This window comes from Psychromonas algicola, assembly GCF_004378355.1.
GTDB lineage: Bacteria > Pseudomonadota > Gammaproteobacteria > Enterobacterales > Psychromonadaceae > Psychromonas.
In genome coordinates this window covers 1-54,147 of the sequence record NZ_SNUB01000025.1, presented here as the reverse complement: position 1 = coordinate 54,147, position 54,147 = coordinate 1, and the positions used below count along the sequence as shown (strand labels likewise).

At 37.3% G+C, this 54,147-nt stretch carries 55 protein-coding genes and 3 tRNA genes; 13 read left to right on the top strand and 45 right to left on the bottom strand.

The window, feature by feature from the left end:
• Nucleotides 1-335 precede the first annotated feature (335 nt).
• The 17 genes from E2R67_RS16780 to rlmE form a co-directional block, all read right to left on the bottom strand.
• Nucleotides 336-788 carry a hypothetical protein gene (locus E2R67_RS16780; protein ID WP_208379526.1) on the bottom strand — a complete coding sequence of 151 codons (453 nt, stop codon included), beginning with the start codon at nt 786-788 and terminating at the stop codon, nt 336-338.
• Between the two features lie 87 nt (nt 789-875).
• On the bottom strand, nt 876-1,391 hold the full coding sequence (locus E2R67_RS16775) for a transposase (protein ID WP_208379525.1): 516 nt from the start codon (nt 1,389-1,391) through the stop codon (nt 876-878).
• 210 nt (nt 1,392-1,601) lie between these two features.
• Nucleotides 1,602-2,204, bottom strand: a complete 603-nt coding sequence (locus tag E2R67_RS12345; RefSeq protein WP_134291263.1) for a protein-disulfide isomerase — start codon at nt 2,202-2,204, stop codon at nt 1,602-1,604.
• Nucleotides 2,205-2,225: 21 nt separating this feature from the next.
• Nucleotides 2,226-2,435 carry a hypothetical protein gene (locus tag E2R67_RS12340; RefSeq protein WP_134291262.1) on the bottom strand — a complete coding sequence of 70 codons (210 nt, stop codon included), beginning with the start codon at nt 2,433-2,435 and terminating at the stop codon, nt 2,226-2,228.
• 43 nt (nt 2,436-2,478) lie between these two features.
• The gene (gene truB, locus E2R67_RS12335; RefSeq protein ID WP_134291261.1) at nt 2,479-3,426 is read right to left on the bottom strand and encodes a tRNA pseudouridine(55) synthase TruB; all 948 of its coding nucleotides are present in this window, start codon (nt 3,424-3,426) and stop codon (nt 2,479-2,481) included.
• Nucleotides 3,426-3,848, bottom strand: coding sequence for a 30S ribosome-binding factor RbfA (gene rbfA / locus E2R67_RS12330; protein ID WP_134291260.1), 423 nt, complete (start codon nt 3,846-3,848; stop codon nt 3,426-3,428). The genes truB and rbfA overlap by 1 nt, the downstream gene beginning before the upstream one ends.
• 91 nt (nt 3,849-3,939) lie before the next feature.
• Entirely contained in the window at nt 3,940-6,585 is a 2,646-nt protein-coding gene (gene infB, locus E2R67_RS12325) for a translation initiation factor IF-2 (protein WP_134291259.1), read from the bottom strand.
• A 25-nt stretch (nt 6,586-6,610) separates the two neighbouring features.
• A complete protein-coding gene (gene nusA, locus E2R67_RS12320) occupies nt 6,611-8,110 on the bottom strand; it encodes a transcription termination factor NusA (RefSeq protein ID WP_134291258.1) in 1,500 nt (499 codons plus the stop codon).
• Nucleotides 8,111-8,124: 14 nt separating this feature from the next.
• Nucleotides 8,125-8,583, bottom strand: a complete 459-nt coding sequence (rimP, locus tag E2R67_RS12315; RefSeq protein WP_134291257.1) for a ribosome maturation factor RimP — start codon at nt 8,581-8,583, stop codon at nt 8,125-8,127.
• A 375-nt stretch (nt 8,584-8,958) separates the two neighbouring features.
• A tRNA-Met gene (locus E2R67_RS12310) sits at nt 8,959-9,035 on the bottom strand.
• 248 nt (nt 9,036-9,283) lie between these two features.
• Nucleotides 9,284-9,374: transfer RNA gene (locus tag E2R67_RS16660), tRNA-OTHER, on the bottom strand.
• A gap of 295 nt (nt 9,375-9,669) precedes the next feature.
• A tRNA-Leu gene (locus tag E2R67_RS12305) sits at nt 9,670-9,754 on the bottom strand.
• Between the two features lie 8 nt (nt 9,755-9,762).
• Nucleotides 9,763-10,086 carry a preprotein translocase subunit SecG gene (gene secG / locus E2R67_RS12300; protein ID WP_134291256.1) on the bottom strand — a complete coding sequence of 108 codons (324 nt, stop codon included), beginning with the start codon at nt 10,084-10,086 and terminating at the stop codon, nt 9,763-9,765.
• 198 nt (nt 10,087-10,284) lie between these two features.
• Entirely contained in the window at nt 10,285-11,616 is a 1,332-nt protein-coding gene (glmM, locus tag E2R67_RS12295; RefSeq protein ID WP_134291255.1) for a phosphoglucosamine mutase, read from the bottom strand.
• 31 nt (nt 11,617-11,647) lie between these two features.
• Nucleotides 11,648-12,478 carry a dihydropteroate synthase gene (folP, locus tag E2R67_RS12290; RefSeq protein WP_134291254.1) on the bottom strand — a complete coding sequence of 277 codons (831 nt, stop codon included), beginning with the start codon at nt 12,476-12,478 and terminating at the stop codon, nt 11,648-11,650.
• 123 nt (nt 12,479-12,601) lie between these two features.
• Nucleotides 12,602-14,554 carry an ATP-dependent zinc metalloprotease FtsH gene (ftsH, locus tag E2R67_RS12285; protein WP_243837012.1) on the bottom strand — a complete coding sequence of 651 codons (1,953 nt, stop codon included), beginning with the start codon at nt 14,552-14,554 and terminating at the stop codon, nt 12,602-12,604.
• A gap of 52 nt (nt 14,555-14,606) precedes the next feature.
• Nucleotides 14,607-15,260 (bottom strand): 23S rRNA (uridine(2552)-2'-O)-methyltransferase RlmE, encoded by a 654-nt coding sequence (rlmE, locus tag E2R67_RS12280; protein ID WP_134291253.1) that lies wholly within the window; start codon nt 15,258-15,260, stop codon nt 14,607-14,609.
• Between the two features lie 111 nt (nt 15,261-15,371).
• Between rlmE and yhbY the strand changes: the two genes are divergently transcribed.
• Nucleotides 15,372-15,668 (top strand): ribosome assembly RNA-binding protein YhbY, encoded by a 297-nt coding sequence (gene yhbY / locus E2R67_RS12275; RefSeq protein WP_134291252.1) that lies wholly within the window; start codon nt 15,372-15,374, stop codon nt 15,666-15,668.
• A 66-nt stretch (nt 15,669-15,734) separates the two neighbouring features.
• On the opposite strand, the gene greA is transcribed toward yhbY, so the two are convergent.
• The 4 genes from greA to E2R67_RS12255 form a co-directional block, all read right to left on the bottom strand.
• Nucleotides 15,735-16,214, bottom strand: coding sequence for a transcription elongation factor GreA (gene greA, locus E2R67_RS12270; protein ID WP_134291251.1), 480 nt, complete (start codon nt 16,212-16,214; stop codon nt 15,735-15,737).
• Nucleotides 16,215-16,289: 75 nt separating this feature from the next.
• On the bottom strand, nt 16,290-17,075 hold the full coding sequence (locus E2R67_RS12265; protein ID WP_134291250.1) for a TatD family hydrolase: 786 nt from the start codon (nt 17,073-17,075) through the stop codon (nt 16,290-16,292).
• 83 nt (nt 17,076-17,158) lie between these two features.
• A complete protein-coding gene (gene prfC / locus E2R67_RS12260) occupies nt 17,159-18,745 on the bottom strand; it encodes a peptide chain release factor 3 (RefSeq protein ID WP_134291249.1) in 1,587 nt (528 codons plus the stop codon).
• 150 nt (nt 18,746-18,895) lie between these two features.
• Nucleotides 18,896-20,104 carry a multidrug effflux MFS transporter gene (locus E2R67_RS12255; RefSeq protein WP_134291248.1) on the bottom strand — a complete coding sequence of 403 codons (1,209 nt, stop codon included), beginning with the start codon at nt 20,102-20,104 and terminating at the stop codon, nt 18,896-18,898.
• Between the two features lie 305 nt (nt 20,105-20,409).
• Between E2R67_RS12255 and E2R67_RS12250 the strand changes: the two genes are divergently transcribed.
• Entirely contained in the window at nt 20,410-20,790 is a 381-nt protein-coding gene (locus tag E2R67_RS12250) for an RNA recognition motif domain-containing protein (protein ID WP_134291247.1), read from the top strand.
• A gap of 71 nt (nt 20,791-20,861) precedes the next feature.
• Here the strand turns inward: E2R67_RS12250 and E2R67_RS12245 are convergent, their stop codons facing one another.
• Nucleotides 20,862-22,088, bottom strand: a complete 1,227-nt coding sequence (locus E2R67_RS12245) for a cystathionine gamma-synthase family protein (protein WP_134291246.1) — start codon at nt 22,086-22,088, stop codon at nt 20,862-20,864.
• A 161-nt stretch (nt 22,089-22,249) separates the two neighbouring features.
• Between E2R67_RS12245 and E2R67_RS12240 the strand changes: the two genes are divergently transcribed.
• Nucleotides 22,250-23,824, top strand: coding sequence for a sensor histidine kinase (locus E2R67_RS12240; protein WP_166739381.1), 1,575 nt, complete (start codon nt 22,250-22,252; stop codon nt 23,822-23,824).
• 456 nt (nt 23,825-24,280) lie between these two features.
• Here the strand turns inward: E2R67_RS12240 and cspE are convergent, their stop codons facing one another.
• Entirely contained in the window at nt 24,281-24,487 is a 207-nt protein-coding gene (gene cspE, locus E2R67_RS12235; protein WP_019613006.1) for a transcription antiterminator/RNA stability regulator CspE, read from the bottom strand.
• Nucleotides 24,488-24,819: 332 nt separating this feature from the next.
• Between cspE and E2R67_RS12230 the strand changes: the two genes are divergently transcribed.
• Nucleotides 24,820-25,269, top strand: coding sequence for a YaiI/YqxD family protein (locus E2R67_RS12230; protein ID WP_134291244.1), 450 nt, complete (start codon nt 24,820-24,822; stop codon nt 25,267-25,269).
• A gap of 44 nt (nt 25,270-25,313) precedes the next feature.
• Here the strand turns inward: E2R67_RS12230 and nqrM are convergent, their stop codons facing one another.
• The 9 genes from nqrM to E2R67_RS12185 form a co-directional block, all read right to left on the bottom strand.
• A complete protein-coding gene (nqrM, locus tag E2R67_RS12225; RefSeq protein ID WP_445177043.1) occupies nt 25,314-25,526 on the bottom strand; it encodes a (Na+)-NQR maturation NqrM in 213 nt (70 codons plus the stop codon).
• Nucleotides 25,527-25,539: 13 nt separating this feature from the next.
• Nucleotides 25,540-26,568, bottom strand: a complete 1,029-nt coding sequence (locus E2R67_RS12220) for an FAD:protein FMN transferase (RefSeq protein WP_134291242.1) — start codon at nt 26,566-26,568, stop codon at nt 25,540-25,542.
• A 5-nt stretch (nt 26,569-26,573) separates the two neighbouring features.
• Nucleotides 26,574-27,797, bottom strand: a complete 1,224-nt coding sequence (gene nqrF / locus E2R67_RS12215; RefSeq protein ID WP_134291241.1) for an NADH:ubiquinone reductase (Na(+)-transporting) subunit F — start codon at nt 27,795-27,797, stop codon at nt 26,574-26,576.
• 66 nt (nt 27,798-27,863) lie between these two features.
• The gene (nqrE, locus tag E2R67_RS12210) at nt 27,864-28,472 is read right to left on the bottom strand and encodes an NADH:ubiquinone reductase (Na(+)-transporting) subunit E (RefSeq protein ID WP_134291240.1); all 609 of its coding nucleotides are present in this window, start codon (nt 28,470-28,472) and stop codon (nt 27,864-27,866) included.
• Between the two features lie 5 nt (nt 28,473-28,477).
• The gene (locus tag E2R67_RS12205; RefSeq protein ID WP_134291239.1) at nt 28,478-29,110 is read right to left on the bottom strand and encodes an NADH:ubiquinone reductase (Na(+)-transporting) subunit D; all 633 of its coding nucleotides are present in this window, start codon (nt 29,108-29,110) and stop codon (nt 28,478-28,480) included.
• A complete protein-coding gene (locus E2R67_RS12200) occupies nt 29,103-29,882 on the bottom strand; it encodes a Na(+)-translocating NADH-quinone reductase subunit C (protein ID WP_134291238.1) in 780 nt (259 codons plus the stop codon). The genes E2R67_RS12205 and E2R67_RS12200 overlap by 8 nt, the downstream gene beginning before the upstream one ends.
• The gene (locus E2R67_RS12195; protein ID WP_134291237.1) at nt 29,875-31,080 is read right to left on the bottom strand and encodes an NADH:ubiquinone reductase (Na(+)-transporting) subunit B; all 1,206 of its coding nucleotides are present in this window, start codon (nt 31,078-31,080) and stop codon (nt 29,875-29,877) included. Before E2R67_RS12195 ends, E2R67_RS12200 begins: the two co-directional genes overlap by 8 nt.
• 2 nt (nt 31,081-31,082) lie before the next feature.
• The gene (locus E2R67_RS12190; protein ID WP_134291236.1) at nt 31,083-32,423 is read right to left on the bottom strand and encodes a Na(+)-translocating NADH-quinone reductase subunit A; all 1,341 of its coding nucleotides are present in this window, start codon (nt 32,421-32,423) and stop codon (nt 31,083-31,085) included.
• Between the two features lie 295 nt (nt 32,424-32,718).
• Complete coding sequence (locus E2R67_RS12185; protein ID WP_134291235.1) at nt 32,719-33,030, bottom strand: BolA family protein; 312 nt, start codon at nt 33,028-33,030, stop codon at nt 32,719-32,721.
• A gap of 125 nt (nt 33,031-33,155) precedes the next feature.
• Between E2R67_RS12185 and E2R67_RS12180 the strand changes: the two genes are divergently transcribed.
• The gene (locus tag E2R67_RS12180) at nt 33,156-33,872 is read left to right on the top strand and encodes an arginyltransferase (protein ID WP_134291234.1); all 717 of its coding nucleotides are present in this window, start codon (nt 33,156-33,158) and stop codon (nt 33,870-33,872) included.
• A 108-nt stretch (nt 33,873-33,980) separates the two neighbouring features.
• Nucleotides 33,981-34,199, top strand: a complete 219-nt coding sequence (gene infA / locus E2R67_RS12175) for a translation initiation factor IF-1 (RefSeq protein WP_007419779.1) — start codon at nt 33,981-33,983, stop codon at nt 34,197-34,199.
• Between the two features lie 99 nt (nt 34,200-34,298).
• Here the strand turns inward: infA and clpA are convergent, their stop codons facing one another.
• The 13 genes from clpA to nrdD form a co-directional block, all read right to left on the bottom strand.
• On the bottom strand, nt 34,299-36,593 hold the full coding sequence (clpA, locus tag E2R67_RS12170; RefSeq protein WP_134291233.1) for an ATP-dependent Clp protease ATP-binding subunit ClpA: 2,295 nt from the start codon (nt 36,591-36,593) through the stop codon (nt 34,299-34,301).
• A gap of 46 nt (nt 36,594-36,639) precedes the next feature.
• Entirely contained in the window at nt 36,640-36,966 is a 327-nt protein-coding gene (clpS, locus tag E2R67_RS12165) for an ATP-dependent Clp protease adapter ClpS (RefSeq protein WP_134291232.1), read from the bottom strand.
• A gap of 402 nt (nt 36,967-37,368) precedes the next feature.
• Nucleotides 37,369-38,319 carry a chemotaxis protein CheV gene (locus tag E2R67_RS12160; RefSeq protein ID WP_134291231.1) on the bottom strand — a complete coding sequence of 317 codons (951 nt, stop codon included), beginning with the start codon at nt 38,317-38,319 and terminating at the stop codon, nt 37,369-37,371.
• 208 nt (nt 38,320-38,527) lie between these two features.
• Nucleotides 38,528-39,121, bottom strand: coding sequence for a DUF6942 family protein (locus E2R67_RS12155; RefSeq protein WP_134291230.1), 594 nt, complete (start codon nt 39,119-39,121; stop codon nt 38,528-38,530).
• The gene (gene nrdG / locus E2R67_RS12150; RefSeq protein ID WP_134291229.1) at nt 39,111-39,596 is read right to left on the bottom strand and encodes an anaerobic ribonucleoside-triphosphate reductase-activating protein; all 486 of its coding nucleotides are present in this window, start codon (nt 39,594-39,596) and stop codon (nt 39,111-39,113) included. The genes E2R67_RS12155 and nrdG overlap by 11 nt, the downstream gene beginning before the upstream one ends.
• Nucleotides 39,597-39,620: 24 nt before the next feature.
• A complete protein-coding gene (locus E2R67_RS12145) occupies nt 39,621-39,977 on the bottom strand; it encodes a metal-binding protein (RefSeq protein WP_134291228.1) in 357 nt (118 codons plus the stop codon).
• A gap of 60 nt (nt 39,978-40,037) precedes the next feature.
• Nucleotides 40,038-40,772 (bottom strand): hypothetical protein, encoded by a 735-nt coding sequence (locus E2R67_RS12140; protein WP_134291227.1) that lies wholly within the window; start codon nt 40,770-40,772, stop codon nt 40,038-40,040.
• 113 nt (nt 40,773-40,885) lie between these two features.
• Complete coding sequence (locus E2R67_RS12135; protein WP_134291226.1) at nt 40,886-41,533, bottom strand: LysE family translocator; 648 nt, start codon at nt 41,531-41,533, stop codon at nt 40,886-40,888.
• Nucleotides 41,534-41,991: 458 nt separating this feature from the next.
• Nucleotides 41,992-42,282 carry a hypothetical protein gene (locus E2R67_RS12130; RefSeq protein WP_134291225.1) on the bottom strand — a complete coding sequence of 97 codons (291 nt, stop codon included), beginning with the start codon at nt 42,280-42,282 and terminating at the stop codon, nt 41,992-41,994.
• A complete protein-coding gene (locus E2R67_RS12125; RefSeq protein ID WP_134291224.1) occupies nt 42,282-43,160 on the bottom strand; it encodes a hypothetical protein in 879 nt (292 codons plus the stop codon). The genes E2R67_RS12130 and E2R67_RS12125 overlap by 1 nt, the downstream gene beginning before the upstream one ends.
• 41 nt (nt 43,161-43,201) lie before the next feature.
• Nucleotides 43,202-43,585 carry a hypothetical protein gene (locus tag E2R67_RS12120; protein WP_134291223.1) on the bottom strand — a complete coding sequence of 128 codons (384 nt, stop codon included), beginning with the start codon at nt 43,583-43,585 and terminating at the stop codon, nt 43,202-43,204.
• Between the two features lie 301 nt (nt 43,586-43,886).
• A complete protein-coding gene (locus E2R67_RS12115; protein ID WP_134291222.1) occupies nt 43,887-44,837 on the bottom strand; it encodes an Abi family protein in 951 nt (316 codons plus the stop codon).
• A gap of 57 nt (nt 44,838-44,894) precedes the next feature.
• Nucleotides 44,895-47,012, bottom strand: a complete 2,118-nt coding sequence (nrdD, locus tag E2R67_RS12110; RefSeq protein ID WP_134291221.1) for an anaerobic ribonucleoside-triphosphate reductase — start codon at nt 47,010-47,012, stop codon at nt 44,895-44,897.
• Between the two features lie 388 nt (nt 47,013-47,400).
• Between nrdD and rsxA the strand changes: the two genes are divergently transcribed.
• From rsxA to nth, 7 genes are read left to right on the top strand one after another with little or no spacing between them, the layout of a single operon-like run.
• Nucleotides 47,401-47,979 carry an electron transport complex subunit RsxA gene (gene rsxA, locus E2R67_RS12105; protein WP_134291220.1) on the top strand — a complete coding sequence of 193 codons (579 nt, stop codon included), beginning with the start codon at nt 47,401-47,403 and terminating at the stop codon, nt 47,977-47,979.
• Entirely contained in the window at nt 47,976-48,563 is a 588-nt protein-coding gene (rsxB, locus tag E2R67_RS12100) for an electron transport complex subunit RsxB (protein ID WP_134291219.1), read from the top strand. The genes rsxA and rsxB overlap by 4 nt, the downstream gene beginning before the upstream one ends.
• A 1-nt stretch (nt 48,564) precedes the next feature.
• Nucleotides 48,565-50,922 carry an electron transport complex subunit RsxC gene (gene rsxC, locus E2R67_RS12095; RefSeq protein ID WP_134291218.1) on the top strand — a complete coding sequence of 786 codons (2,358 nt, stop codon included), beginning with the start codon at nt 48,565-48,567 and terminating at the stop codon, nt 50,920-50,922.
• 4 nt (nt 50,923-50,926) lie between these two features.
• Nucleotides 50,927-51,979: an electron transport complex subunit RsxD gene (rsxD, locus tag E2R67_RS12090; protein ID WP_134291217.1), complete on the top strand. Its 1,053-nt coding sequence runs from the start codon at nt 50,927-50,929 to the stop codon at nt 51,977-51,979.
• On the top strand, nt 51,979-52,614 hold the full coding sequence (gene rsxG, locus E2R67_RS12085) for an electron transport complex subunit RsxG (protein ID WP_347876784.1): 636 nt from the start codon (nt 51,979-51,981) through the stop codon (nt 52,612-52,614). Before rsxD ends, rsxG begins: the two co-directional genes overlap by 1 nt.
• Entirely contained in the window at nt 52,614-53,345 is a 732-nt protein-coding gene (locus E2R67_RS12080; RefSeq protein WP_134291216.1) for an electron transport complex subunit E, read from the top strand. The genes rsxG and E2R67_RS12080 overlap by 1 nt, the downstream gene beginning before the upstream one ends.
• Nucleotides 53,342-53,983, top strand: a complete 642-nt coding sequence (nth, locus tag E2R67_RS12075) for an endonuclease III (RefSeq protein ID WP_134291215.1) — start codon at nt 53,342-53,344, stop codon at nt 53,981-53,983. Before E2R67_RS12080 ends, nth begins: the two co-directional genes overlap by 4 nt.
• Nucleotides 53,984-54,147: the final 164 nt, after the last annotated feature.

Here is a 54,147-nt window from a genome sequence, read left to right as displayed (position 1 = left end):
TAAGTCGATACTAATTACGCTACATTTCATGTTGGTCACTCCATATTTAGATTGATTTGCTGAATACTTATCTATCTTGGCACATTGCGATGCCGTTTTGGAGTGACCATCTCAGCATCCATCAAGTAAACTTGGACATCCATTAATTTAAACCTCCAAAAAAAAGCTATTTTCGTTAGTGAAAAATAAAAGTAATAACGGTAATAGCTTTACTTGGCCTTGCAAAATATAAATTTGTGGGAGTTTCAGGTAAATAATAGCTTTTTCAGATGTGATAAATATTAGCGGTAGCTAATGATTGTATTGATGATGCTGTGAATAGGAAAGCACACGAATTAATGCAGTCGTAATTGATTCTTACTCGCTATCCACCGTTTACCAGTATTGCTTGCATAAGTCGCTAACGCTTCCAATGAGCCCACTGCTCCGTGATAATCTTTACCAAAACTACTGGCTAGTGATAACCAAGTATCATCGTCTAATCCAAGCGTGGAAAGTAATCTAGGCCGCTGACTTGAAATTGCACCACGTTTATCTTCTCTAATTATGCGACCACTCCAATCAACTAACTCTATGTAATCTAATAATGAAAAGGGAATGCCTTGTGTTGATTGTTCACTTTCATCACCAACGAAACCAAATAAAGGTTTTTTAGTAAAATGATATTCTAGTGGCTTTTCTTTTCGCTGAGCAACACCATGAAGACGCTCATAAACCGATGTATATTCTGACGTTTCCACACTATCAGCCATTTTCGCACGCACTGGATTCAAATCGACGTAAGCCATACAAGTGAGTAAAGCATCTTCGTCTAATAGCGCTTGAGATTTAAACCGACCTTCCCACTAATTTGCAGGGAACAAATTAGAACAGCTTTAGCTGGCCCGAAGGGTGAGCGCCATGGATGGCGGCGAATATAAACGTCCTGAACACTCATCTTCTTTATTGGCTTTACGTGCTATGAACTCGTTTAAACAGCGCATAAACCATGATATATCCGCTAATCGACTTCTCCAATTGTCGATAATAGCCAATGCAGCTTTATTCTCTGCTTCTGATATTGTTTGCTCTGCTTGCCAACGTTCAACTAATACAGGTTTTGAATAGAGCTTACACCAGCGCTCGCACACTTCTTCATGACTTAAATTTTCATTTAATGCTTCATTAACATGTAACACTAGATGATAGTGATTAGACATAATGGCATAAGCGCAAATATCAATGCTAAACAGCGAAGCAAGGTAATGCACACGCTCAACGACCCACTGACGTCTATGTTCAAATGATTTTTCTGTATATTTATCTTCACCACATAAATAAGCGCGGCGAACACAACGAGAAATACAATGATAATATGGCGTATCAGCTAACGATTGGCGAGATTGAGTCATAACAAACTACCCCCTAAATGCAAAAAATAAGCATTTCTAAAAGGCAGTTTACGTTTTAAAGTAATTCAAAGTTGATGGGTGTCCGCTACTTTCTACTTTCCTAATAATTAAGGCTCACTATTAAAGAGCCTTTAAAAGCTTAAATAATAGCAGTATGGTTATGTTTACTTTTTAAGAAAAATGCAAAAAACACTTTAGCTGAACAATAGGCTAAGCTTTTAATTGCTTATTTACATCAGCAATGAGTGCTTCTACATCATTTAAATACTCAGCATGATTCAATAAGACTGCATTATCGTTATGTACGAGCAATAAAGCCGGGAAAGCCGCAGTCCCCATGAATTCTTGCAAATCACTGATATCTGAAAGCGTAAATGTGGCATCTTTGCTTAGTTCTTCTTTAAAGACCTTGTTTGGAATGGATAACTTAAGATCTTCAGCCAATTCATTGAAATCAATTTTCTTACCTAATGAATTGCCTTCAACAAAGTGAGCATATTGTATTGCTTGCAACACAGGTAATAATTTATCTGACTGTTTAGTGGCAATCCAAGTGAGAAGGTTTGCACTTATGATGCTGTTTTTAGGGCTATCAGCAAAACGAATGTATTCCTGTGAAAAAGTAACACCACTGATTTTTTCAACCGTTTTAATGGTATTAAAGCCGACACTATTGCCACCATCGTAATTTGCGCAATGCCAAGCATTCACTTCCATTTCAGGGAAGGCTTCATCTAATGCGACCACTAATGGTGTTGCAGCATAACTCCACGGGCAATGAGAGTCGTAAATAAAATATAATTCTGAGCTCATAAAACTTACCTTATCAATACTTTATATATCGAGTTCTAAATTAATTTGGGTGCACCCTTTTAGGCATTGCACACCGCTTTCATCTTCATTTTTTACCGTTAATGTTAACGGTTCTTGACATGCTTCACACAATACCGTTTTGCCTTTGGCAAGGAGCTTAATCACATTGCGCTGCTGATTAAAGGACTTTGCAGTGCTTTTATTTATTTGAGAAAAATCTATTTTAGTCATTTTTAATAGGTCAACATCTTTAATTGAATAGGATTAAGTCGCGTTAAACAACTGATGGCTCTAAATTAGCTAACCGCTTAGGCGCGATTAAGCCATCATCATTCATTTGCCCTACACCAATAAAGGTTCGTTGGTCTCCAACTGTTATTCTAACAATCGTATCATCTGGCGCGCCAAACACTTGAACCGGTTGTCCGTGTAACACATAAGAGCCCATTTCTTCTGAGATATTGACTTCAGGATAGTTCTTAACGGCTGTATCCATGTCTAGTAAAAGAGGGTCTAATAAATCGTAAGGGCTAATGTCTTCTCTTTTAGCTTGTTCAATAAGCGTTTCAAGATCTTCAATCGTGACCATTCTTTGATAAGGGTAGTCAGCAACCTGAGTACGACGAAGCATTGAAACATGTGCACCGCAACCTAATAACTCGCCAAGATCATCGACTATGGTGCGGATATAAGTGCCTTTGCTTACATGAATATCTAAATCAACTTCATTGCCTTCAAAGCGTAATTGATTAATTTCATACACGGTAATAGGCCTTGCAGGGCGATCAATCGTGATGCCTTCTCGAGCATATTTGTAAAGCGGTTTTCCTTCAAATTTTAATGCTGAATACATCGAAGGAACTTGCATGATGTCGCCACGGAAAGTATCTAAAGCAGCATCGAGTTGTTCTTGTGTTACAGCAACAGGCTTTTCACAAACAATATCGCCTTGTGAATCGCTAGTATCAGTGCGCACTCCAAGAGTAGCTGTCACTGTATAACGCTTATCAGAATCTAAAAGAAATTGAGAAAACTTAGTTGCTTCTCCTAAACACACTGGCAGCATACCTGTTGCCAGTGGATCTAAAGCGCCGGTATGACCTGCTTTGTTAGCGAAGAAAATACGTTTAACACGTTGTAATGCATGATTGGAACTGATGTCCGTAGGTTTATCTAATAGTACGATGCCATTGATCGGGCGACCCTTTCCACGTTTTGCCATTACTTTTCTTCTCCATCACTTTCTTCTAGTTCGTCTTCTTCACGACCAGCTTCTTTAAGTTTAACTTTATCGTTCTTTACTGCACCGCTTACTAATTCTGAAATACGTAAACCTTCTGTTAAGGTTTCATCAAAACAGAAACGTACTTCAGGTACAATGCGTAATTTCATTGCTTTGCCCAATAAACGACGAATGTAACCAGAAGCAGCATTTAAGCCTTCTAATGATTCATCGTTTGTTTGCTCACCCACAGTGAAGAAAGTAACGTAAACCGTTGCATATGCAAGGTCACGTGTAATATCAACACCAGATATGGTTACCATACCAATACGTGGATCTTTTACTTCTTGTTGTAAGATTCGAGCAAGTTCTTTTTGTACTTGCTGAGAAACTCGAGAAGCACGGCTATATTCTTTTGCCATTTGACACTCCTAAATCAACACCGTTTAAGTGTTGTTTCAAATAAGAATGGAGGCAAAAGCCCCCATTCTAATCATTATTTATAATTTGAAATTATAAAGTACGTTTTACTTCAATTGTTTCAAATACTTCGATTTGGTCGCCTACGCGCACATCGTTGTAGTTCTTAACCCCGATACCACATTCTGTACCGTTACGTACTTCGTTTGCATCATCTTTGAATCGACGTAGAGACTCAAGTACACCTTCGTAAATCACTACGTTTTCACGTAATACACGAATTGGGTTATTACGTTTAATCGTACCTTCAGTCACCATACAACCAGCAATTAAGCCAATCTTAGGAGATTTAAATACTTCACGTACATCAGCAATACCTGTAATTTCTTGTTTAAACTCAGGTGCTAATAAACCACTCATTGCGGCACGAACTTCGTCAATTAGATCATATATGATGCTGTAGTAACGTAATTCAACTGCTTCGTTATCGATTAATTTACGTGCTGTTGCGTCTGCACGAACATTAAAGCCGATAACGATTGCGCCAGAAGCAGAAGCTAATGATGCGTCAGTTTCAGTAATACCACCAACACCACGACCAATGATGTTAACTTTAACTTCATCTGTAGATAGTTTGTTTAATGATTCACAAATTGCTTCAAGTGAACCTTGAACATCAGCTTTAAGTACTAAGTTAAGTTCAGAAACATCGCCTGATTCCATGTTAGAGAACATGTTTTCAAGTTTCGCTTTCTGTTGACGAGCTAGTTTAATATCACGGAATTTACCTTGACGGTATAATGCTACTTCACGTGCTTTTTTCTCATCTTTAACAACAGTCGCTTCATCACCGGCTTGTGGAACACCAGATAAACCTAACACTTCTACTGGAATAGATGGGCCAGCAAGTTCAATTGGCTTACCATTTTCATCGCGCATTGCACGAACACGTCCGTATTCAAGGCCACAAAGTACGATATCACCTTGTTTCAATTCACCTTGCTGAACTAGGATAGAAGCAACTGGACCACGACCTTTATCAAGACGAGATTCAATAACAACACCTGATGCAGGACCTGTTGATACCGCTTCTAAATCTAACATTTCAGCTTGTAATAGAATGCTATCTAATAATTCATCAACACCTGTACCTACTTTTGCAGATACCATTGAGAAGATGTTTTCACCACCCCATTCTTCTGAGATAACGTCATGCTGTGAAAGCTCAGTTTTAACGCGGTCAAAATCTGCACCTTCTTTATCAATTTTATTGATTGCTACCATTAAAGGTACGCCAGCCGCTTTAGCATGCTGAATCGCTTCAATTGTTTGTGGCATAACGCCATCGTCTGCAGCAACAACGAGTACAACGATATCCGTTGCTTTAGCACCACGTGAACGCATTGATGTAAACGCAGCATGTCCCGGTGTATCTAAGAACGAGATCATACCTTTGTCAGTTTCAACATGGTAAGCACCGATATGCTGTGTAATACCACCGGCTTCACCATCTGCAACTTTTGCACGACGAATGTAATCAAGTAATGATGTTTTACCGTGGTCAACGTGACCCATGATAGTTACAACAGGTGCACGAGATGTTTTTTGACCACCTTGTTGTGCTTCTGCCATTACTGACTCTTCTAACTCATTTTCTTTAGTTAGAATAACTTTGTGGCCCATTTCTTCTGCAACGATAGAAGCAGTTTCTTGGTCGATAACTTGGTTAATGGTTGCCATAGCACCCATTTTCATCATCACTTTGATTACTTCAGTTGCTTTAACAGCCATTTTGTTCGCTAGTTCTGCTACTGAAATTGTTTCGCCAATTTTAACATCACGCTCAACTTTAGCCGCAGGTTTTTCAAATGCTTGCTGTAATGCTGAAGGTGTTGCTGTAGCCCCTTTTTTACCACGACGGTTGTTACCACGGCGGTTATAAACCGTTTCAAGCGGTTTTGCTGCTGGCGCTTTTTTCTTTTTCTTACGATGTGATGGGCCTTCAGCTTTTGTATCAACTGCATCTTCCGCTGCACGCGCTTCTGTCGATGTAGTTACATGGTAATCTGCACCTTCTAATGCTTTACGGTCAGCTTCTTCTTTTGCCCAACGAGCTGCATTTTCTTCAGCTAATTTTTTAGCCAGTTCTGCTTGCTCTGCGGCATCTTTTTCTGCTTTCGCTAATGCTTCTGCTTCAGCTTTCTTAAGTAGGTCAGCTTGTTCTTTTTCTAACTGAAGCTGTTCTTCAGTTTTAACCGACTTAGTTGCCGCTTGCTTTTGTTTATTTGCTGCAGCCGCTGCTTTTGCTTTGCTTTCAGCTTCTTTCTTAGCAGCTAGTTTCTCTGCTAGTACTTTTTCAGCTTGTGCTTTTTTAGCATCTAATTCGGCTTGAATTTTAGCTTCTTCAGCAGCTTTAAGCGCTTGCTCTGCTTCTTTTTCAGCTTGAAGCTCTTCATCGCTGCGTTTAACGAAAGTACGTTTTTTACGTACTTCAACATTGACTGCGTTTGATTGACCTTTTACATTCAACGTTGTTTTAGTTTTACGTTGTAAAGTCATTTTCTTTTTCTGCGCACCACCGTGCTGTTTTTGCAAATAAGTAGTTAATTTTTCTTTTTCTTCAACACTTACTTTATCGTCTGCTTTTTTAGTAATACCGGCATCGGCAAACTGTTTTACTAACGCTTCTTCAGATTTATTTAAATCTTTAGCGAGGTCTTTTAATAGAATTTCTGACATTATTTATTTCTCCATACTGACGATATTAAGCTTCTTCGCTAAACCAACAAATATTACGTGCAGCCATGATTAACTCTGCCGCTTTATCTGCGTCTAACTTCTCAATCTCTAGTAGATCATCAACAGCTTGTTCAGCTAAATCTTCTAAAGTAACAACACCTTTACTTGCAAGTACAAATGCAAGGTGTGTTTCTAAGCCTTCAAGTGCTAATAAATCATCAGCTGGTTTCGCACCTTCTAAGCTCTCTTCTTCTGCAAGCGCTTTAGTTGCTAATACATCTTTCGCGCGAGTACGTAACTCTTCGACCATTTCTTCATCGAAGCCTTCTATTGCTAATAATTCCTCAGCAGGAACATAAGCAATCTCTTCTAATGAAGTAAATCCTTCATCAACTAATACACCAGCAAAGTCTTCATCAATATCTAAAGCTGCGGTAAATGTTGAAATAACATTTTCAGCTTCAGCTTGATGCTTACTCTGTAACTCGGCAACAGTCATCACATTTAGTTCCCAACCAGTTAGTTGAGATGCTAAGCGAATGTTTTGACCATTACGGCCAATTGCTTGTGCTAAGTTTTCTTCTTCTACTGCGATATCCATGCTGTGTGTGTCTTCATCAACAACAATTGAAGCAACTTCAGCTGGCGCCATCGCATTAATTGCAAATTGCGCAGGGTTTTCATCCCATAGAATGATATCTACACGCTCACCGCCTAATTCATTAGATACGGCTTGAACACGTGCACCACGCATACCAACACAAGCACCAATTGGATCGATACGTTGGTCGTTAGTTTTCACTGCAATTTTTGCACGTGAACCAGGATCGCGAGCTGCGCCCATTAAATCAATCATTTCTTCAGCGATTTCTGGCACTTCTAATCTGAATAATTCAATTAATACTTCTGGTTGTGTACGTGTCATAAATAATTGTGCACCGCGCGCTTCAGGACGAACAGCAAACAATAAACCACGTAAACGGTCACCTGGACGGAAGTTTTCACGTGGTAACATTTCATCACGAAAAATAACCGCTTCAGCATTATTACCAAGATCTAATAAAATACTATCGCGCGTCATGCGTTTAACCACACCAGTAATTAACTCGCCTTCTTTTTCTGCATATTGTGCAACAACTTGTGCACGCTCAGCTTCACGTACTTTTTGTACGATAACTTGTTTTGCAGTTTGTGTCGTAATACGGTCAAAAGTAACAGAGTCAATTTCGTCTTCAATATATTCACCCACTTGGATTTCAGGGCTATCGTATTGCGCAGCTTCAAATGTCATTTCTTTTGCAGGATTTTCCATCTCTGCTTCACTTTCTAGTACTAACCAACGACGGAAAGTATCGAAATCACCAGTTTCACGGTCAATATCAACACGAACTTCAATTTCTAATTCATATTTTTTCTTAGTTGCAATCGCTAATGCACTTTCTAATGCTTCAAAAATCGCTTCTCTCGGTAAGCCTTTCTCATTTGAAACAGCTTCAACAACCAATAAAATTTCTTTATTATTCATTTTAATCGCCTTAATTAATCAAATTTTGGAACTATGTTCGCTTTTTGGATATTACTCAGCGCAAAGCGCTCTTCTTTACCCTCTACAGCAATAGAGATAATTTCACCATCAACACTGCTGATGACACCTTTCCATCTGCGTCGATTTTGAATCGGCATACGCAACTGTACTTTTACTTCTTCGCCTATAAATGCTGCGTATTGTGCTGCATTAAATAATGGTCTTTCTAAACCTGGCGATGACACTTCAAGTGTGTACTCATTAGTAATAGGATCTTCAACATCCATGATTGCACTAACTTGGCGGCTTACCGCTGCACAATCTTCAACGAGAATACCCGCTTCTTGGTCGATATAAACACGTAAGGTAGAATGTTTACCTGCTCTCACGTATTCGACACCCACTAATTCATAGCCAAGATCTTCCACACTTGGCGCTAACATTTCCGTTAAACGCTCTTCTAAACTTGCCAAATCTATCCCCTTTCAGAAACAAAAAAAGGGCATATAGCCCTATTTATTTAACCACTTATGTTTATTTTTCATAAAAATAAGTAGTCAGTAAACGTATTTGGATTACAAATTCAAATACGCAAAAAACAAAAAAGCCCCAATAAATTGGAGCTTCATTCGTTTTGCTTGATCAAATCAAACAAGATATTGCGATTGGAAACTACAATATCGAATGTGGTAAGGAGATAAACTTCTATCTCTTAAACTTACCTATAAAACAATTAATCATTGCTTTATAAAAGTGGTTGCGAGATCAGGATTAAAAAACTTCCGACCTTCGCCTGTTTATTAAGGGCTGAGTCCGATGAGCTAAAGGCTCCATCAATAAACATAATGTGGTTGCGAGAGCAGGATTTGAACCTACGACCTTCGGGTTATGAGCCCGACGAGCTACCAAGCTGCTCCATCTCGCGACTGTACTGCATTATTTCAATGTTAAGTTAATAACTAACATTAAAACTAAAAACTTTATTCCTAAGTGCCAAGCACTTCTTGCGAAAGCAGGATTTGAACCTACGACCTTCGCCTTTTATTTACAAGAAAGAGCCCAACGATTTACTTTACCAAGCGGCTCCATCTCGCGACTGTACTGCTTTGTTTCAATGTTAAATTAATAACTAACATTAAAACTAAATTTTTATTGTTAAGTGCAAAGCACTTGTTGCGAGAGCAGGATTTAAACCTACGAACTTCGCCTTTTATTTACAAGAAAGAGCCCGACGATTTACTTTATCAAGCAGCTCCATCTCGCGACTGTACTACATTGTTTCAATGTTAAGTTAATAACTAACATTAAAACTAAAATTTTTATTCTAAGTGCTAAGCACTTGTTGCGAAGGCAGGATTTGAACCTACGACCTTCGCCTTTTATTTACAAGAAAGAGCCCGACGATTTACTTTATCAAGCTGCTCCATCTCGCGACTGTACTGCTTTGTTTCAATGTTAAGTTAATAACTAACATTAAAACTAAAATCTTTGTTCACCATCTTAAGAACGCGCATATTATATATAAACTGTAATATTTTCGCAATCAAAAAACTAAAATTTGGTGCGGATAGAGAGACTTGAACTCTCACGGCCTAAGCCACAGCCCCCTCAAGGCTGCGTGTCTACCAATTCCACCATATCCGCTAAAAATATTACTCAGGAATTTGTGTAGAGGTATCCACTTCAACAGGTTGTTCAGTAACTTGCTCAATAGACAAGTCAGAAAACTCTTCATTTACTGAAACATGTTTAGTAGAAAGATTACCTAACACTAGGCTTAATACAAAAAACAATGTTGCTAAGATACCTGTAGTACGTGTCATGAAGTTACCAGAACCACCTGCACCAAATACAGTGTTAGAAGCACCTGAGCCAAATGAAGCGCCCATACCAGCTCCTTTACCTTGTTGGATTAAAACAAAACCAACTAAAATAATTGAAACAATTAAATAAACAACTAACAGCATCTCATACATATATTTATACCTAATTTATCTTAATAAAACTTCCTGTGCTCCCACAAAGAAGCGGACGAATACTACCCAATGCTAGTGCGGATCACAAGTAAATATTGATACAAATTCAAAGTGAACCTAAGTTCACTATTAAACTGAATAAAAAACAATCAACTAACTGAAACTATTATGCAAATTGAATTATTTTAAAAATACCGATTAAACTTTTACTTTGCTCGCTAATGATTTTGCATAGGCAATTACTTTTTCTTCACTTTCATCAGCCTCAACCATCACTCGGAATACTGGTTCAGTACCAGATTTTCGTAATAACACTCGACCACGATCGCCCAAAATACCTTCAATTCTAGCAAGTTCATCAAGTACATCTTTATCTTGTAATGGATCAATTTGATTATTATATCGAACACTCTCAAGAATTTGTGGGTATTTACGCATACCTTGTCGTAGGTCATAAAGATTCATACGGCTACTTTGCATCGCACTCATTACTTGTAAACCAGAAACAATGCCATCACCTGTTTCTAGATAATCACGACAAATTACATGTCCTGAGTTTTCAGCGCCAATACACCAACCGTTCTTTTTCATTAATTCCATGACATGGCGGTCACCAACATCAGAACGAGCAAATGGGATGCCTAATTCTTTTAATGCTTGCTCTAAACCCAGGTTAGACATTTTAGTGCCCACGGCACCACCTTGTAACTTACCTTTAAGTAACCTGTCACGCGCAATAATATACAGCAGTTCATCGCCATCAAGTACATAACCAGTATGATCGACCATCATTACTCGGTCGCCATCACCATCGAAGGCAATACCAAAATCTGCTTTTTCAGCCACAACTCGTTCTGAAATGGCTTGCATACTCGTTGCTCCACAATTTAAATTGATGTTAACCCCATTTGGAGAGACTCCCATCGGAATAACTTGTGCACCTAATTCACTAATAACGAGCGGAGCAATGTGGTAAGTCGCGCCGTTGGCACAATCAACTACAATTTTTAAACCGCTTAAATGATAATCTGATGGGAATGTACTTTTACAAAATTCAATATAACGACCAGCAGCATCATTAATTCGATAAGCTTTCCCCATTTCACTACTAGCAACACACTGCAACTCTTTATCAATTTCAGCTTCAATCAATAACTCAACTTCTTCTGATAATTTAACCCCTTCATCAGAGAAAAATTTAATGCCGTTATCATCATATGGGTTATGCGATGCACTGATCACAATACCTGCCGTAGCTCGGAAAGTATGTGTTAAATATGCAATAGCAGGCGTTGGCATTGGCCCCATTAATACAGGAATGACACCAGCAGAAGTTAACCCTGCTTGAAGTGCAGCCTCTAACATATAACCAGAAATACGAGGATCTTTACCAATTAATACTTTTTTCTTACCTGCTTTAGCTAATACGCGTCCGGCAGCCCAACCTAATTTTAATGCAAATTCAGGAGTAATTAATGACGCACCAACTTTGCCGCGAATGCCATCAGTACCAAAATATTTTTTAATCATGGGGAACTCTTATAATCAGTAATACCAATAGTTATTTGAAGGTATTTACTTGCTGTAATACTTTCATCACATCGACTGTTTCTGCGACATCATGAACACGAATAATTTTAGAACCTTGCTGCATGGCAATCATTGCGCCAGCAAGACTTCCAGCTAGGCGATCATTTATATCACGATTTAGCAATTGACCAAACATTGATTTTCTAGAAACACCTGTTAGTACAGGATAACCTAAAGTCATAAATTCTTTAGTGGCATTTAACAAATCAAAATTATGTTGTAAAGATTTACCAAAACCAAACCCTAAATCAAGAATAATATTAGTTGGTTTAATACCCGCTTTTATACATTGTTCAGCTCTTTGTTCTAAGAAAGCTCTAACTTCACCAATGACATTTTTGTAATCTGGTGCGGTTTGCATGCTTCTTGGTTGACCTTGCATATGCATCAAACAAACTGGCACATTTGCATCAACGGCAGCTTGCAAAGCCCCTTCTTCCTGTAAAGCGCGTACATCGTTAATAATATCAGCACCCGCTTTAACCGCTGCTGTCATGACTTTAGCTTTACTTGTATCAATAGAAACCCAACAACCTAATTCCTGCTTCAGACGTTCAATAACAGGTAAGACTCTATTGAGCTCTTCATCTAACAAAACATCGCATGCGCCCGGTCTTGTTGATTCACCACCAATATCAATAATAGAAGCGCCCTGCTCTACCATTTTATGAGCATGTTTGACTGCATTGTCAATATTTGCAAAATGACCACCATCAGAGAATGAATCAGGCGTCACGTTTAAAATCCCCATAATATGAGGCGTTGTTAAATCGAGGGTTTTACTACCACTGGTTAAAATCATGAGCAATGCTTAAATTTAATCATAACAATACGGCTTAAGCGCATTATTATAGAATTGTTATTAATGTTGAAAAAAAACCTAAGCAAGCTTAGGTTTTTTTATTGTTAAGAATAGAAATAAGCTTTATTTTTCGCTATCAGTCTTTTCTTCAACATCATCTTTTTTTTCTTCAGTTGCGCTTTCTGAATCAACGTTTTCAGGGGCTTCATCTTTAACGGCCTCTGTCGCTTCTTCTTTTACTTCGGCTTTAACTGATTCAGTTTCTTTTTCATCTTCCCAATCTGCAGGTGGACGAACAGTAACACGCGCCATTAAATCATCTACTTGGTCAGAATCAATCGTTTCGTATTTCATTAAAGCTTCTTTCATCGCATGCAGAATATCAATATTATCTGTTAGCAACTTATAAGCACGTTTGTAGTTAGCATCAATGAAAGCTTTAACTTCATCATCAATGATTTTACCCGTTTCATGAGAAACGACATTAGAACGTAAACTACCTTGCTCACCAGTTAATAGAATTGGGCCTAATTTTTCAGAGAATCCCCATTCTGTTACCATAGCACGTGCAATAGCAGAAGCTTGTTTGATATCTTGAGAAGCACCTGTTGACACTTTTTGTGCGCCATAAATAAGTTCTTCAGCAATACGACCACCGTAAGCCACAGAAATACTACTTTCTAACTCATCTTTATTTTGTGAAATTTGATCGCCTTCAGGTAAAAATTGAGTCACACCTAATGCTCGACCGCGTGGAATAATGGTCACTTTATGAATAGGATGATGCTGCGGTACTAATTTAGCAACAATTGCATGACCTGCTTCATGATAAGCCGTTGACTCTTTATCTTTATCCGTCATCACTAAGCTACGGCGTTCAGAGCCCATTAGGATTTTATCTCGCGCTTGCTCAAAATCTTCTTTAGAAACCGTACGTTTGTTACCACGCGCAGCAAATAAAGCAGCTTCATTTACAAGGTTAGCTAAATCTGCACCAGAAAAACCAGGTGTTCCTCGCGCTAATACACTTGCTTTAACACTGTCATCCAGAGGAATCTTACGCATATGTACTTTTAAAATTTGCTCTCGACCACGTACGTCTGGTAAACCAACAACTACTTGACGGTCAAAACGCCCAGGACGTAATAATGCAGCATCGAGCACGTCAGGACGGTTAGTTGCGGCAACAACGATTATTCCTTCATTACCTTCGAAACCATCCATTTCAACTAACATTTGGTTTAATGTTTGTTCGCGCTCATCATTACCGCCGCCCATGCCTGCACCACGTTGGCGACCAACAGCATCGATTTCATCGATAAAGATAATACAAGGCGCTGATTTTTTAGCTTGTTCAAACATATCACGCACACGAGAAGCACCAACCCCCACGAACATTTCAACAAAATCAGAACCAGAGATTGAAAAGAAAGGTACTTTAGCTTCACCAGCAATCGCTTTTGCTAATAACGTTTTACCTGTTCCAGGAGGACCTACTAATAAAACACCAGTAGGAATACGTCCACCTAATTTTTGAAATTTTGTTGAGTCTTTTAAGTATTCAACAAGTTCAACAACGTCTTCTTTTGCTTCATCACAACCTGCAACGTCAGCAAACATTGTTTTAATTTGGTCTTCGCTCATCAATTTGGCTTTACTTTTACCAAACGACATCGCGCCCCCTTTACCGCCACCTTGCATGTTGCGCATAAAGAAGATCCAAACACCAATTAAGAGCAACATTGGGAACCATGAAACAAAGATAGAAGCTAAGAAGCTTGTTTCTTCTGGTGGTGTTCCTTCAACTTTTACATCATTTTTAATAAGGTAATTCATTAAATCAAGATCAGGAGCTGGAATATAAGTAATGAAAGGAGTTTGATTACTTTTTAACCCTTTAATTTCTTGGCCATTGATCTGTACTTGCTGAATTTGCCCTTGGCTTACTTCTTTATTAAAAGTCGTGTAGTCAATTTGTGAATTTTTACTGTCGTCTGTTCCAAATCCTTGGAATAAAGACATTAAGACTACTGCGATGACTAACCACAATATCAGGTTTTTTGCCATATCGTTCAAGATGTAAACCTCATGTTAAAAATGAAAAGAATAATAATAGTAATTCAGATTACTACAGTTTAAAACCCGTCGCCACTAAATAAACTTCTCGAGATCTCGCTCTAGAAGAATCTGGTTTCCGTGTTTTTACAGATTTAAATAATTTTCGTATTTCGTTGATATAGGACTCATATTCAGCCCCCATAAATACTTTAACAATAAAACTGCCGTCTTTGACTAAAACATCTCGACACATTTCTAATGCAAGCTCAACTAAATACATAGATTTAGGCTGATCAATTCCTGCGTTACCACTCATATTTGGAGCCATATCTGATAAGACAACATCAACCTTATTATCTCCAATACGTTCCAACAAAGCATTTAAGACCACTTCTTCGCGGAAATCGCCCTGCAAAAAGTCAACACCAGCAATAGAATCCATTGGTAAAATATCACAAGCTATTACTTTACCTTTAAGCCCTACTTTATCAACCGCCCATTGTGACCAACTTCCAGGAGCAGCGCCTAAATCAACAACAGTCATACCAGAGCGGATCAATTTATCCTTGCCATTTATTTCGTCTAATTTAAAAACAGCGCGTGAACGTAAGCCTTGTTTATTCGCTTCTTTCACATAAAAATCATTTACATGTTCATGCATCCATCTTTTTGAACTGCCTGATGCACTCTTTTTAAGACGATTTGTACTGTCTGCTTTTGCCACAATTACTTCCTTGAGCGAATGAATAATTAGGATAAATACTAATCTAAATAGTAAAGGTTAATATTTAAGGGTAGAATGAACTGTTTTCAACCCTTAATGAAAGAAATTTGCATGAATTTATCAAACACACAGAAAAAGTTTTTAAAAGGTTTAGCTCATAAACTAAACCCAGTTGTACTATTAGGCCAAAATGGCTTAACCGAAGGCGTCTTAGCTGAAATAGAAAATGCTATCAGCCACCATGAACTCATTAAAGTCAAAGTAGCGACTGACGACCGAGAAACAAAGCAACTTATTATTGATGCAATTGCACGTGAGACTGAGTCTCTAGTACTTGCAAAAATTGGCCATATCGTTGTTTTATATCGTCAAAGTGAAGAAAAGAAAATAGAATTACCGCGTAAATAAACGGCTAACCTCTATTATAATAAAAAGCCCAGTAACTCTGGGCTTTTTATTATCTGTCATTTATTGCTAAGCAATATATTCAACTTTAATGATTTCATAATCAATCACACCGCCCGGCGTTGTAATTGAAATTTCATCATCTAAACTTTTACCTATTAAACCACGTGCAATAGGAGAGTTAATTGAAATTAGATTCTTTTTAATATCAGACTCATCATCGCCTACAATTTGATAAGTCACTTCTTCGTCTGTTTCTACATTAAGAATCGTCACTGTCGATCCGAAAATAACTTTGCCGTTATTAGCTATTTTGCTTACATCGATAATTTGAGCATTAGATAATTTAGCTTCAATGTCTTGAATACGTCCTTCACAAAACCCTTGTTGCTCACGAGCAGCATGGTATTCCGCATTCTCTTTTAAATCACCATGTTCACGAGCTTCAGCAATAGCATGTACTATTTCTGGACGTTTGACAGTTTTTAGCTCTTCTAGTTCAGCACGTAAAATATTAGCGCCTTTTGCTGTCATTGGATATTGAGTCATTAACAATCACCTTATTCTGTCTGTTTTTCATTAACTGTATTTAGAAAGGCAGCTATTTTACGCTAATTAACTAAGTTAGTCATTGATTATAGGAAAAATGCTTTGTGTATTGAGATATAGCTGTCGTTGTACAGCCAATGGCGTTTCGCGCCTTAAATTACACAATGATTGATAGATTGAAATAAGATTTAACGGTGAGTTATGTGAGCTTGATTGTTGATAAATAGGCATATCAGGCGCATCTGTTTCTAAAACTAAACTACTAAGCGGTAATTGACTTAATGTCGCTTTTGTTTTTTGTGCGCTAGGATGAGTGATCACTCCACCAATACCTAGTTTAAAGCCTAGCTTAATAAACTCTTTAGCGATTTCTTCACTACCAGAAAATGCATGATAAACACCACCGTAACTAAACTTAGCTTGTTTTAGTAAAGCTAATACTCGAGATTGAGTTTTCACTACATGCAGAATAACTGGTAATTTCAAAGACTCCGCAATGGCAAGTTGTGCTAAAAATACTTTTTCTTGGAGCGCTGGCGCGGTATCTATCAATTTATCTAAACCAATTTCTCCTAACGCGACACACTTATTATTTTCACTGGCCAGCGTTTCAACCAATAAAGAAGTTAACAATAATAGATCTGCGTCCTCAAAAGTGTTTAAGAAATGAGGATGAATACCTAATGCAAAATAGATATTCTTATAGTCAGCCGCTAATTTAATGATCTCAGGCCAACGACTTTTATCTGTCCCGGGAACAATCACTTGGTTGATTTTCACTTCGGCAAGTTGCTGCATTAATGAAGCACGCTCAGCTTTAAAACAATCGAAATTCAGATGGCAATGGCTATCAACAAACATATCTCACCTTTTAAAGTAAACTAATACAACAGGTATAAAAAAAGCGCCCGTAGACGCTTTAATCATATCATTATTTGCTGATATTAATGTTCGCGTGTTTTACGGAAACGTACATCAGGATAACGCTCAATCGCTAGATTTAAGTTCACCATAGTCGGTGCAACATACGTTAAATTATTACTGCCATCTAATGCTAAATTATCGTACGCTTTTTTCTCAAACTCAGCCATTTTAATAGGATCATCACAATCAACCCATAGCGCAGTTGCTACGCTGATCCCTTCGTAGATCGCATCTACTTTATATTCTGATTTTAAGCGTTGTACAACTACTTCAAACTGCAGCACACCAACAGCACCAACAATTAAATCATTGCTGCGTAGAGGACGGAATACTTGCACTGCGCCCTCTTCTGATAATTGCATCAAACCTTTTAATAATTGTTTCTGTTTTAAAGGGTCTTTTAGACGAATACGACGGAACATTTCAGGTGCAAAGTTCGGAATACCAGTAAACTTAAGTTCTTCACCTGTCGTAAATGTGTCACCAATTTGAATCGTGCCATGGTTGTGTAAGCCAATAATATCACCAGAAAATGATTCTTCAGACGCGGTTCGATCACCAGCCATAAAAGTAACAGCATCAGAAATACTGACCATTTTACCAGTACGTACATGATGCATTTTCATGCCTTTTTCGTACTTGCCGGAACAAACGCGCATAAAGGCAATACGGTCACGATGTTTTGGATCCATATTCGCTTGAATTTTAAAAATGAAACCAGAAAAGGTTTCTTCAGTTGGTTGAACAATACGCTGAACCGTTTCTCTAGGAAGTGGTTTTGGCGCCCATTCCACTAATCCATCTAATACATGGTCAACACCAAAGTTACCTAATGCGGTACCAAAATAAACAGGTGTTAATTCACCAGCAAGAAACATGTCTAAATCAAACTCATTAGAAGCACCTAATACAAGTTCCATTTCTTCACGTAAATCTTCTGCGTGATTTGGCAGTACTTTATCCAACTCAGGGTTATCTAGCCCTTTAATAATACGTACTTCTTGAATCATATGGCCTTGACCTGATTCATATAAAATCACTTCATCGCGCAATAGATGATAAACACCTTTGAACTCTTTACCCATCCCAATTGGCCAAGTGATCGGCGCACAAGCAATATTAAGTACATCTTCAACTTCATCCATTAAATCAACTGGATCGCGTGTATCACGGTCACATTTGTTCATGAAAGTTATAATAGGCGTATCACGTAAACGCGTGACTTCCATTAGTTTGATAGTACGTTGCTCTACACCTTTTGCAGCATCAATAACCATCAAACAAGAATCTACTGCAGTCAAAGTACGGTAAGTATCTTCCGAGAAATCTTCATGTCCCGGTGTATCAAGTAAATTAACCAAACCATTATTGTAAGGAAATTGCATTACCGAAGTCGTAATAGAAATACCACGATCTTTTTCCATTTCCATCCAATCAGATTTTGCATGTTGACCTGATTTTTTACCTTTAACAGTCCCCGCTTTTTGTAACGCATTCCCGAATAAAAGTACTTTTTCAGTAATTGTTGTTTTACCCGCATCTGGATGTGAAATGATTGCGAATGTGCGTCTACAATTGACGGCTTCTAGAAACTTAGCGTCTGCCATTTTTAGTTTTCTCTTAATATCGACACAAGCATCTGTAAATGATGTGTCTCTTTATGCTTTGCGAAAATGAGTGGTTTATAAATTTGGCTGAACTATAACAAATTGAGACAATTAATTCATTTTCTATTACAGCTTAGCCATTAAATAATTCTAATCGGTCATTTTAACAAGCTTCTCTGAAACATGGGGTTTATTTTTAGCAAGAAACCACAAAGTGCCGCCGATAATACCAATGGAGAATTGAATAGTTGCAAGATTTTCAATCAAGGATTCAGGGCGTAATGAAACCAGCGTCATCCCTAATGCTCCACAAATCATGCTTGAAAATTGAATAATAGCAACCACTGAACCAGTATCTGTGTCCTGCTGGTCTAACATCAAATTCGTTCCGGGAATACGCATTGCAATAACACACAGAGTCGCTGGACCTGCGATAAAAGCAAAAAACCAAGGTGATAAATATCCAATGTTATAGGTGAGTAAACCGCAAACAATAAGCAGAACAAAACACAATGTAATTATTTTTTGAACAGAAACCAGCTTAGATAACTGAATATAAATAGTCGGCCCAAAAGACGCACAAAAAGCATTAAAGGCAAAAGCATAACTAAATTCTTGCTCTGTTAATCCAAAATCATTGATATAAATATAAGAGCCCGAAGCTAAGAAAGCCATTAACACCATAGGTACAATTGAAAAAATGCATAATAAAGAAACAAATTTAGGATTTTTCAATACTACGGCTAAGCGTCCCCATGAACGCAACATTGATCCAGAATAGCGAGACACCAAGGTTTCTTTGTAGCACAAAGCAAACAACCCAGTGAGTCCGCCAAAAATAGCTAACGCGACAAACATCATATGCCAAGAATAAAACTTTAATAAGAATGCCCCCAGCACAGGTGCAATCATAGGAGCAATGATCACTAATGACATGATCGTGGCCATGATTTTTTCACGCTCTCTACCATCAAAAAGATCTTTAACAATTGCAGTGGCCACAACAGTCACGGCACTACCACCAAAAGCTTGCAGAATACGAGACAAAATCAAAGACTCTACATTACTCGATAAAGCACAACATAAGCTCGCAATAACATAAACAGAAATACCTGTTAATAAAACGGGTTTACGGCCAAATTTTTCACTTAGCGGCCCCCAAAAAAGCAACCCGATAGCATAAGTTACAAAATAAGCACTTAATGTCAGATTTACCATGGTCTGATTAGTGTTTAATATTTCAACCATTGTAGGTAGTGCAGGTAAATAAAGATCAATGGTAAGGGGTGGAAAAGCACTAATAATGACTAAAAAAAACAAGGTGCCTGTTTTCCCTAATAGAGGTTGTTTTTGCTTCAAGTTGAGACTCCAGTAGAATTTTTAAGCTGTACAGGATACAGAGTAAAATTAAGAATTTATGATATTAATGATCTTTTAAATGAGTATTTTAACGCTATAGCGAATTACAATAAACGTTCTTTTTACCTGGCTATAGAATAACATCAAAAAGGTTAAATTCAGGTTAACAGTTAATACGATAGACAGATAAAAACAAAAACTAATCATGGTCACTTATTTCAACACTTAAAATAATGCATTTAAACAATACGCTTTAGAGCGTTCCTGTTAAAATGCTAATAATTATTCCAATAAGTAGGCTCCCAATGAAATTATTAGTGCGTAACCTTGCTAAAGCAACAACAGAAGAAAAATTATTAACCTTATTTAAAGAGCACGGTAGCATTCAATCCTGCAACCTTGTATTAGACAAAGAAACAGGTGCATCAAAAGGCTTCGCATTTATAGAAATGCCCAAAGTAGGCGAAGCGAAAGCGGCAATCAAACAATTAAACGGTTATAAATTAGCGGGTAATTTAATTCGAGTAAAAAAAGCGGAAGTGAAAAAAGGTGAAGAGCAAGTTGATGCCGCAACGGCAGAAGTAAAAGCGACACCAAAAGCAGAAAAGAAACAAACAATAGCAAAGCCAGAATCAGCGTCTGAAATGGTAGATACTAAAGACGTATGGGGTTCAGTAAAGGATTAATACTTTAGTTAATAAAGAAACAAAAAAAGAGGCGTAATGCCTCTTTTTTTATTGTCTAAACATTTTAAGTATTAAGCCAATGCTTGTTCAAAGTCTGCAATTAAATCAGCAGTATTTTCAATACCCACAGAACAACGGATCATGTTTTCACTAATCCCCATCTCTTGTCGTAACTTTAATCCCATCTCAAAATAAATAGTAGGCGCAACCGGCAAGGCTAATGTGCGGTTATCACCTAAGTGCGTTGCACTAATCACAAGATTTAGTTTATTTAAAAACTCGCAGCAATCGATACCATCAATGAGATCAAAGCTTAATAAAGCCCCAAAGCCATTGAATAATTCTTTTGCTCTTTGATGCTGAGGGTGATCAACCAATCCTGGGTAATAAACTTTCGCAATTTTGGGATGAGCTTGTAGTAATTCAGCAAGTGCCATTGTATTAACAGCCTGGCGATCCATACGAAGTTCCATGGTTTCACTACCAACTGAAATAAGATGTGCGCCTTGAGAGCTTAAACAAGCCCCCATATCACGTAGCCCTTTTTTCTTAATTTGACTAATACCCCACAATTTACTGTCACCTTTACGGTAACCTTCATAAATATTTGGATACTTTTCCCAGTTAAATAAGCCAGTATCAGTCACTGAGCCCCCCATTGCGTTACCATGTCCAGCAACGTATTTTGACAATGAGGTAGTAATTAAGCTCGCTTTTACTTTACTTGCATTAAATAAGTAGCTTGATGTGATCGTATTATCAATCACATAAACCAAGCCTTTTTGTTCACAGAAATCACCGATTTCGACTAACGCACTTACTTGAGTAACAGGGTTAGCAATGGTTTCAACAAATACCATTTTTGTATTTACTTGTAAGGCAGTTTCCACGGCTTGAATATCAGTTGCATCAACTAAGGTCACCTCAATATCGTAACCTTGAAGTGTTGTTAATAATGAAGTTGTATTACCAAATAGAAAACGGCTACAGATTAAATGGTCGCCCGCTTTTAATAGCGTTAAAAAAGTAGCAACAATCGCTGACATACCGGAAGAGAAAACGGCAGTGGCAACACCATTATCAATTTTTTGAATTTTTTTACATAACGCATCTAAGGTAGGAGTTGAAGAGCGAGCATAAGCATGACCCGGCTGCCCTTGGAATACATCAATCAATCCTTGAACATCTTCAAAACCGTATGGCACAGAATTATGAATAGGCGCATGCACCGCTCCAGCTTCTAAACCTAATTGATGATCTGAATGCACGACCTTTGTAGTAAAACCTAACGCTGACATCTCAATTCCTTGCTTATAATCTAAATAATAATTTCTTTGATCTAAAATCACTTCAATTTGTGTACTATGCCTAATATAGTTGTTGTGAGTTAATATCACTTCAATTTGTCTATTATGCCTAATATAGTTACATATAGCATCATGCGTCTTAAGGAAATATGTTGAAATCAAATATATACAGTATTTTTGTTTTTGTAATTGGATTATGTTTTGCGTATCTAATTTCATTTCAATTAACTCAAAAAGAAAAACAGTTCCAACACCAGAACCTTAAAATTGAAAGTCAGGCAATTAAACATAATTTGCAAATCAAACTACAAGGTGATGCTGCACAAATTCTGCTCACAATTAATCGCTGGCGTAACATTGATGACATTAACCAATATTGGTTAAGTGATACAGACAAGCTTAAAAAAATTAATCCTTTTATTGAGGGTATAAAATTTTTTCCACTTACAGACTATAAAAAATTCAAATTGCCCTCTAATGATATAATCAATTCAGAATTAGAAAGCGATAGAAAAAGGCAGTTACGTAACCGAAGCCATTTGCCTTTAGACGCAGAAAAATTGAATTCAAGCCATGTTTATAGTGGCCGCATGAATCATACTTATGCAACTCAAAAAACATTTAATTTACAATTTCCAGTGTTAATAGAATCAAAAATAGTGGCTTACGTTGAAGTTTCGATGAATATAGACAAATTATTACGCCACAAAATAGATACCTTTCAAATAACAAAACCTTTTTCTCTATCTGAAGATGGCATGACTATTTTTAGTTCATTACCTAAAAATATGCATATTGACGATATTTTCGATAAATTTGATCTGACTATTTATGATCGCACATGGAAATTAACAATTTGGTCAAGTATCACCCCTAGAGATAAAGAGCTTTTCCTTATATTTACAGTGCTTATTTCTTTCTTAGCAGCACTAACGGTGAAGTTACTAAGTCTCTATTATCTAATGCAAAATAATATCAAAGAGAAAGAAGAAGAATTAAAGCGTATAGACGATGAATTTAAACATAGTGAAGCAAAGTTAATCCAATCAAATAAACTCGCTTCTCTGGGTGAAATAGCGGCAGGTGTTGCCCATGAAATTAATCAACCATTACAAGTCATTTGCATTCATACAGAAATGTGTCAGAACAACTTGTTACATGAAAATTATCATTTAGTGGAAAAAAGTTTTAAAGCAATAGTTAATCAAGTAGATCGGATTGAAAAAATAGTAAAACAAGTTGGTAGTTTTGGTAGAGATACAGAGCTTGATAATTATAAAGAAGAAAAAACATCAAGTATTTTTGATAATGTTATGGCAATCATCATTAACCAATATAAACAAGATGGTGTAGAGCTTAGACAAGTTATTCCCCCCTCTCTTCCTGCTTTATTTTGTAATAAAATACAAATTGAACAGGTACTAATCAATTTATTGATTAATGCAAAAGACTCAGTTGAAACATCAAGAAATAAAATTGTGTTTATGAAAGCACATGTACAAAAAAATAATTTATATATACAAATATCGGATACGGGTTGTGGTATTGATCCTACTAAGATCAATGAAATATTTACTCCTTTTTATACGACTAAACCATTAGGTAAAGGAACTGGCTTGGGGTTATCGATAAGTTATTCAATCATTCATCAGCATAAAGGCGACATAAAAGTAACCAGTGAAATAGGCAAAGGAACAGTCTTTACAGTTAGATTACCACTTTTATAAAACCTAAAGACTACGGAGAATGTAAAGAAAAACCGCATATTAGCTATGTGGTCATAACTTAGTTAACAATTTCAATATGTTATTAATTAGTCTTTTAGTTATACCGATTGCGTTAAATATGTTATTTAAATTTTACGAAGAAAAAACAGTTCAATTCAAGGCGTAAATTGACGCCTTCCAAAGGTTAACCCTCTATCTACAGTATGAAGTAAAACACTTTAATACTTTAATGGCTGTTCTCTTTACGATATCTTCAAAATAAAAGTATAACGAAGAAGTGGGCTGTTTTAGTCAGTAAAATAGATAAGATACTTATCGTGATTGGTATTAGATGAGGATGAAATTATAAGATTGGAAGCTGTAGGGATTTACTTTATTTTAGGCATAAAAAAAGGCAAGTCAGTAACCCACCTTTTTTTCAATCAGAATGAGCATTAAATGCTCATCGAAGCAATATTAAAGAGCTACGATGTTTTCTGCTTGAGGACCTTTTTGACCTTGAGTTACAGTGAACTGTACTTTTTGGCCTTCAGCAAGAGTTTTAAAACCAGTGCTTGCGATAGCAGAGAAATGTGCGAAAACGTCAGGGCCGTTTTCTTGCTCGATGAAACCAAAACCTTTAGATTCGTTGAACCATTTAACTGTACCAGTAGTAGTAGACATGTGTATATCCTAATAATTTTTGAGTAATTTTTAACCTTGAAATCAAGGCAGTTGGCTAGAAGTGTTGCTATTACTTATGATGTATAGGATTCGGTACATTAATACGGAACAAAGTACATAAATATAAAACGAACTTTCAAGCTAAAAAATATTATATATAGGTTTAAAAGCGTGTCAATAGCTATTTAGTCAAAATATAAAAAAAACATTAAAAATTTACATGTAAACATAAAAACTCTTTATTAATCAAACCATTATTAACAATAAATTTTTAAAATTAATTCTCACTGTTTAATTTATGATATGATCAAGACAACATAACAGGGGGTGATATGACAATTTGGATAGATGCTGATGCTTGTCCAGTATCAGTAAGAGAAATGGTATTAAGGGCAAGTGATAGAACTCAAACAGCACTTGTTTTTGTTGCCAATTCCCCTTTGCCAGTGAAAAGAACAGCGCTAGTAAAGACAATACAAGTATCGCAGGGTTTTGATGTCGCAGATAATTACATAAGCCAACATGTTGAATTAAACGATCTTGTTATAACACAGGATATCCCACTTGCCGCAGAGCTTGTGGAGAAAGGCATTATCGCGCTAAACCCTCGAGGTGAATTATATACAGCAGATAATGTAAGACAACGCTTAGCTATGCGTAATTTAGCTGAAGAATTACGTAGTGTAGGTCAGATTAGTGGCGGGCCGAATAAATTTTCCGACAGAGATAAACAAAATTTCGCCAACTCATTAGATCGTTGGTTACAAAAAGCAAAAAGGTAGTGTTTTCACTACCTTTTGTCATCAAAAGTAAGCGTTCCAAACCTTTAAATAATTCGAGTCTCTGCTTGTAACTTTTGTGTGCGTAATGCTTTTGCTTCTTTTTCTTTTCGGTTATCGCATGGTTCTGGGCAATCACATTCTTTATCGATTCCAACCGACGCTAATCCCCCACAACTACCGCCAATTGTCTTTTGATTTATAATATAACCAATAGACATGCCGACAATAACTAACAGAAATACTATAAATGTAGCCATAAAATAGATCATATTATTCCTCTACAAAGAATGGTTCAAATTCAGGAGTAAATAACTCTTTAAAGCTATCACCTTGCTTAACTAGTAAAAACACAGGCTGCTTTAACTTAGCCGCAAATGCAAAACCTTTTTCAGGCCCTAAAACAGTAATTGCAGTTGCTAAACCATCTGCAACCATACTGCTTTTATCAATCACAGTAACAGAAACTAGTTTATGACTGATAGGCTTGCCAGTGCTTGGGTCAATAGTATGTGAATAACGAATACCATCAAATTCAAAATAATTACGATAGTCCCCAGAAGTAGCAATCGCATTATCACCTATGTTCAATAAACGCTGAACATTCTGCCCTAACCCTGGACGTTCGATAGCTAAAGTCCAATCTTGATTATTTAACTTAGTACCTTGAACTCTAAGCTCTCCGCCAATATCAACCAAGTAATTGGTAATGCCCTTTTCAGAAAGCAACTCAGCGACACTATCGACACCATAACCTTTAGCAATAGATGACAAATCAACATAGAGCTCTGGTTTACTCTTAATTAATTTATTACCTTGTATGGATAAGTATTGACTCCCCACTTTTTGTTTAGTTCTTTCTATTAATGCATCACTAGGTACTTTATATGGTTTTTTATCTGGACCAAAGCCCCACAAATTGACCAATGGCCCCACAGTTACATCAAATGCACCGCCAGTTTGCTCATAGAGAGACAATGCTTTTTTAACGGCTTTGATGGTTGCATCTGAAACTTCATAAGAATCAGAGCTTTTATTAAATAAAGATAATTCTGACTGAGGACGATAGGTCGACATTTGGTCATTAACCAATTCTAACTGCTTATCAACCTCTACTTGTAATTGCTTCTCTAATAATGCTTTTTGCGCTAACTGCTCATCTGATAAAACATATTTAATATGATAGTAAGTGCCCATAGTTTTACCCTGAAATTGCAATAACTGCGATTCAGGTTTTGAACACGATGAAATAAAAAAGGCTAACCCTACTAAGGCTAGCCATTTAATTGATGAGTTAAACATCAGGGTTAACCGCCAAAGTCATCAAGTAAGATGTTTTCGTCTTCTACGCCTAAATCTTTAAGCATAGCGATTACAGCAGCATTCATTACTGGAGGACCACACATGTAGAACTCACAATCTTCTGGAGCTTCATGATCTTTTAAATAGTTCTCGAATAAAACATTGTGAATGAAGCCAGTGTAACCATCCCAGTTATCTTCAGGTTGTGGGTCACTCAATGCAACATGCCATTCAAAGTTTTCATTTTCAGCAGCGATTGCATCAAAATCTTCAACATAGAACATTTCACGTTTAGAACGCGCACCGTACCAGAAACTTGCTTTACGTTTTGTTTTTAAGCGACGGAATTGGTCGAAGATATGTGAACGCATTGGCGCCATACCAGCACCTCCACCAACAAATACCATTTCATTTTCAGTTTCTTTAGCGAAGAATTCACCAAATGGACCTGAAATTGTCACTTTATCACCAGGCTTCAAACTAAAGATGAACGATGACATTTTACCACATGGTAAAGACAGATCACGCGGTGGCGGCGTAGCAATACGCACGTTAAGCATGATAATCCCTTCTTCACCAGGGTAGTTAGCCATTGAATAAGCACGGATTGTCTCTTCATCAACTTTTGATTCTAAATCAAAGAATTTAAAGTGTTCCCAGTCGCCACGGTACTGTTCTTCAATATCAAAATCTTTGTATTTGATATGATGAGCAGGCGCTTCAATTTGAATGTAACCACCCGCTTTAAACGGTACTGATTCACCATCAGGAATTTGCAATTTAAGCTCTTTAATGAAAGTCGCTTCGTTACCATTAGAAATAACAGTACATTCCCACTTCTTAACACCAAAGATTTCTTCTGGTAACTCGATGTCCATGTCTTCTTTAACATTAACCTGACAAGATAAACGTTCACCATCATTTGCTTCACGTTTAGTAATGTGATCAAGTTCAGTAGGCAGAATATCACCACCACCAGATTTAATTTTCACACGACACTGGCCACAAGTACCACCACCACCACATGCAGAAGAAACAAATACGCCAGCATTCGCTAATGCACCTAGTAACTTACCACCGGCTTGGGTTTTAATGCTTTTATCAGCATCGTCATTAATAGAAATTGTAATATCACCCGTGCTTACAAGTTTTGCTTTTGCCGATAAAATAATAACGACCAAGGCTAAAACGATAATTGTAAACATGGCAACGCCGAGAAATATTTCCATCGACCTTTTCCTTGTTTTGAGGGGGAATCAACTCCCCCGAATTCATCTAAGCTAAAACAATAATAGTTACAGCTGGATACCAGAAAATGACATAAAACCTAACGCCATTAAACCTGCAGTTACAAATGTAATACCTAACCCACGTAAACCATCAGGCACGTCAGAGTATTTCATTTTTTCGCGAATACCTGCGAGAGCAACAATTGCAAGTGTCCAACCCACACCACTACCAATACCGTAAACCGCAGACTCAAGTAAGTTATACTCACGTTGAACCATAAACGATACACCACCAAAGATGGCACAGTTAACAGTAATAAGCGGTAAGAAGATACCTAACGCTTGGTATAAAGATGGGAAGTACTTATCTAATACCATTTCCAAGATTTGCACTAAAGCAGCAATAACACCGATAAAAGTGATAAAGCCTAAAAAGCTTAAGTCCGCTTCAGGAAATCCAGCCCAACCTAATGCACCAGGTGCTAATAAGTTGAAGTAGATAATTTGGTTAACAGGTACCGAAATACCTAATACCACGATAACCGCGATACCAAGACCCATAGATGTTTTAACTTTCTTTGATACAGCAAGAAAAGTACACATGCCTAAAAAGAAAGCGAGTGCCATATTTTCCATGAAAATAGAACGCACAAATAAACTAAGATAATGTTCCATTCAAATTACTCCTTTGGCTCAACTTGCTCTGGTTTAATTGTTCGAATTGCCCAGATAATGCCACCAATAATAAAGAAAGCACTAGGAGGTAATAATAATAGACCATTGCCTTGATACCAGCCGCCATTAGAAATTAACGGTAAGATTTCAAATCCAAATAATGCACCTGAACCAAATAGCTCACGGAAACCGCCTACTAACACAAGGATAAGGCCGTAACCTAAACCATTACCGATACCATCCATAAAGCTTGCAAATGGTTTGTTTTTCATTGCAAATGCTTCTGCACGCCCCATTACAATACAGTTTGTAATGATTAGGCCAACATAAACAGATAACTGCGTAGATAAACCATATGCATATGCACGAAGTACTTGGTCAACTAAGATAACTAACGAAGCAATAATAGCCATTTGCACGATGATACGCACACTGTTAGGAATATAGTTACGGATCATCGAAATGAACAAGTTAGAGAATGCTGTTACAAACAATACCGCTAACGTCATTACAACAGCCGTTTCTAACGTTGCTGTTACCGCTAATGCAGAACACACACCTAGAATTTGCAGTGCAATTGGGTTATTGCTTACTACGGGAGAAGTTAATACTTCTTTTAATTCACTTGATTTAGCCATTGTTTAGCGCTCCTTCACGAACTTTGCTAAGAAATGGACCAAACCCTTGCTCACCTAACCAGAAAGTAAAGGTATGCTCAACACCAACACTAGTTAGTGTTGCGCCAGATAGCCCATCAACTTCATGCTTAGAACCAGCAGCAGCTTGTCCTTTAACAATTTTAATAGCAGGGTTTCCATTGGCATCAAATAACTCTTTACCAACAAAGAGTCCACGCCAGCGAGGATTTTGAACTTCACCACCTAACCCAGGTGTTTCACCTTGGTCATAGTAAGTAATTGCATCAATGGTATTGCCGTCAGCTTTAATGGCAACAAATGCATACATTGTTGACCATAAACCAGCGCCATGCACAGGTAAAATAATGCGTTGCAATTGACCATTATCATCAGAGACTAAATAAACAGTCGCTAAGTTTGCACGTCGACCAATTTTAGCAATATTTTGATCCGCAGTTAGTTTAATACTAGTAGCAGGATCTTTTGCTGCTTTACGTTGGTCGTAAGCACTTGCGTCAACATCTGTCGCAAATTCCCCCGTTGCTAAGTCAACTAATTTAGTTTCGATATTAGACGCAAAGATTTCTTTCACGCTTTTATCTGTCTTTAAACCAGCTACCGCAAGGATATTACTTTGCTTATCGATTTCTTTATTAGCAATCTGCATTGGGCGCAAGCCAACGGCTGCCCCTGCAACGATAATTGAACAAACTAGACACACTGCTAGTACAACAATCATCGTTTTACCGAATGTTTCCTGTTGATTAGACATTACGAGCTAGCCTCCGTTTGATATTCCCTTGTACAACAAAGTAGTCGAACAACGGTGCAAATAAGTTAGCGAATAAAATAGCTAACATCATACCTTCAGGGAAGGCAGGGTTTACAACACGAATTAATACAACCATTAAGCCGATTAAACCACCGTAGTACCATTTAGCTTTATTAGTAAATGAAGCCGATACCGGGTCCGTTGCCATAAAGATCATACCAAAGGCAAAACCACCCATTACCAAATGCCAGTACCAAGGTAACTGGAACATATGGTTAGTATCACTACCAATCACATTAAATAACAAAGAGGTTGCAATCATACCGAGCATCACACCAGAGATAATTCTCCATGAAGCAATCCCAGTGATCACAATAAAGGCACCACCAATTAAGATAGCCAATGTAGACACTTCACCAACACTACCTTGCATGTTACCAATGAAGGCATCAAACCAAGATAAGTTTGCTTGTACCGCTTCTAATCCACCTTGAGACATCACACTTAATGATGTGGCACCAGAGAAGCCATCTACCGCAGTCCAAACCGCATCACCAGAAATATCTGTAGGGTAAGCAAAGAAGAGGAAAGCACGACCAGCTAAAGCAGGATTTAAGAAGTTACGGCCAGTTCCACCAAAGATTTCTTTAGCAACAACCACACCGAAAGTAATACCTAACGCGACTTGCCATAAAGGAATCGTTGCAGGTACGATCAATGCAAATAAAACAGATGAAACGAAGAAACCTTCATTTACTTCATGTTTACGCACACTTGCAAATAACACTTCCCAAAATCCACCGACAACAAAAGTCACTGCATAAATAGGTAAGAAGTAAGCAGCACCGTAAAGGAAGCTATCAAAAATACTTGCGCCTGAACCTAAGGTCACTCCCAGCGTATTTAATAAAGCAACGCGCCAATCATCTAAAGCAGAATAACCCGCTATGATTGCTTCATTTGCTTGTACACCAGTGTTGTACATGCCATAAAACATAGCTGGAAAAGTTGCTAACCATACAAAAATCATCATGCGTTTAAGGTCAATACCATCACGTACGTGAGTAATTCCTTTGGTCACATAACCAGGAGTATAAAAAAATGTCGCAGCAGCTTCATACAGAGCGTACCATTTTTCATAACGGCCCCCTGCTTCGAAATGCGGTTCCATTTTTTCAATTAAGCTTTTAAGACCCATTGTTAGCCTTCCTTCTCAATTTTACTTAGACAATTACGTAAGATTGAGCCGTATTCATATTTGCCAGGGCAAGCATAAGTACATAATGCTAAATCTTCTTCATCTAATTCTAAGCAACCTAACGTTTGTGCACCGTCAGTATCACCGACGATCAAGTCGCGTAATAATACTGTTGGTAGAATATCAAGTGGCATCACACGCTCATATTGACCGATTGGTACCATTGCACGATTACTACCGCCAGTAGTGGTAGTAAATGCAAACTTCTTAGCGCGATTTAACGCAGATAAGAATACGCGTGCAACAGAGTGTTTATTTAAACCAGGAGCTCCCCAGCCAAATAACTCTTTCTCATAACCTTCAACTAACGCTGAAATTTGGTTATGGTAACGGCCTAAGTATGCGTGCGGGCCGACAGCCGTAACACCACATAATACAGAGCCAGAGATCACACGCACTTGACCTTCAACTAATTCACCAGCAGTTAATTCAACAGTAGAGGCGCCCATAACAGTACGCACTAAACGGGGGGTTGAAACAGCAGGACCAGCTAGAGAAATGACCTTCTCACTGTAAAGTTCACCTGTTGTAAATAACTGACCAAACGCAATCACGTCTTGGTAATTAATTGACCAAACTTGCTTCGTTGCCGAAACAGGATCAATAAAATGGATATGTGTCCCTGCTAAACCAGCTGGATGAACACCAGTGAAGACTTTCTCTTCAACATTGCTCACTTCAGACTTAGGTAATGCGATTTTGCCTTTACAGACATACACTTTACCAGCAGTTAACTTAGATAATAACGCTAAACCATCTGTGAAAGCCTGTCGGTTATTATTAATAATAAGCGGAGCATCAGCAGCTAATGGGTTAGTATCCATTGCAGTAACGAAAATCGAAGCGGGTTGTGCATCAATTGCAGGTACTTTACTAAATGGACGAGTACGCAATGCAGTCCACGCACCAGATTCCACTAGAGTATCAACAACTTGACTGCGCTCAAGACTTGCTAGCTGGTTACTTTCGTACTTAGTAAATTGAACTGAATCATTACCTTGCACAGATATAACAACAGACTGCAATACTCGCTTAGCACCACGATTAATTTCTTTAACTACACCAGACGCAGGAGCGGTAAAATGCACACCTTCATTTTTCTTATCAGAAAAAAGAATTTGTCCTTTTTTTACAACATCGCCGACTTTAACAGCCATTGATGGACGCATACCAACGTATTCTTCACCCAGTATAGCAACTTCAGAAATGGCTGGGCCATTTTGAATAACTTGCTCTGGAGCCCCTGATATTGGGAGATCCAGTCCTTTTTTTATAGTAATCATATTCTCTTGCACTATGTTACGGAAAGATAGGTTAGATGCCTTTCGGCAAAAAATATTACATGTAATAATTTAAAGTTAACAAACGATTAACATGCACACTAATAAATTCTTGCAAATATTAACATTAGAGAGGGGTTGATTACTATCTCAAATAATAATTGAACGGTAGTTAGTTCAAACTTTTATTGAAATCATGTAACAAAATATGGAACTCTCGTTAACAAATGCTCGAATTGATTTTTTCAATACTTTAATATTATTCGTTATAGACCAAAGTATTTTTGTGGTTTTTCAATTATTTACTGCCACCCATACATTGTGCTGAATCAGGTGATATATTATTTTTTTCCGCCCACTGTACAGGCGTATAAGTATGCATTGCTAACGCATGAACAGGACCCGCTAATTCTTCAGCTAACACTTCATTAACTAAACGATGACGCATAATTAAACGTACACCTTCAAATTCTTCACATACGATAGTGACTTTAAAATGAGTCTCAGAGTTAGCCGGAACCGAGTGGTTGTGGCTCTCATTTTCAACACTTAAATAATCCGTTTTAAAGCGAGCATTCAATTTATCTTGTATTGTGTTTTGGACGATCATATAACCTCAGAAAATAGTATTGTGGAAAATTTTCCTTACAATAACAAAGGCAAGTATAATGCGATAGACTCTTTTAACGTAAATAACTATTAGCACTTTAATACTATAAAGGTGAAAAACAATCCGTGTCTGAACCATCTGATCTTAGTGTAGGCCTTACTGGCACATTTCCTTGTTCTTATTTAGATGAACAAGAAGAACAATTGATCATGCTTATTGATCCAGAAGTTCATGCTCCCCAACATTACCTTTCATTAATGGCAATAGGATTTAGGCGCAGTGGCGACCAAGTGTACCGTCCTCACTGTCCAAACTGTAACGCCTGTGAGTCCTTGCGTATCTCGCCGGCAGAGTTTGTACTATCCAAAAGCCAAAAGCGTTTATTAAACAAAAACAAACATTTTAACGTTAAGCAATCAAACCAAATTAAATCCAATTACTTTCAATTATACGAACGTTACATTAATAAAGTTCACCGTGATGGTGTTATGTACCCTGCAAGTTTAGACCAATTTGAATCTTTTATGGCATGCGCTTGGGGAAATGTTCAATTTATTGAGATCTATGACGAAGAAAAGTTAATTGCAGTGAGTGTCACAGACCAATTAGAAAATGCAACAAGTATTGGATGGAGTGCATTTTATTGTTTTTATGATCCCGACTATACAATTCATTCATTAGGTAAATATGCCGTTTTGCAGCAATTAAAACTCGCGAAAGAACAAAATATTACCTTTTTATATCTTGGTTATTACATTCATAACTGCCAAAAAATGAATTATAAAAACCAATTTAATCCACATCAGCGCTTTATAAACCAGCAATGGGTGACCTTTGATTAGAAATTCAGTCCAATAAATAAACAACAATCCTTTACCAGTCAGGATAATTCTGGCATTATGCGCCGATAGAAATTAGCACTACTTACCTATACAAAGGATCCATCGCCAATGGCAAAAGAAGACAGTATTGAAATGCAAGGCACTATCTTAGATACACTGCCTAATACAATGTTCCGTGTGGAATTAGAAAACGGTCACGTTGTTACTGCACATATCTCAGGAAAAATGCGTAAAAACTACATCCGTATTCTAACTGGCGATAAAGTGACAGTTCAGCTTACACCTTACGATTTATCAAAAGGTCGTATTGTATTCCGAGCTCGTTAATTCGCCGGAAACTACCTGACTTTAATCAAGTCATAAAAAAACCAGCTTAATGCTGGTTTTTTTAAATTTAAAATTTAATGCCATCGGCATTAGTAAAAACTAATTACTCATTTCTAGTTTCTTTTCATTCTTCTTGTTATCTTTTCCGTCATTATCCATATATTTAAATTCAATCTCATCGCCTTTTTTGTTCAACTTAACATGAACTACCCCACCATTTTGTAGGCAACCAAATAAGATTTCATTCGCTAATGGTTTTTTCAGTTTATCTTGGATCAAACGTCCCATTGGGCGAGCACCCATCGCTTTGTCATAACCATTTTCAGATAACCAATCACGCGCTTTATTATCGACTTCTAAAGAAACTTGTTTCTTATCTAACTGAACTTGTAATTGAACAATAAACTTATCAACCACTTGGCTAACCACTTTAAGATCTAAATGATTAAACCAAATAATATTATCTAAGCGGTTTCTAAACTCAGGAGAGAAAATTTTATTAATCTCATCCATGGCTTTAGCGCCCTCTTTCTGCTCTTTAAAACCAATACTTTGTTTAACCGTTTCTTGTACACCCGCATTTGTTGTCATCACAAGAATCACATTTCTGAAATCGACTTTACGGCCATTACTATCAGTTAACGTCGCATGGTCCATCACTTGTAATAAAATGTTGTACACATCTGAATGCGCTTTTTCTATTTCATCTAACAACACAACAGCATAAGGATTTTTTACTACCGCATCAGTTAATAAGCCTGCTTGCTCATAACCAACATAACCAGGAGGAGCACCGATTAAGCGAGACACAGTATGTTTTTCCATGTATTCAGACATATCAAAACGTAATAACTCAATACCTAAGGCTTTTGCTAACTGTTGTGTTACCTCTGTTTTACCAACCCCCGTTGGGCCAGCAAATAAGAAAGAGCCGACAGGTTTACTTTCATCGGATAAACCAGAGCGATTTAAATGAATCGCATCGGTTAACGCATCGATAGCTGTATCTTGACCAAAAACAGTCATTTTTAAACGTTGATGTAATTTACCAAGCGCTTCTTTATCTGAGCTTGAAACTGATTTTTGTGGAATACGTGCAATCTTAGCAATAATGTTTTCAATATCAGTTACACCGATTGTTTTTTTACGTTTACTCACAGGTAACAAACGCATTTGCGATCCCGCTTCATCAATCACATCAATGGCTTTATCTGGCAGATGACGATCATTGATATATTTAGCACTTAACTCTGCAGCTGCAATTAACGCTTTATTGGTGTAACGAATATTATGATGCTCTTCATAACGAGAACGTAAGCCCAATAGAATTTGCCCTGTTTCTTGAACTGATGGCTCAAGCACATCAATTTTTTGGAAACGACGTGCTAATGCATGTTCTTTTTCAAATATTTGCGCAAACTCTTTGTAGGTTGTTGAACCAATACAACGTAATTTACCACCCGTTAATAATGGTTTTAATAAATTAGCTGCATCTAACTGCCCACCTGTCGCAGCACCAGCGCCGATAATGGTATGAATTTCATCAATAAACAACACCGCATTTTCTTGCTCTTGAAGTTTATTCAACACCGTTTTAAAACGTTGCTCAAATTCACCACGGTATTTTGTACCCGCTAATAGAGCGCCCATATCTAATGAATAAATAATATTATCAGCAATCACTTCAGGCACATCTTCATTAACGATACGATATGCCAAGCCTTCCGCGATAGCCGTTTTACCAACGCCAGACTCACCCACTAACAATGGATTGTTTTTACGGCGACGACATAGAATTTGAACACAACGTTCAAGTTCTTTTTCACGCCCAATTAAAGGATCAATAAAACCAGCCTGTACTTGATCATTTAAATTGATAGTGAAAGGCATTTCGTCACTCTCTTGAGCATCTTCAGCATGAGAATGATCTTCGATTTGTTCAAATGAAATACTGTCAGAATGTTTCTCAACACCATGAGAAAGGTAGTTCACCACATCTAAACGCGACAAATGTGATTTTTTAAGGAAATAAACGGCTTGTGATTCTTGTTCGCTAAAAATAGCCACCAGCACATTAGAAGCGCCGACTTCAGTATTACCCGAAGATTGCACATGGAAAATAGCGCGTTGCAATACACGTTCAAAAGCAATAGTTGGTTGAATATCTAAAGCTTGGGTTTTGATTTCAGGAACATGGGGATAAGAATTTAAAAATTCACTTAACTCAATATGCAAAGACACCACATCAACAGAGCAAGCGGCTAATATTTTTTTAATGTCTTCATGCTCTAATAAAGCTAATAACAAATGCTCCAGCGTCATAAATTCATGAGATTTTTCATAAGCGATACGGAAAGCTAAATCGAGACTATTTTCTAAAGATTTATCAAGCATAGAGACTCCTTAGGAGAACGAGATTATAAATACAACAATGCGATGGCTAACTCTCTTTTTCCATCGAACATTTCAAGGGATGTTCATTTTCTTTAGCGTAATTAGTTACCTGCATTACTTTTGTTTCAGCAACTTCAGCAGTAAATGTACCGCAAACTCCGATACCTTTATAGTGCACATTTAACATCACTTCCGTAGCGGCTTCACTATCTAATCGGAAAAAACGTTGTAATACATCAATAACAAAATCCATGGGTGAATAATCATCATTGTGTAACAGTACATTATACAATGACGGCGGCACTATCTCTGTTTCTTGTGACTCGATGGTAGTCGACTCATTTTCTGATTGTGGGGGATTACGATCACTCATTTTTTAATTTAATCTTCATTTACTTGATTGGGTATTATCCCTCTCAAAGTTTAGTACTGATAATAAAAGCCACTGACATCAACAGTGCTAATAGATAAATCAAGATAAGTACTTTCTCAGAACAATTCACAAAAGCAAAGTACTATCAATATACGAATTGAATTAAAACTTAGATCGGTATTATTTCAATTCCTATAAATATAAGAGTAAAGCCTAAGCTTGAAATGTGCAATATTCTGAGAGTAAAAAGCAAAAATGCTGTGAAGTGATAATAATTTTGATTAATAATTAAACGTTATCGGGGTTAGATTAATTAAAAGCTCAATTTTAAAGAGTAAAAAACCCTAATTAAAGGGTTTCTGAATAGATTGACATAATCGTTTTAATTTAAAAAATTAAATTTTATTGTTCTTCTAATTTCATTTTTAAACGATTTTGTACCACTTCTACTAATGCATCAGGTTGGAATTTAGATAAGAAATCATCGCAACCTACTTTCTTAACCATGGCTTTATTAAAATCACCACTTAGTGAAGTATTTAACACAACAAATAAATCAGACATTTTAGGATCTGAGCGAATTTGCTCTGTTAACTTATACCCATCCATTTGCGGCATTTCTGCATCGGTGATCAACATTAGGATCTCGTCTTTTACATTTTTACCTTCATTGATCCAATTCTTAAGCATATTTAAAGCTTCGAGCCCGTTTTTAGCAGGAATGATCTCTACGCCAAGTTGCTCTAATGTTCTTGCTACTTGATTTCTTGCGGTTGAGGAATCATCGGCATGAAGAATTTTTCGGCCTACAAATTCTGCTTTAATTTCTTCATCAACAATACCTTCTGAGATTTCAATTTTATAATCTAAAATTTCAGCCAATACTTTTTCAACGTCAATGATTTCAATTAACTCTTCTTCATCGCCCTTTCTCTTCAGTTTAGTAATAGCAGTTAAATAATGATGGCGGCCTACCGTTGCTGGCGGCTCCATAATTTCACCCCAAGTCATATTAACAATATGATCAACCTTACCCACTAAAAAGCCCTGAACCGTACGGTTATATTCAGTAATAATCAGGTTAGATTCTTCATCAGGTACTAACGCTTGCATACCGATAGCGGCTTTTAAGTTAATCACAGGGATAGATTCACCACGAATCGTTGCTACACCATCAATATTAAAATGAGAATTAGGTAACTTAGCAAGTTTTGGCAATTTAACTACTTCCTTCACTTTAAATACATTAAGTGCAAAAAGCTGGCGCCCAGATAGATGAAAGAGTAATAATTCTAATCGGTTCTCACCAACTAGATTAGTACGCTGATCAATCGTATCCATTAAATTAGCCATATTGATATCCCTTTAAACTTTAAAAACTATAAGAATGGTAAGTCTAGCTCGCTTTACAGAAAATATAAAAATGCTTTCAATAAAATATCGAAAGTTTGAGAAAGACGCACAAAATACACAAAATACACAAAATACACAAAATTTAATTTAATCTAATCTACCCTATTTTTAAACAAATTTCGCTTAAATAATAGGATCATACAAAGCATTACTCATTTAAATCCGAAATTTTTCCCATTAAAACTCCCGTTAACATAACCGATAAACGTTTTATTTTATGGTTAGACAATTGCCTATAATCAAAATAAGGGCAAACAATCACAGCCTTTACAACATCAATAGCAAACTCTTCGTCTAACCAAGTCAATTGCACCTCAAGCCCAAGGTTAACTAATTGTTTAGCATAGGTTCTACCACAAATAATATGCAAGGTTTTAACCTCAACATCATTTGATAATAGACTAAAATTTGGCGAACTGAAAATAAGTGCAGTGCCACTCCCCGCTTGCAACAAATATTGGTCGCGATATTGCTGCCAAGTTGGTGCTAATTTAGAAAAAGAAAAATGCTTTTTATCTAATGCATACAAAAGCTTAGCATAAACATTAAATACTTTACGCCAACCGTTACCGCAAGTTTGACCAATGCGAGTTATTTCACCTTGTTGTAAGCAAGTTAATTGATTTAATGACTGGTATTCTGGCAGGTTAGGTTGATTCGCGATATAAACAGCAATTGTGAATGGCCTATCGCCAAATCCAATAGGGTTTATTGCAGGTTGGACTGTTTGTTTATCCCGCATCCACAGCCCCATGATTGAAATAATGAATCACTTGGTTAGAACTACCTCGCCAAGCTAACCCCGGATCAGCCAGTGCTTGTTCAAATTTACCATCAATCAACACATCAATTAAATCAACAATCTGTTGTTGTTCATTATTCAACTCAGTCAATAAATACCCCGTCCACACCCAAATATCTTTATCAACACATTCGCTTTTAACGCGCTTCACTAATTTCAATACTTCAGCCACATTAGCAGGATGCAACGGATCGCCACCGGACAAGGTTAACCCCTGTTTTTTAATACGTTGATCATTAAGATCTTGAATAATTTGATCAGCAAGCGCATCAGTAAACAACTCCCCCGCACTCGGCGACCAAGTAGATTGGTTGTAGCAACCCTTGCAGTTATGAATGCAACCAGAAACGAATAAAGTACAACGTGTCCCTTCGCCGTTGAGGACATCAATTGGGTAATATTTTGAATAGTTCATAAGTAAGACTTAATAATTAGTTTGTTAATGACCAGTGCCAGTTTCATAAAGGTGATCAATACAGTAGGCACTATCTTTAACTTGTTTATGTTCACAGCCAGAAAACATACACTCTTGCTCTGTTATTCCACCGCGATCTTGTACTATTTTTTCTTTTATTAAAGCGTCGCCGACATCTTCCCAGTCATTTAAATCGGGTACTTTAACAGCATATAGTGTTTGATATTTTTCAAACTCACTTACTTTCCATAATTGACCACATTCAGAGCATTCCATTAACTTTTCCCAATTACCGAAATCTAATGCAATAAGTCCATTTTGAAAAGCTTTATGGTTATTTGTAATATCAATTACATTTTCTTGTTCATTACAGTCACACATAACAACTTTTCCATATAAGCTAATACATACCGTTAGCCTTTAATGTACCAACAACTCATTTTAAAGCATTTTAAGTAGTGTGATATTAGCATCCGCTGATATTCGCGTAACAACATACACTTTGGTAGAAGAGTAACTTCCCCCTTCAACACTATTTTCAACAAGCAACAACCAATCTTCTATGCCATCGTTATTGTAATCGCCCTTTGCCATAAGGTTTAAACGCTGAATACTGCCAGAATAATCGTAATAAATAGATTGAGTGTTAGATATCATATTCACTTTTTTTATTTTACTAAAGTCCGCCCAATTAGATGCGGTTTGCATTTTTCTTTCGTCATCATTTGAAATCACCAATCCAAATTGTGCAGGCGCTTGACTTGCAAAGCTTTTATCTAATTTAAACGCGTCAATATAGTATTGACTATAAGGTTTAAAATGCCCTTGTAGTTCCCACATTGAACAAATGCTGGATAACGCGGCGATCAAAGCATATTCGTAAAGTTGAGCTGCGTTATATCCCTGTGCAATGGAAGCTTGAAGCTGTTGGCAGCTAGCAACGGATTTCTTACCCAAAGTCTCATGTTTAAGCTCCGCAGGGTAATCCCACTTTTTAGTTAACACGTTTTGGAAGTCACTTGCAGATGTTAAAACTAACGTCTTATCAAAAAAAGCATCTGATTGATTTTTTCCGTTAAAGTAGGGGTTCGTCTCAGAAGCAAACAGTTGACCAATAGGAATTAACAACAAAGATACTACGAGAGCTTTATAGTTTGATTTGATTGTTTGATACATTTTATTTCCTGATTACTATTTTGACTAGCCATGACCAGTTTAGACATTGCTTATCATTGGCACTTTGGCTGCTCTATTAATGCGATAAACTTTATATAAAGCAAAAATAGACTTTATTTACTAAATGCGGACTTTACTATGGTGAAACCAATCAAACCTAAGATAACGCCAGTACATTTATCAATGTAATACGCTAATTTAGAAAATTTACGGCGAACTTTTTCACGAGATAAAACATAAATAACTGATAGATCCCATAGAAACACAACTGACGTCATCCAAATGCCCAATGCGATTTTAAAACCTAAACTCACATCGTTTGTTAATACCACAGTGAATAAACTTAAGTAGAATAAAAGATTTTTAGGATTCAACATCCCAGACATAAAGCCAGTAAAGAATTCTTTGATAAAGGTTGTTTCTTTTCCAGTTGCCACCTCTGTAGCTGTAATACTTTGATAATCTTCTTTCTTAGCAAGCAAAGCTATTACCGCTAAATAAATCAGAAATAAACCACCCGCTATTTTTAACGCAATCATGATCATCACTGATGTCGCCAATAAAGATCCCACACCAATTAGACAAAGCGTAATATAAAGTGCATTGGCACTAGCAATACCTCCAGCAACCCCAATTGATTTTTTAGGTCCATTATTAATTGCACTTTTAACCACCAGCACAAAATCAGGCCCAGGGCTTAATAGCGCTAGAAAATGTGCAATGGCAACGGTGATGAAGATACTAAAGAGAGCCCAATCCATATTTTTTCCTTTTAAGTTTTTAAATTTATTATATTACAATTCGTCTTCGCTCATCGAGGCAGCTTGATATTTAGTAACAGTGTTTTCGCCCTGTCGGCGACTCTAGTTTTTCTTATCAGAAGAATACTTTTTACCCACAACATGGAAAAAGACTGACCCCGAACCGTTTTTTAATCTGAATAAATAACTACCTTCTTAACGCACCGCTCATACGCGGCGTCCATGCCGCAAAGTTCGCTAGCAACGGGTGAAGGGCTCGCAGAGCTTAGCCCGCTCATGAAACTATGCTGTCGCATAAATCGCTCCATGCCTTAGCTTGCTAAAGGCAGTGATTGATTCAGAAAAACTCCACGGGGAATTATCGTAGCCGTGTTGAGCATCAAACCTTTAATTCATTACTGATATTGTTAAATTCAACGAATAACTATCAAAGACTCTTCTTTATAAATCTTCCATGTTTACCGAAATAGAATAGCAGACAAAGAATTTTCAATAATACCCCATTTTCCTTCAGGGTGACCTATCGGTAATGGGGAGAGCTCATCAGAAGAATAATTAACTCTTAAATTAACAGGAAACTCTTTTATTTCGCCATCAATTAAAATACTCAAAACAGATTGCACACAAGCACTACTCGAATTTTCATTCGTAAAATTTACAATTTTATAGTCAATTAACTCATATTTTAAGTACGTTTCCTTCACTTCACCAGCAGCCTTACCTTTATGTTTGCCATCTAGGTGATACATTAGTGGGACAATTTCTCCCCACCTTTTTTGTTTCCAAAACTATCAAAAAATTTTGTAGTTACGTTAATAACTCCAAAATCATCGGTGAAATTAGCTTCATTGGAACGTTCTTTAAAAGCTGTTAAGTAATGTTCAAATATTTCATTTTTATTTTTTTGATCTGATTGATTTTCAAGTTGTTTTTTCTTATATAATTCATTTTTTTGATCAATGTACCAAGTTCGTAATGTAAATAATATGTTCCAGCATTTTGCGGAAACATGTGAATTTGAAAAATTAACATCTCGACCATGTAAAATACCATTACGATACGGTAAATAGATCTCTTCTAAGTTTGTTTTAGTACGGCTTTTAGTTAGAAAATTTTCTTGGATATAAGTAAATGTTTCTTCGTATTGGGTAATAGAATCCCATACCTTAAGATCAGAGTTTTGCGCAAATAGACCTAAGTTTGCTATATCGTTTGATATACCATCCATAGCAATTAACAAGAGAGGAATAGCCGCTGTGTGATTATTTTGTAAATATAAGTCATGGGCATTTTCTAAAATAGCACTCCTATCATTGAACTCTTCTGCACTAGGTAAATGCAACATGAATAACTCAATTCCTTTAGTGACTCCTTTTATCAGAGTAAGGTTTGCCTTATCTAAATCCCCTTTTTCGGCTAATAATAAAGCATCCTTGCACGTATCAAAGGGTAAATAGTTATTTAATACCCAAGCGTCACCTTTAAATGTAGAGTTAAATTTTTTTACAACATTTATTAATGCAGAGTCTTTCCTAAGATCATCATTCATTAATCCTAATATATCAAATGCATTATAAGCATTTATTAAGTTATCAACTGTCGGGTTATTTGATTTAGTAAAACTCATTAAGGCTCCATTTTTATAATGAAAAGTGGACGTATTTTAATTTAAGAAATAAATTTCACAGTAATGCAATGAACCATTAAATCAAAGAAAAAACATAAAAGACATATCATAATAAAAATAATAAAGCCTAACTCACTCCCGCTACGACAACGCCACCGTTGAGCTTTCCCAAATGATGGATAATTTTCAGCAACAGCAAACAGGACGTTTGCTGTAAGTTCATCCGGCACATGGACGTCGTATGAACTGGTGCGTTTAGAAAGTTCTTCATCATTTGGATCAGAAAGCGATTCGGTGTCAGTCTTTTTGCCTGTTGTGGGTAAAAAGTTTCTTCTGACCAAGAAAAAGTAAAGTCGCCGACAGGGCGAAACACCAAGCAATGAAATATCAAACAGCATCGATGAGCGTAGACGAACCATTTTCAATCAAAATACTTCACAAACAATACTTTTAAAAAATAAATATATTTAAAATCTATATTGGAATTAATTAATAGTTAATAGTCAAACCGTTACGAAGGCGAAACACCAAGTTAATAAACACCAAACTGCCACAATGAGCGCAGACGAACCATTTTTAATCAAGATACTTTGCAAAAAATATTCATTGTACCCACTCAAAAAAGCAAAAAAAAGTTGCTTATCTAAACCAACTGAATTAAAGTTCTTAGCAACACGACCCCTATCGGTTTTATTTTTAATGAACTGCTTAGGGGTTTTTTATTGCCTACGATTTATTACCCTCTAAGCTAAATAATTGTGTCCAATTCTCAGTCACTCCCATACTTTTTAAATCAAGTCCAATATCTCTTAAATCTGGCATTTCTGTCAGCATCAAATTACTAAGCCTTGACCACCACGTTGACGATGGGTTGATTGAATCCATTAAATGTTTAGTAATACAAAGTAATAAAAAAGGGCGTGACTTTAACCTTTGATCTTTAATAAAAGACGCTACCCAAGGCACTTCATTTTTAGAAGGAAGTCTTGGTATTTCAACAATATTTCGATTCCAAAGGCGACTATGATGAGCGCACAAATTGCGAATATAGTTTAAAGATCTTAACCAAGTAGCCAACACGCGACCATTGCTTAACCCAAACTTATTCGCAATTGCATCTTGATCTTTTTCTTCCATTCCACCATACAAGATAGATAATGAACCAAAATCCCAAACTTCACATGTTATCCATATAGGAAGAGATAAACCGTATTTTTTCTTATTATGATCTATAAATTTTTCTCTAGAACGATGAATTAAACCCTCCTGTTTAGTAAGCCAACTTTTGTGGCTAATACCTGAGCGAGCATTAACAAATTTGTCATGAAATAAATCAGGATTACGATAAGCAAAGGGATCTTTTTTACCAAGCAAATTAGCAATTTCAACTCTAAAAGCTATTTCGATACGCTCTAAAGCATCCATAACTAACAGGCGTAATTTTTTATCAAAAACATACAATTGAACAGCTTGCTCAAAAGTTGCACCAGCAATAAATTGATCTATTCTCTCTTTTTCTTTTAACTGTCGAAATGAATACCAATAACCACTTAAACGGTAATAACCAATACGTGAAAGGTAAGAAGTCGCTTTTTCATCATCAACGATTATTAAGCCGCGAGCACGCAACCTAACAATCATATCCTCACATGAAGACCATGGTTTATCATAGAGCATAATTACTTAAGTCCTTGTATTGGTTTACAGGGCGACTTTAAATAAAATAATTATAGACTACAAATGCTTAACCCTGCGTTTCACTTCCTCTTGTTTCCCTTCGTTAAACGGCCTCGCATCTGGACTCCCCAAATACCCACAAACACGTCGTGTTACCGCCACCTTATCTGGATCTGAATTCCCACAACTCGGACACACAAACCCTTTACTCGTACAATCAAATTCCCCAGTAAAACCACATTCATAACATTCATCAATCGGCGTGTTGGTGCCGTAATAAGGAACGCGGGTGTAACTGTAATCCCACACATCTTCCAACGCTTTTAAGTTGTGTTGCATGTTTGGATATTCGCCGTAACAAATAAAGCCACCACTGGCGATAGGTGGATACGCCATTTCAAAATCTAACTTGTCGTAAGGGTTTACCGCTTTCTCAACATCTAAATGGAAAGAGTTGGTGTAATACCCCTTGTCTGTCACGCCTTCCAATACGCCAAACTGTTTTGCATCTAAACGGCAGAAACGGTCACATAGGTTTTCCGAGGGCGTTGAATATAAACTAAAGGCGTAACCTGTTTGCTCTGTCCATTCTTGGGTTGCTTGTTTTAATCGAGCAATAATTTGTAAGGCTTTTTGCTGCTTCATTTCATTATCAAAAATATGTTCGTCTGCGCCATATAATGCGTTGACGGTTTCATGCACGCCGATATAACCCAATGAAATTGAAGCACGCCCATTTTTGAAGATATCAGCCACACAATCATCAGCTTTTAAACGTACTCCGCAGGCTCCTTCCATATATAAAATAGGAGCTACGCTGGCTTTAACTTCACTTAAACGTTCGATACGAGTGTCTAATGCTCGCTTCGCTAGCGCTAAACGTTGTGTAAGTAATTGTTGAAAACGTTCCTCATCACCGTCAGCTTCTAGAGCGATACGAGGTAAGTTAAGACTTACAACGCCTAGATTATTTCGGCCATCGTGAACTAATTCTCCGTTTTCTTCGTATTTGTCTAAGAAGCTTCGACATCCCATTGGGGTTTTAAAGGAACCAGTGACTTCCACTACTTTATGGTAGTTTAAAATATCAGGGTACATGCGTTTTGACGCACAGTTTAAAGCGAGCTGTTTGATATCGTAATTCGCATCTTCTGGTTTATGGTTTAAGCCATCTTTAATCGCAAACACCAGTTTAGGAAAAATAGCGGTTTTACGGTTTTTACCTAGTCCGGCGATACGATTTTTCAGGATAGATTGTTGTACTAAACGCGCTTGCCAATCGGTACCTAAACCAAACCCGAAGGTAACAAATGGCGTTTGGCCATTTGCTGTATGTAAGGTATTGACTTCATATTCAAGAGATTGGAATGCGTTGTAACATTCTTTTTCAGTTTCTTTATTAGCGTAAGCTTGTGCATCTTTGATGCCCCACTCTTGCGCGGTTTTTAAGTGTTTATCAAAGCTTTTAGTGACGTAAGGTGCAAGTATGGTATCGATACCATTAATGGTTGTACCACCATAAATATGGCTGGCGACTTGCGCAATAATTTGTGCTGTAACGGCTGTTGCTGTTGAGATTGATTTTGGCTCTTCAATTTCAGCATTACCCATTTTAAAACCTTGGGTAAACATGCCTTTAATATCAATAAGCATACAGTTAAACATAGGGAAGAATGGTGCGTAATCTAGATCGTGATAATGGATTTCTCCCCTTTCATGTGCACGTACAATATCGCGTGGCAAAATGTGTGATTTTGCGTAATGTTTAGCAACGATCCCAGCTAATAAGTCGCGTTGCGTGGGGATCACTTTGCCATCTTTATTAGCATTTTCATTCAATAGCGAGGCGTTACTTTGCTCTATTAAGCCATCGATTTCACTGTTTAAATGGCTCTTACGTTCTCGCGCGATATCACGGTCATGACGATACTCAATGTAAACGCGAGCGAGTTCGATATAGCCACTTTTCATTAAACAGGCTTCCACTGCGTCTTGAATATGGTGAATATCGACTTCTTCTTGTCCTTTTAAGCGGGATTTAACTTCTTCAGCAATGGCAAATGCATCAACGCCTTTACAACGTGCAGCGCCCGAGGCTTTTAAAATCGCCTCTGCAATACGTAACGTACTAAAAGGAACTTGGCTTCCATCTCGCTTAATAACAACAGGTTTCATACATCACTCCAAAATCACTATAAGACACAATATCTAGTGAGCAAGGACTATATAGAACACAACATATAGATTATTGATGTGAATCAAGTTTACAATAGCGTGCTCAATTAGTGACTGAAAAATGTAAACTAGCTAGAAAATATAAAATAAATTTTGTTATAAAAAGAGGTAAAGCGACGCTTGTTAAAAATACAACTAATTATCATTACTGAAGAAATCACACTTCATTAAGTAAATATTTCGAATTTGTTTATTTATTCAACTAAAAAATCGCTTAATCTCGAAAATAGATACCATTTATACACTGAACTTGAGCGCTTTTATTGTTACAATAAGTTCCTTTTTCTGACATGAAAATACACCTACTCAAGTAGTGGAATTATTATTTATGAGCGACTATTTTTTACTATTTTTCGGCACTGTCTTAGTTAATAACTTTGTGCTAGTTAAGTTTCTAGGCTTATGTCCTTTTATGGGAGTTTCAAATAAAATTGAAACAGCCGTAGGGATGTCACTAGCAACGACTTTTGTATTAACCTTAACAGCAGCACTTTCTTACATAGTTAATACGTATTTGTTAGCGCCGTTAGCACTAGAGTACCTACAAACCTTGAGTTTTATTTTGGTGATTGCCGTGGTGGTACAGTTTACTGAAATGGTGATGCACAAGACCAGCCCGACCTTGTATCGTTTGCTAGGTATCTTTTTACCTCTGATCACAACCAACTGTGCGATTCTTGGTTTAGCGCTGTTAAACTTAACGGAGCAACATAATTTTGCTCAATCTGTTATTTACGGCTTAGGCGCAGGCGTTGGTTTCTCGTTAGTATTGGTTTTATTTTCTTCAATAAGAGAACGTTTAGCGGCTTCTGATGTGCCACTCCCTTTTAAAGGCGCCTCTATTGCAATGATCACAGCAGGTTTAATGTCACTTGCCTTTATGGGTTTTACTGGGTTAATTAAATGAGCGAGAATATTTTCATTGCGATCTTAACCCTTGGCGTTTTAGCACTCATTTTCGGTGCTTTGCTAGGTTATTCGTCGATCAAATTTAAAGTTAAAGAAGATCCGATTGTTGAAGAATTGGATGCGCTTTTACCGCAGACTCAATGTGGTCAATGTGGTTATCCGGGTTGTAAACCTTATGCGAAAGCGATTGCAGAAGGCGATGATATTAATAAATGTCCTCCCGGTGGTGAAGCAGTGATGCTGCAACTTGCTGAACGCATGGGTATTGAACCCAAACAATTAGATGGTGAAGAAAAACCTAAGCTAATTGCTTTTATTCGTGAAGATGAATGTATCGGTTGTACTAAGTGTATTCAAGCTTGCCCTGTGGACGCCATTTTAGGTGCGACTCGTCAGATGCATACCGTGATCACCGATGAATGTACCGGTTGCGAATTATGTGTTGCACCTTGTCCAACGGATTGTATTGATATGTTACCAATTCAAATTACCCCTCAGAATTGGCAGTGGAATTTAGATATGATCCCAACAAAAACTATTTCATCAGACTCCACTTCCCCTCAACCCAACGAGGAGCAGTAATATGAATTCAAAATCGCATTTATTAAGTGACGAAAAATTAGAGCAAATTGCAGCCGGCAATATGTGGGATTTTCATGGTGGCGTTTATCCCATTGAAAATAAACTGCAAAGCAATCAAATTCCAATTTGTGATGCGGGTATTCCCGATCACCTTATTATTGGTATAGAGCAAAAAGGTAATGTACCTGAACTATTAGTAAAAGTCGGTGATACGGTTTTAAAAGGACAACCATTAACTAAAGTTTACGGGCCTTTTGTGGTGCAGCATGCAAGTAGTTCGGGTGTTGTCACAGCTATTGAGCCAAGAACAGATTGCCACCCTTCTGGTTTACCCGTGCTGTCCATTGTGATTGAAACCGATGGTTTAGATAGAATTTATCCTTACCAAGGTTTTACTGATTACCAACAAGAACAACCAGCAACACTCATTAACGCGATTCAAGATGCAGGTATTATTGGTTTAGGTGGTGCAGGTTTTGCGACTCACTTAAAGCTACTTAATCAAGACACTCGTTTATTAATTATTAATGCTATTGAATGTGAGCCTTATATCACTGCCGATGATCGTCTTGTTCAAGAGCATGCAGACGAAATCATTGAAGGCATTCAAATCCTACAGCATATTTTAAAACCTAAAATGACGATTTTTGCCATTGAAGATAATATGCCAGAAGGGATCGAAGCATTTACTAAATCCTTGCAAGCATTACCCGCTGAACAGCGATCAACGATTTTATTAAAAATTGTACCGACGCGTTACCCGTCAGGCAGTGCAAAACAGTTAGTGGAAATATTAACAGGAGAGCAAACACCTATTGGTAAACACTCTTCTGAACTTGGCATCATTATGAATAATGTCGGTACTGCTTTTGCTGTTAAAGAAGCCATTATTAATGGAAAACCTTTAGTCTCACGTATTGTGACTATCACAGGTGAAGCCTTTGCAAGAAAAGGCAATGCAAGTGTACGTATTGGTACGCCAATTCAACATCTACTAGATACTTATTGGTTAAATGCAATACATCAAGGGAAAGGCCAAAAATTGATCATTGGCGGCCCCATGATGGGATTTACAGTGAGCGATAACAATACGCCTGTCACTAAAATTTGTAACTGTATCTTAGCGCCAACCATTCAAGAGTCACCAGAGCCTGAGCCTGAAATGAGCTGTATTCGCTGCAGTGAATGTGCTGAAGCTTGTCCTGTTGAGTTATTACCACAGCAATTACTTTGGTACGCACAAAGTGAAGATCATAAAAAGTTAGAAGCCTATGATTTAAACGCCTGTATTGAATGCGGTGCCTGTGCTTATGTTTGCCCAAGTCATATTCCGCTTGTGGAGTATTACCGTGTTGCCAAAGCACAAATAAAAACAGCAAAAGAAGAAGCCCACAAAGCCGCGATTGCACGAAAACGGCATGAAGATAGAGATTTACGTTTAGAGAAAGAAAAACAACAACGTCAGTTAAAACATAAATTGGCAGCTAAAAAACGTAAACAGCAGATGAAAGAAAATAATAACGGCGAAGACCTTGTTGCTGCTGCATTAGCAAGAGCCAAAGCTAAGAAACTAGCAAATAGCAGTGTTGTAGATACAGAAACTGCAGAGCCAAAACCGAGCACGCCAAACCCACAAGTTGCAGCAGCAATTGCACGAGCAAAAGCGAAAAAATTAGCCGCAGCGAAGGCGACGGAAGAAACAACTGACAGTGAAACGGCAACAAACGATGTTGCTCAAAAATCCGATCCTAAAAAAGCGGCAGTGGCTGCAGCAATCGCTAGAGCAAAAGCGAAGAAATTAGCCGCAGCGAAGGCAACGGAAGAAACAACTGACAGTGAAACGGCAACAAACGATGTTGCTGAAAAACCTGATCCTAAAAAAGCGGCAGTGGCAGCAGCAATCGCTAAGGCTAAAGCGAAAAAATTAGCCGCAGCGAAGGCAACGGAAGAAACAACTGACAGTGAAACGGCAACAAACGATGTTGCTGAAAAGTCCGATCCTAAAAAAGCGGCAGTGGCAGCAATCGCTAAGGCTAAAGCGAAGAAATTAGCAGCAGTCAATACGAACTCAACTGAAACATCTGAGACGGTTGAACAATCTACTCTTAAAAAAGCAGCAAGTGTAAAAGAGCAGTTGGAAGTCGTTGAGCCTGATAATACAGAAGTGATCAAACAAAGAGCACTTCGCAAAGAGCAAGCTCGATTACATAAACAAGCATTAGCAGAAGCACAAGACAAAGCCGTTCAGACGAATACAGAAAAAGTCACAGAGGCTGAACCAGTAGACGATAAAAAAGCCAAAATAGCGGCTGTCATTGCTAAAGCAAAAGCCAAGAAACTGGCACAGAAGGATCAATAAAACCATGGCATTTTTTAATTTTTCTTCACCGCATCAACGTACTAAACGTCGTACACCTGAAATCATGATGCTTGTGGTATTAGCTTTGATACCAGGTGTTTTTGTACACAGCTATTTATTTGGCTTTGCCATTTATGTGCAAATACTGTTAGCTGTCACGACAGCCATTATTACGGAAGCTTGTTTTTTAAAACTACGTAATAAACCAATCTTAATCAGCATTAAAGATTACAGCGCCGTTGTCACTGCTATTTTATTAGCAATATCAATCCCCTCTCTCGCCCCATGGTGGGTGATCGTGATTGGTACTACATTTTCCATTGTTATTGTTAAGCACCTTTACGGTGGTTTAGGTCAAAATATTTTTAATCCTGCAATGGCTGGTTATGTGGTGCTACTTATTTCGTTTCCAGTACAAATGACAGCTTGGTTACCAATTCAATCAATGCAGCTGTTTCCTTTGCAAATTAGCGATGCTTTTAGTTTAATTTTAACCGGAGCCAATATTGACGGTTACAGTGTGACGCAAATTAAAAGCTCTATTGATGGTGTTACCATGGCAACACCATTAGAGATGATTCGTAATGCCTTACATGCTGGTAACACTATTTCAGAAACGCTGACAACACCATTATTTAGCCTTGATTCTTTACAGGGTAGTCAGTGGGTTAACTTAGCTTTCTTATTAGGTGGACTATTCCTACTTAAGCTACGCGTTATTTTATGGCATATACCCGTTGCTTTCATTGCCGGTATTACTGTGTTTTCATTTTTCGCTTTTGCAAGCGATCCTGATATTTATTCATCGCCGCTTTATCATTTGTTTTCCGGTGCGACTATGCTTGGCGCTTTCTTCATTTTAACGGATCCTGTTACTGCAAGTACCACAGTAAAAGGGCGTATAGTTTATGGTTTACTATGCGCCCTATTAGTGATTGTTATTCGTAATTTAGGAGGCTATCCCGATGCTGTCGCTTTTGCGGTATTACTTGCCAACATGTGTGTGCCATTAATTGATTATTATAGTAAACCGAAAGTTTATGGGAGAAATCGCTAATGATGGGTCTTAGTATCAGCCGTAATGCCATGTTATTAGGTCTATTTGCCGTCATTTGTACAGGTGCTATTGCGGTGATTAATTTAGTAACAAAACCTTTGATTTTAAAACAAGAACAGATCGCGCTACAAAATAATATCAATGAGTTGATTACCATTGATCGCTATGACAACAATATTATTGATACCTGTTTTCTTGTTGTTGACGAAAACCTTTTAGGCAACAACACACCTAAGCAGGTATACGTAGCAACCAAAAATGATCAACCAGTCGCAGCCTTAATTCAAACAAGCACACTTAAAGGTTATTCTGGTGAAATCAAATTATTAGTAGGCATTGATAGTCATGGTGAAATTACTGGAGTACGTGTTAATAGCCACACTGAAACACCAGGCTTAGGTGACAAGATACAAACGAATAAATCAGATTGGATTTTGTCATTTGATGGAAAAACTTACCAAGCAGAACAAGACAAAATTTGGGATGTTAAAAAAGACGGTGGTAATTTTGATGCATTTACAGGGGCCACCATTACACCACGCGCAGTGATACATTCAGTCAAAGATGCACTGATTTATTTTCAAAAAAATAAACAGCAATTATTTTCTACGCAGCCTAATTGTGGAGAGCAATAATGACCAAACAAACAGAAAACGAACTAGAAACTATCGCAGAGAATGAGTTATCAGAAGCTGAATTAGCAGAGAGTAAAACTCAAACAGAAGCAAGTATTTACAAAGAGTTAAGCTTACAAGGCTTATGGAAAAATAATCCCGGCATTGTTCAGCTATTGGGTTTATGTCCTTTATTGGCAGTCACCAATACCGTTACCAATGCATTAGGTTTGGGCTTAGCAACTTTATTTGTTGTGGTGGCATCGAATGTACTTATCTCTTTGATTAGACACAATGTAGCGAAAGCGATTCGTATTCCTATTTTTGTGATGATCATTGCGTCATTAGTAAGTTGTATTCAATTATTAATGAATGCTTATACTTATGAGCTTTATTTATCTTTAGGTATTTTTATTCCGCTTATTGTTACTAACTGTATGATCATCGGACGTGCTGAAGCTTTTGCTTCAAAGAATAATGTAAAACATTCTGCTTATGATGGTTTGATGATGGGATTAGGTTTTGCGGCGGTATTAGTTGTACTAGGCGCAGCAAGAGAAATCCTTGCACAAGGTACATTATTTGATGGGATTGAAACCTTGTTGGGAGACTGGGCGAGTTTTATGACCATCACCCTATATCATTCTGAAACGAGTTTTTTATTGGCAGCCCTTCCGCCAGGTGCGTTTATTTTAATGGGATTGATCATCGCACTAAAAAACCAAATTGATAATAAGATAACAAGCAAATGAATAAAGAGAAAAGAATCCAAATATTAACGCGTTTAAGAGATGATAATCCGCATCCTGAAACGGAGTTAAATTTTAGCTCCCCTTTTGAATTATTAGTAGCAGTGACATTATCAGCACAAGCAACCGATGTGAGTGTCAATAAAGCAACGGACAAATTATTCCCCGTTGCCAATACACCACAAGCAATTTATGACTTAGGCGTTGAAGGTTTAAAAACTTATATTAAAACCATTGGGTTATACAACACCAAAGCTGAAAATGTCATTAAAGCTTGTAAGATGATCCTTGATTTGCATGGCGGTGAAGTCCCTGAAAATAGAGAGGCACTTGTTGCTTTACCGGGAGTGGGTAGAAAAACCGCAAATGTTGTTTTAAACACAGCATTTGGTTGGCCAACCATTGCCGTTGATACACATATTTTCCGAGTTTCTAACCGTACTAAACTAGCCATGGGGAAAAATGTAGATGACGTTGAGCAGAAGCTATTAAAAGTGGTACCAGCAGAGTTTAAAGTAGATGTACATCATTGGTTAATATTGCATGGTCGTTATACTTGTGTAGCCAGAAAGCCTCGTTGTGGCTCATGTTTAATTGAAGATTTATGTGAGTTTAAAGAGAAAACCGAATACGACGCTTAATACTTATACGTAAGAATTTAAACATAAAAAAACGAGCTAATTGCTTAATGCCGATCAGTTAAGAAAAATTAGTTGATTTTTAACGTAAGAAGATCAAAATCCTATGACTCAAAAGGTCATGGGATTTTTTTATGGAACTTTCAGAAGCACTCGCTCGCACATCA

Bases quoted from the DNA above. Each gene is read 5' to 3' on its own strand.
- E2R67_RS12200 (WP_134291238.1), bottom strand. From the start codon at position 29,882: ATGTCTAATCAACAGGAAACATTCGGTAAAACGATGATTGTTGTACTA.
- rsxG (WP_347876784.1), top strand. From the start codon at position 51,979: ATGATGGGTCTTAGTATCAGCCGTAATGCCATGTTATTAGGTCTATTT.
- E2R67_RS16780 (WP_208379526.1), bottom strand. From the start codon at position 788: ATGGCTTACGTCGATTTGAATCCAGTGCGTGCGAAAATGGCTGATAGT.
- nrdD (WP_134291221.1), bottom strand. From the start codon at position 47,012: ATGAAACCTGTTGTTATTAAGCGAGATGGAAGCCAAGTTCCTTTTAGT.
- rbfA (WP_134291260.1), bottom strand. From the start codon at position 3,848: ATGGCAAAAGAATATAGCCGTGCTTCTCGAGTTTCTCAGCAAGTACAA.
- secG (WP_134291256.1), bottom strand. From the start codon at position 10,086: ATGTATGAGATGCTGTTAGTTGTTTATTTAATTGTTTCAATTATTTTA.
- E2R67_RS12130 (WP_134291225.1), bottom strand. From the start codon at position 42,282: ATGTATCACCTAGATGGCAAACATAAAGGTAAGGCTGCTGGTGAAGTG.
- E2R67_RS12140 (WP_134291227.1), bottom strand. From the start codon at position 40,772: ATGTATCAAACAATCAAATCAAACTATAAAGCTCTCGTAGTATCTTTG.
- rsxD (WP_134291217.1), top strand. From the start codon at position 50,927: ATGGCATTTTTTAATTTTTCTTCACCGCATCAACGTACTAAACGTCGT.
- greA (WP_134291251.1), bottom strand. From the start codon at position 16,214: ATGACTCAATATCCAATGACAGCAAAAGGCGCTAATATTTTACGTGCT.
- E2R67_RS12135 (WP_134291226.1), bottom strand. From the start codon at position 41,533: ATGGATTGGGCTCTCTTTAGTATCTTCATCACCGTTGCCATTGCACAT.
- clpA (WP_134291233.1), bottom strand. From the start codon at position 36,593: ATGCTTGATAAATCTTTAGAAAATAGTCTCGATTTAGCTTTCCGTATC.
- E2R67_RS12080 (WP_134291216.1), top strand. From the start codon at position 52,614: ATGACCAAACAAACAGAAAACGAACTAGAAACTATCGCAGAGAATGAG.
- E2R67_RS12185 (WP_134291235.1), bottom strand. From the start codon at position 33,030: ATGATCGTCCAAAACACAATACAAGATAAATTGAATGCTCGCTTTAAA.
- nusA (WP_134291258.1), bottom strand. From the start codon at position 8,110: ATGAATAATAAAGAAATTTTATTGGTTGTTGAAGCTGTTTCAAATGAG.
- E2R67_RS12250 (WP_134291247.1), top strand. From the start codon at position 20,410: ATGAAATTATTAGTGCGTAACCTTGCTAAAGCAACAACAGAAGAAAAA.
- E2R67_RS12230 (WP_134291244.1), top strand. From the start codon at position 24,820: ATGACAATTTGGATAGATGCTGATGCTTGTCCAGTATCAGTAAGAGAA.
- infA (WP_007419779.1), top strand. From the start codon at position 33,981: ATGGCAAAAGAAGACAGTATTGAAATGCAAGGCACTATCTTAGATACA.
- E2R67_RS12340 (WP_134291262.1), bottom strand. From the start codon at position 2,435: ATGACTAAAATAGATTTTTCTCAAATAAATAAAAGCACTGCAAAGTCC.
- E2R67_RS12205 (WP_134291239.1), bottom strand. From the start codon at position 29,110: ATGGCTAAATCAAGTGAATTAAAAGAAGTATTAACTTCTCCCGTAGTA.
- clpS (WP_134291232.1), bottom strand. From the start codon at position 36,966: ATGAGTGATCGTAATCCCCCACAATCAGAAAATGAGTCGACTACCATC.
- E2R67_RS12160 (WP_134291231.1), bottom strand. From the start codon at position 38,319: ATGGCTAATTTAATGGATACGATTGATCAGCGTACTAATCTAGTTGGT.
- E2R67_RS12245 (WP_134291246.1), bottom strand. From the start codon at position 22,088: ATGTCAGCGTTAGGTTTTACTACAAAGGTCGTGCATTCAGATCATCAA.
- E2R67_RS12345 (WP_134291263.1), bottom strand. From the start codon at position 2,204: ATGAGCTCAGAATTATATTTTATTTACGACTCTCATTGCCCGTGGAGT.
- E2R67_RS12115 (WP_134291222.1), bottom strand. From the start codon at position 44,837: ATGCTCTATGATAAACCATGGTCTTCATGTGAGGATATGATTGTTAGG.
- E2R67_RS12155 (WP_134291230.1), bottom strand. From the start codon at position 39,121: ATGCGGGATAAACAAACAGTCCAACCTGCAATAAACCCTATTGGATTT.
- E2R67_RS12220 (WP_134291242.1), bottom strand. From the start codon at position 26,568: ATGTTTAACTCATCAATTAAATGGCTAGCCTTAGTAGGGTTAGCCTTT.
- rsxB (WP_134291219.1), top strand. From the start codon at position 47,976: ATGAGCGAGAATATTTTCATTGCGATCTTAACCCTTGGCGTTTTAGCA.
- E2R67_RS16775 (WP_208379525.1), bottom strand. From the start codon at position 1,391: ATGACTCAATCTCGCCAATCGTTAGCTGATACGCCATATTATCATTGT.
- nrdG (WP_134291229.1), bottom strand. From the start codon at position 39,596: ATGAACTATTCAAAATATTACCCAATTGATGTCCTCAACGGCGAAGGG.
- nqrF (WP_134291241.1), bottom strand. From the start codon at position 27,797: ATGGAAATATTTCTCGGCGTTGCCATGTTTACAATTATCGTTTTAGCC.
- rsxA (WP_134291220.1), top strand. From the start codon at position 47,401: ATGAGCGACTATTTTTTACTATTTTTCGGCACTGTCTTAGTTAATAAC.
- E2R67_RS12265 (WP_134291250.1), bottom strand. From the start codon at position 17,075: ATGTTTGTTGATAGCCATTGCCATCTGAATTTCGATTGTTTTAAAGCT.
- nqrM (WP_445177043.1), bottom strand. From the start codon at position 25,526: ATGGCTACATTTATAGTATTTCTGTTAGTTATTGTCGGCATGTCTATT.
- cspE (WP_019613006.1), bottom strand. From the start codon at position 24,487: ATGTCTACTACTACTGGTACAGTTAAATGGTTCAACGAATCTAAAGGT.
- truB (WP_134291261.1), bottom strand. From the start codon at position 3,426: ATGGCAAAACGTGGAAAGGGTCGCCCGATCAATGGCATCGTACTATTA.
- infB (WP_134291259.1), bottom strand. From the start codon at position 6,585: ATGTCAGAAATTCTATTAAAAGACCTCGCTAAAGATTTAAATAAATCT.
- E2R67_RS12190 (WP_134291236.1), bottom strand. From the start codon at position 32,423: ATGATTACTATAAAAAAAGGACTGGATCTCCCAATATCAGGGGCTCCA.
- E2R67_RS12195 (WP_134291237.1), bottom strand. From the start codon at position 31,080: ATGGGTCTTAAAAGCTTAATTGAAAAAATGGAACCGCATTTCGAAGCA.
- E2R67_RS12125 (WP_134291224.1), bottom strand. From the start codon at position 43,160: ATGAGTTTTACTAAATCAAATAACCCGACAGTTGATAACTTAATAAAT.
- nqrE (WP_134291240.1), bottom strand. From the start codon at position 28,472: ATGGAACATTATCTTAGTTTATTTGTGCGTTCTATTTTCATGGAAAAT.
- nth (WP_134291215.1), top strand. From the start codon at position 53,342: ATGAATAAAGAGAAAAGAATCCAAATATTAACGCGTTTAAGAGATGAT.
- glmM (WP_134291255.1), bottom strand. From the start codon at position 11,616: ATGATTAAAAAATATTTTGGTACTGATGGCATTCGCGGCAAAGTTGGT.
- folP (WP_134291254.1), bottom strand. From the start codon at position 12,478: ATGATTTTAACCAGTGGTAGTAAAACCCTCGATTTAACAACGCCTCAT.
- prfC (WP_134291249.1), bottom strand. From the start codon at position 18,745: ATGGCAGACGCTAAGTTTCTAGAAGCCGTCAATTGTAGACGCACATTC.
- rsxC (WP_134291218.1), top strand. From the start codon at position 48,565: ATGAATTCAAAATCGCATTTATTAAGTGACGAAAAATTAGAGCAAATT.
- E2R67_RS12145 (WP_134291228.1), bottom strand. From the start codon at position 39,977: ATGTGTGACTGTAATGAACAAGAAAATGTAATTGATATTACAAATAAC.
- yhbY (WP_134291252.1), top strand. From the start codon at position 15,372: ATGAATTTATCAAACACACAGAAAAAGTTTTTAAAAGGTTTAGCTCAT.